The 55,947-nt window shown below is 57.2% G+C and carries 56 protein-coding genes, 1 tRNA gene and 1 pseudogene (2 of these 58 cut by a window edge); 30 read left to right on the forward strand and 28 right to left on the reverse strand.

The features are described from left to right. The 6 genes from cyoB to alaC all read left to right on the forward strand — a co-directional run. A protein-coding gene (cyoB, locus tag UIA24_RS00890; protein WP_330521965.1) for a cytochrome o ubiquinol oxidase subunit I crosses the window boundary here: on the forward strand, positions 1–929 show its 3' end. It extends 1,093 nt beyond the left edge of the window; only the last 929 of its 2,022 coding nucleotides appear in the window; its start codon lies beyond the left edge, outside the window; the stop codon is at positions 927–929. Positions 930–932: 3 nt separating this feature from the next. After that, positions 933–1,556 carry a cytochrome o ubiquinol oxidase subunit III gene (gene cyoC, locus UIA24_RS00895; RefSeq protein ID WP_099773582.1) on the forward strand — a complete coding sequence of 208 codons (624 nt, stop codon included), beginning with the start codon at positions 933–935 and terminating at the stop codon, positions 1,554–1,556. After that, on the forward strand, positions 1,557–1,886 hold the full coding sequence (cyoD, locus tag UIA24_RS00900) for a cytochrome o ubiquinol oxidase subunit IV (protein WP_065758886.1): 330 nt from the start codon (positions 1,557–1,559) through the stop codon (positions 1,884–1,886). It begins immediately after the preceding gene. Positions 1,887–1,896: 10 nt separating this feature from the next. After that, a complete protein-coding gene (cyoE, locus tag UIA24_RS00905) occupies positions 1,897–2,784 on the forward strand; it encodes a heme o synthase (protein ID WP_330521966.1) in 888 nt (295 codons plus the stop codon). Positions 2,785–2,909: 125 nt separating this feature from the next. Then, complete coding sequence (locus UIA24_RS00910) at positions 2,910–4,040, forward strand: hypothetical protein (RefSeq protein WP_330521967.1); 1,131 nt, start codon at positions 2,910–2,912, stop codon at positions 4,038–4,040. A gap of 123 nt (positions 4,041–4,163) precedes the next feature. Then, positions 4,164–5,396 (forward strand): alanine transaminase, encoded by a 1,233-nt coding sequence (gene alaC, locus UIA24_RS00915; RefSeq protein WP_065758900.1) that lies wholly within the window; start codon positions 4,164–4,166, stop codon positions 5,394–5,396. Between the two features lie 53 nt (positions 5,397–5,449). Here the strand turns inward: alaC and UIA24_RS00920 are convergent, their stop codons facing one another. After that, positions 5,450–5,929 (reverse strand): GNAT family N-acetyltransferase, encoded by a 480-nt coding sequence (locus UIA24_RS00920; protein WP_330521968.1) that lies wholly within the window; start codon positions 5,927–5,929, stop codon positions 5,450–5,452. A gap of 142 nt (positions 5,930–6,071) precedes the next feature. Here UIA24_RS00920 and UIA24_RS00925 point away from each other — a divergent pair, with 142 nt between their 5' ends. The 4 genes from UIA24_RS00925 to UIA24_RS00940 all read left to right on the forward strand — a co-directional run bounded on the left by UIA24_RS00925 (position 6,072) and on the right by UIA24_RS00940 (position 10,652). Then, positions 6,072–6,449 (forward strand): YkgJ family cysteine cluster protein, encoded by a 378-nt coding sequence (locus tag UIA24_RS00925; RefSeq protein WP_065758882.1) that lies wholly within the window; start codon positions 6,072–6,074, stop codon positions 6,447–6,449. A gap of 98 nt (positions 6,450–6,547) precedes the next feature. Next, the gene (locus tag UIA24_RS00930) at positions 6,548–7,117 is read left to right on the forward strand and encodes a hypothetical protein (RefSeq protein ID WP_330521969.1); all 570 of its coding nucleotides are present in this window, start codon (positions 6,548–6,550) and stop codon (positions 7,115–7,117) included. Between the two features lie 179 nt (positions 7,118–7,296). After that, positions 7,297–7,686 (forward strand): lysozyme inhibitor LprI family protein, encoded by a 390-nt coding sequence (locus UIA24_RS00935; protein ID WP_330521970.1) that lies wholly within the window; start codon positions 7,297–7,299, stop codon positions 7,684–7,686. A 389-nt stretch (positions 7,687–8,075) separates the two neighbouring features. Next, positions 8,076–10,652 carry a sensor domain-containing protein gene (locus UIA24_RS00940; protein WP_330521971.1) on the forward strand — a complete coding sequence of 859 codons (2,577 nt, stop codon included), beginning with the start codon at positions 8,076–8,078 and terminating at the stop codon, positions 10,650–10,652. A gap of 142 nt (positions 10,653–10,794) precedes the next feature. Here UIA24_RS00940 and UIA24_RS00945 read toward each other — a convergent pair whose 3' ends face one another. Then, on the reverse strand, positions 10,795–11,061 hold the full coding sequence (locus UIA24_RS00945) for a hypothetical protein (protein WP_330521972.1): 267 nt from the start codon (positions 11,059–11,061) through the stop codon (positions 10,795–10,797). Between the two features lie 16 nt (positions 11,062–11,077). Beyond that, a complete protein-coding gene (locus tag UIA24_RS00950) occupies positions 11,078–11,737 on the reverse strand; it encodes a M24 family metallopeptidase (RefSeq protein WP_330521973.1) in 660 nt (219 codons plus the stop codon). Positions 11,738–11,914: 177 nt separating this feature from the next. Between UIA24_RS00950 and UIA24_RS00955 the strand changes: the two genes are divergently transcribed. The 3 genes from UIA24_RS00955 (at position 11,915) to UIA24_RS00965 (ending at position 13,276) form a co-directional block, all read left to right on the forward strand. Beyond that, positions 11,915–12,304, forward strand: coding sequence for a hypothetical protein (locus UIA24_RS00955; protein ID WP_330521974.1), 390 nt, complete (start codon positions 11,915–11,917; stop codon positions 12,302–12,304). A gap of 64 nt (positions 12,305–12,368) precedes the next feature. Continuing rightward, positions 12,369–12,848, forward strand: coding sequence for a sterol desaturase family protein (locus UIA24_RS00960; protein ID WP_330521975.1), 480 nt, complete (start codon positions 12,369–12,371; stop codon positions 12,846–12,848). A gap of 158 nt (positions 12,849–13,006) precedes the next feature. After that, positions 13,007–13,276 (forward strand): metal-sensing transcriptional repressor, encoded by a 270-nt coding sequence (locus tag UIA24_RS00965; RefSeq protein ID WP_065758873.1) that lies wholly within the window; start codon positions 13,007–13,009, stop codon positions 13,274–13,276. Here the strand turns inward: UIA24_RS00965 and UIA24_RS00970 are convergent. The 9 genes from UIA24_RS00970 to UIA24_RS01010 form a co-directional block, all read right to left on the reverse strand. Beyond that, positions 13,273–13,578 carry a cyd operon YbgE family protein gene (locus UIA24_RS00970; RefSeq protein WP_330521976.1) on the reverse strand — a complete coding sequence of 102 codons (306 nt, stop codon included), beginning with the start codon at positions 13,576–13,578 and terminating at the stop codon, positions 13,273–13,275. The genes UIA24_RS00965 and UIA24_RS00970 overlap by 4 nt on opposite strands. Continuing rightward, a complete protein-coding gene (cydX, locus tag UIA24_RS00975; protein WP_065758871.1) occupies positions 13,568–13,684 on the reverse strand; it encodes a cytochrome bd-I oxidase subunit CydX in 117 nt (38 codons plus the stop codon). The genes UIA24_RS00970 and cydX overlap by 11 nt, the downstream gene beginning before the upstream one ends. Positions 13,685–13,758: 74 nt before the next feature. Beyond that, entirely contained in the window at positions 13,759–14,898 is a 1,140-nt protein-coding gene (cydB, locus tag UIA24_RS00980) for a cytochrome d ubiquinol oxidase subunit II (protein ID WP_330521977.1), read from the reverse strand. 10 nt (positions 14,899–14,908) lie between these two features. Further along, positions 14,909–16,483: a cytochrome ubiquinol oxidase subunit I gene (locus tag UIA24_RS00985; protein WP_330521978.1), complete on the reverse strand. Its 1,575-nt coding sequence runs from the start codon at positions 16,481–16,483 to the stop codon at positions 14,909–14,911. Further along, entirely contained in the window at positions 16,480–16,689 is a 210-nt protein-coding gene (gene cydP, locus UIA24_RS00990) for a cytochrome oxidase putative small subunit CydP (protein WP_065758868.1), read from the reverse strand. The genes UIA24_RS00985 and cydP overlap by 4 nt, the downstream gene beginning before the upstream one ends. A gap of 232 nt (positions 16,690–16,921) precedes the next feature. After that, positions 16,922–18,127, reverse strand: a complete 1,206-nt coding sequence (locus UIA24_RS00995) for a benzoate/H(+) symporter BenE family transporter (RefSeq protein ID WP_330521979.1) — start codon at positions 18,125–18,127, stop codon at positions 16,922–16,924. A gap of 159 nt (positions 18,128–18,286) precedes the next feature. Next, the gene (pdxR, locus tag UIA24_RS01000; RefSeq protein ID WP_330521980.1) at positions 18,287–19,777 is read right to left on the reverse strand and encodes a MocR-like pyridoxine biosynthesis transcription factor PdxR; all 1,491 of its coding nucleotides are present in this window, start codon (positions 19,775–19,777) and stop codon (positions 18,287–18,289) included. A gap of 107 nt (positions 19,778–19,884) precedes the next feature. Beyond that, the gene (locus UIA24_RS01005; protein ID WP_065758865.1) at positions 19,885–20,343 is read right to left on the reverse strand and encodes a GNAT family N-acetyltransferase; all 459 of its coding nucleotides are present in this window, start codon (positions 20,341–20,343) and stop codon (positions 19,885–19,887) included. A gap of 138 nt (positions 20,344–20,481) precedes the next feature. Beyond that, entirely contained in the window at positions 20,482–20,757 is a 276-nt protein-coding gene (locus tag UIA24_RS01010; RefSeq protein ID WP_102051882.1) for a DUF3077 domain-containing protein, read from the reverse strand. A gap of 687 nt (positions 20,758–21,444) precedes the next feature. On the opposite strand from UIA24_RS01010, the gene UIA24_RS01015 reads away from it, so the two are divergent. The 3 genes from UIA24_RS01015 to UIA24_RS01025 all read left to right on the forward strand — a co-directional run bounded on the left by UIA24_RS01015 (position 21,445) and on the right by UIA24_RS01025 (position 27,500). Beyond that, on the forward strand, positions 21,445–24,366 hold the full coding sequence (locus tag UIA24_RS01015) for an RNA 2'-phosphotransferase (RefSeq protein ID WP_330521981.1): 2,922 nt from the start codon (positions 21,445–21,447) through the stop codon (positions 24,364–24,366). A 504-nt stretch (positions 24,367–24,870) separates the two neighbouring features. Further along, entirely contained in the window at positions 24,871–25,773 is a 903-nt protein-coding gene (locus UIA24_RS01020; RefSeq protein ID WP_330521982.1) for a hypothetical protein, read from the forward strand. A gap of 554 nt (positions 25,774–26,327) precedes the next feature. Continuing rightward, positions 26,328–27,500 (forward strand): hypothetical protein, encoded by a 1,173-nt coding sequence (locus UIA24_RS01025; protein WP_330521983.1) that lies wholly within the window; start codon positions 26,328–26,330, stop codon positions 27,498–27,500. Positions 27,501–27,673: 173 nt separating this feature from the next. Here UIA24_RS01025 and UIA24_RS01030 read toward each other — a convergent pair whose 3' ends face one another. The 4 genes from UIA24_RS01030 to UIA24_RS01045 all read right to left on the reverse strand — a co-directional run bounded on the left by UIA24_RS01030 (position 27,674) and on the right by UIA24_RS01045 (position 30,885). Next, on the reverse strand, positions 27,674–28,270 hold the full coding sequence (locus UIA24_RS01030; RefSeq protein WP_330521984.1) for a tyrosine-type recombinase/integrase: 597 nt from the start codon (positions 28,268–28,270) through the stop codon (positions 27,674–27,676). A 352-nt stretch (positions 28,271–28,622) separates the two neighbouring features. Beyond that, positions 28,623–29,318 (reverse strand): anti-phage Hailong system nucleotidyltransferase HalB, encoded by a 696-nt coding sequence (gene halB / locus UIA24_RS01035; protein ID WP_330521985.1) that lies wholly within the window; start codon positions 29,316–29,318, stop codon positions 28,623–28,625. After that, positions 29,318–30,412: an anti-phage Hailong system effector protein HalA gene (gene halA, locus UIA24_RS01040; RefSeq protein ID WP_330521986.1), complete on the reverse strand. Its 1,095-nt coding sequence runs from the start codon at positions 30,410–30,412 to the stop codon at positions 29,318–29,320. Before halA ends, halB begins: the two co-directional genes overlap by 1 nt. An 86-nt stretch (positions 30,413–30,498) precedes the next feature. Beyond that, complete coding sequence (locus UIA24_RS01045; RefSeq protein WP_330521987.1) at positions 30,499–30,885, reverse strand: hypothetical protein; 387 nt, start codon at positions 30,883–30,885, stop codon at positions 30,499–30,501. Between the two features lie 211 nt (positions 30,886–31,096). Between UIA24_RS01045 and UIA24_RS01050 the strand changes: the two genes are divergently transcribed. The 5 genes from UIA24_RS01050 (at position 31,097) to UIA24_RS01070 (ending at position 34,117) form a co-directional block, all read left to right on the forward strand. Then, a complete protein-coding gene (locus UIA24_RS01050) occupies positions 31,097–31,387 on the forward strand; it encodes a hypothetical protein (protein WP_330521988.1) in 291 nt (96 codons plus the stop codon). Beyond that, positions 31,366–31,521 (forward strand): hypothetical protein, encoded by a 156-nt coding sequence (locus UIA24_RS01055; protein WP_330521989.1) that lies wholly within the window; start codon positions 31,366–31,368, stop codon positions 31,519–31,521. Before UIA24_RS01050 ends, UIA24_RS01055 begins: the two co-directional genes overlap by 22 nt. 259 nt (positions 31,522–31,780) lie before the next feature. After that, a complete protein-coding gene (locus tag UIA24_RS01060; RefSeq protein ID WP_330521990.1) occupies positions 31,781–32,905 on the forward strand; it encodes an alkene reductase in 1,125 nt (374 codons plus the stop codon). A 93-nt stretch (positions 32,906–32,998) separates the two neighbouring features. After that, positions 32,999–33,304 (forward strand): ArsR/SmtB family transcription factor, encoded by a 306-nt coding sequence (locus UIA24_RS01065; RefSeq protein WP_330521991.1) that lies wholly within the window; start codon positions 32,999–33,001, stop codon positions 33,302–33,304. Positions 33,305–33,655: 351 nt separating this feature from the next. Beyond that, the gene (locus UIA24_RS01070; protein WP_330521992.1) at positions 33,656–34,117 is read left to right on the forward strand and encodes a hypothetical protein; all 462 of its coding nucleotides are present in this window, start codon (positions 33,656–33,658) and stop codon (positions 34,115–34,117) included. Positions 34,118–34,314: 197 nt separating this feature from the next. On the opposite strand, the gene UIA24_RS01075 is transcribed toward UIA24_RS01070, so the two are convergent. After that, a complete protein-coding gene (locus UIA24_RS01075; protein WP_330521993.1) occupies positions 34,315–35,277 on the reverse strand; it encodes a DMT family transporter in 963 nt (320 codons plus the stop codon). Positions 35,278–35,292: 15 nt separating this feature from the next. After that, positions 35,293–36,483 carry a tetratricopeptide repeat protein gene (locus UIA24_RS01080; protein WP_319527374.1) on the reverse strand — a complete coding sequence of 397 codons (1,191 nt, stop codon included), beginning with the start codon at positions 36,481–36,483 and terminating at the stop codon, positions 35,293–35,295. A gap of 122 nt (positions 36,484–36,605) precedes the next feature. Here UIA24_RS01080 and UIA24_RS01085 point away from each other — a divergent pair, with 122 nt between their 5' ends. Beyond that, positions 36,606–37,487, forward strand: a complete 882-nt coding sequence (locus UIA24_RS01085; protein WP_330521995.1) for a LysR family transcriptional regulator — start codon at positions 36,606–36,608, stop codon at positions 37,485–37,487. Positions 37,488–37,734: 247 nt separating this feature from the next. Here UIA24_RS01085 and UIA24_RS01090 read toward each other — a convergent pair whose 3' ends face one another. The 7 genes and pseudogenes from UIA24_RS01090 to UIA24_RS01120 all read right to left on the reverse strand — a co-directional run. Then, a complete protein-coding gene (locus UIA24_RS01090; RefSeq protein WP_330521996.1) occupies positions 37,735–39,096 on the reverse strand; it encodes a purine-cytosine permease family protein in 1,362 nt (453 codons plus the stop codon). A 14-nt stretch (positions 39,097–39,110) separates the two neighbouring features. Next, the gene (locus tag UIA24_RS01095; protein WP_330521997.1) at positions 39,111–39,785 is read right to left on the reverse strand and encodes a cysteine hydrolase family protein; all 675 of its coding nucleotides are present in this window, start codon (positions 39,783–39,785) and stop codon (positions 39,111–39,113) included. 595 nt (positions 39,786–40,380) lie between these two features. Further along, positions 40,381–40,602 (reverse strand): formate dehydrogenase subunit delta, encoded by a 222-nt coding sequence (locus UIA24_RS01100; RefSeq protein ID WP_330521998.1) that lies wholly within the window; start codon positions 40,600–40,602, stop codon positions 40,381–40,383. Further along, the gene (gene fdhF / locus UIA24_RS01105) at positions 40,599–43,487 is read right to left on the reverse strand and encodes a formate dehydrogenase subunit alpha (protein ID WP_330521999.1); all 2,889 of its coding nucleotides are present in this window, start codon (positions 43,485–43,487) and stop codon (positions 40,599–40,601) included. The genes UIA24_RS01100 and fdhF overlap by 4 nt, the downstream gene beginning before the upstream one ends. Continuing rightward, complete coding sequence (locus tag UIA24_RS01110) at positions 43,484–45,046, reverse strand: formate dehydrogenase beta subunit (RefSeq protein ID WP_330522000.1); 1,563 nt, start codon at positions 45,044–45,046, stop codon at positions 43,484–43,486. Before UIA24_RS01110 ends, fdhF begins: the two co-directional genes overlap by 4 nt. Next, positions 45,043–45,519, reverse strand: a complete 477-nt coding sequence (locus UIA24_RS01115; RefSeq protein WP_330522001.1) for a formate dehydrogenase subunit gamma — start codon at positions 45,517–45,519, stop codon at positions 45,043–45,045. The genes UIA24_RS01110 and UIA24_RS01115 overlap by 4 nt, the downstream gene beginning before the upstream one ends. 551 nt (positions 45,520–46,070) lie before the next feature. Further along, a pseudogene (locus UIA24_RS01120) lies at positions 46,071–46,463 on the reverse strand (IS5 family transposase); the annotation flags it as partial. A gap of 195 nt (positions 46,464–46,658) precedes the next feature. Here UIA24_RS01120 and UIA24_RS01125 point away from each other — a divergent pair. Further along, entirely contained in the window at positions 46,659–47,198 is a 540-nt protein-coding gene (locus UIA24_RS01125) for a hypothetical protein (protein WP_330522002.1), read from the forward strand. Between the two features lie 61 nt (positions 47,199–47,259). Here the strand turns inward: UIA24_RS01125 and UIA24_RS01130 are convergent, their stop codons facing one another. Both UIA24_RS01130 and UIA24_RS01135 read right to left on the reverse strand, forming a co-directional pair. Then, positions 47,260–47,757, reverse strand: coding sequence for a GrpB family protein (locus tag UIA24_RS01130; protein ID WP_099773604.1), 498 nt, complete (start codon positions 47,755–47,757; stop codon positions 47,260–47,262). A gap of 119 nt (positions 47,758–47,876) precedes the next feature. Further along, positions 47,877–47,961: transfer RNA gene (locus tag UIA24_RS01135), tRNA-Leu, on the reverse strand. 108 nt (positions 47,962–48,069) lie between these two features. On the opposite strand from UIA24_RS01135, the gene queA reads away from it, so the two are divergent. From queA to UIA24_RS01165, 6 genes are all read left to right on the forward strand, one after another. After that, on the forward strand, positions 48,070–49,119 hold the full coding sequence (gene queA / locus UIA24_RS01140; protein ID WP_065758841.1) for a tRNA preQ1(34) S-adenosylmethionine ribosyltransferase-isomerase QueA: 1,050 nt from the start codon (positions 48,070–48,072) through the stop codon (positions 49,117–49,119). A gap of 14 nt (positions 49,120–49,133) precedes the next feature. Beyond that, on the forward strand, positions 49,134–50,249 hold the full coding sequence (gene tgt, locus UIA24_RS01145; RefSeq protein ID WP_176717408.1) for a tRNA guanosine(34) transglycosylase Tgt: 1,116 nt from the start codon (positions 49,134–49,136) through the stop codon (positions 50,247–50,249). A 46-nt stretch (positions 50,250–50,295) separates the two neighbouring features. Then, positions 50,296–50,634 (forward strand): preprotein translocase subunit YajC, encoded by a 339-nt coding sequence (gene yajC, locus UIA24_RS01150; protein ID WP_065758839.1) that lies wholly within the window; start codon positions 50,296–50,298, stop codon positions 50,632–50,634. A gap of 63 nt (positions 50,635–50,697) precedes the next feature. Next, positions 50,698–52,566 (forward strand): protein translocase subunit SecD, encoded by a 1,869-nt coding sequence (gene secD / locus UIA24_RS01155; protein ID WP_065758838.1) that lies wholly within the window; start codon positions 50,698–50,700, stop codon positions 52,564–52,566. A 9-nt stretch (positions 52,567–52,575) separates the two neighbouring features. Beyond that, on the forward strand, positions 52,576–53,487 hold the full coding sequence (gene secF, locus UIA24_RS01160) for a protein translocase subunit SecF (RefSeq protein ID WP_330522003.1): 912 nt from the start codon (positions 52,576–52,578) through the stop codon (positions 53,485–53,487). Between the two features lie 123 nt (positions 53,488–53,610). Further along, on the forward strand, positions 53,611–54,159 hold the full coding sequence (locus tag UIA24_RS01165; protein ID WP_330522004.1) for a glycine zipper 2TM domain-containing protein: 549 nt from the start codon (positions 53,611–53,613) through the stop codon (positions 54,157–54,159). Between the two features lie 103 nt (positions 54,160–54,262). Here the strand turns inward: UIA24_RS01165 and suhB are convergent, their stop codons facing one another. Continuing rightward, complete coding sequence (gene suhB / locus UIA24_RS01170) at positions 54,263–55,078, reverse strand: type III secretion system regulator SuhB (RefSeq protein ID WP_065761348.1); 816 nt, start codon at positions 55,076–55,078, stop codon at positions 54,263–54,265. A gap of 145 nt (positions 55,079–55,223) precedes the next feature. Here suhB and trmJ point away from each other — a divergent pair, with 145 nt between their 5' ends. Continuing rightward, positions 55,224–55,947, forward strand: the 5' portion of a protein-coding gene (gene trmJ / locus UIA24_RS01175; protein WP_330522005.1) for a tRNA (cytosine(32)/uridine(32)-2'-O)-methyltransferase TrmJ. Its footprint extends 50 nt past the window's final position; only the first 724 of its 774 coding nucleotides appear in the window; its start codon is at positions 55,224–55,226; its stop codon lies beyond the right edge, outside the window.

Consider the following 55,947-nt stretch of genomic DNA (forward strand, 5'->3'; position numbering starts at 1 on the left):
ACTGGCTGTTCACCATCTACCAGGGCCGTCTGCGCTTCACCGCGCCAGTATGCTGGACCCTGGGCTTCATGATCACCTTCTCCATCGGTGGTATGACCGGCGTTCTGCTGGCGGTTCCAGGTGCTGACTTCGTTCTGCACAACAGCCTGTTCGTGATTGCTCACTTCCACAACGTGATCATCGGTGGCGCGGTATTCGGCTACATCGCCGGTTTCGCCTTCTGGTTCCCGAAAGCCTTCGGTTTCACCCTGAACGAGAAGTGGGGCAAAGCGGCCTTCTGGTTCTGGATCTCCGGCTTCTACGTGGCCTTCATGCCTCTGTACGCGCTGGGCTTCATGGGTATGACCCGTCGTCTGAACAGCTCGACCAACCCTGCCTGGGAACCGTACCTGTACGTTGCCGTGGTCGGTGCGGTGCTGATCCTGTTCGGTATCGCCTGCCAGCTGATCCAGCTGTACGTTTCGATCCGTGATCGCAAGCAGAACATGGACGTCACCGGTGACCCGTGGAACGGCCACACCCTGGAATGGTCGACTTCGTCGCCACCACCGTTCTACAACTTCGCCACCCTGCCAGTTAATGCCGGCCTGGATGCATTCACCGAAGCCAAGCGTGATGGCTCTGCTTACAAGGCTCCTGCCAAGTACAGCGCGATCCACATGCCGAACAACACCGCCACTGGCGTGTGGATGGGTGCACTGATCACTGTGTTCGGTTTCGCCATGATCTGGCACATCTGGTGGCTGGTTGTCGCCAGCCTGGTTGGCACCATTGCTGTCTTCGTTGCTCACGCTGCACGTGACGACCAGGGCTACATGGTTCCTGCAGAGGAAGTCGCCCGCATCGAGGGTGAGCGTTTGAAGGCCTTGGGCCTGGCAACCGGCTCCCCAGTGCATGGCGCACGTGTCGAATCGTTTGAACGGGTTTAATCAATGTCCAGTCATGTATTGAATGCTGATGCTGCTCATGGTCACGACCATGGGCACGAAGAACACCACGACTCGGGCCCGATGACCGTATTCGGTTTCTGGCTCTACCTGATGACCGACTGCATCCTGTTTGCGTCGATCTTCGCGGCCTTCGGGGTACTGTCGAATAACTTCGCCGGTGGTCCGTCGGGTCATGACATCTTTGAACTGAACTACGTACTGGCTGAAACCGCGCTGCTGCTGTTCTCCAGTATCACCTTCGGTTTCGCGATGCTGGCGATGTACAAGGGCAACAAGAATGGTGTGCTGGCCTGGTTGGCCATCACCTTCCTGTTGGGCCTTGGCTTCATCGTGATGGAAGTCAACGAGTTCCACCTGCTGATCTCTGAGGGCTTCGGTCCTCAGCGCAGTGGCTTCCTGTCGGGCTTCTTTGCACTGGTGGGTACTCACGGTCTGCACGTGACCGGCGGCCTGATCTGGATGGCTGTAATGATGTACCAGATCAACAAGAAGGGTATCACCGCGACCAACAAGACCCGCATGAGCTGCCTGAGCCTGTTCTGGCACTTCCTGGACGTGGTCTGGATCTGCGTGTTCACCGTTGTCTACCTGCTGGGGGTTCTGTAAATGGCTAACGCTCACCATAGTCACGACGCCAGCCACGGCAGCTACAAGTCGTACGCGATCGGTTTCATCCTGTCGGTCATCCTGACGGTCATTCCATTTGGTCTGGTGATGTACCCAAGCCTGCCAAAAGACATGACCATCCTGATCGTGGTGGCCTTCGCAGTGATCCAGGTAGTCGTCCATCTGTTCTACTTCCTGCATCTGGACAGCTCGCGTGAGCAGCGCTGGAACGTCAGTGCCTTCCTGTTCACAGGGCTGGTTATCGTGCTGCTGGTCGGTCTGTCTCTGTGGATCATGTTCAGCATCCACACCAGCATGATGGCGAAGTGAGGTAGACAGCATGTCCTTTAAGCACTTTATCCAAATCACCAAACCGGGGATCATTTTCGGTAACGTGCTTTCTGTGGCAGGCGGTTTCTTCCTTGCCGCGCAAGGGCATGTCGACTTCGCACTGTTCCTGGCGACGGTTATTGGTACTTCGTTGGTGGTGGCGTCCGGTTGCGTGTTCAACAACTGCATCGACCGTGACATCGACCTGAAGATGGAACGTACCAAGAACCGCGCCATGGTTCAGGGCCTGATCTCGCTGAAACTGGCGCTGGTCTACGCCACCCTGCTCGGGGTGGCCGGCTTTGGCCTGCTGTACGTCAAGGCCAACCCGCTGGCGGCGCTGTTTGCCCTGATCGGCTTCGTCATCTACGTCGGCTTCTACAGCCTGTACCTGAAGCGTAAATCGGTGCACGGCACCCTGGTCGGCAGCCTGTCCGGTGCCATGCCTCCGGTGATCGGTTACTGCGCCGTGAGCAACAGCTTCGACCTGGCTGCGCTGACCCTGCTGGTGATGTTCAGCCTGTGGCAGATGCCGCATTCCTATGCGATTGCGATCTTCCGCTTCAACGACTACCTCGCAGCGTCGATTCCGGTATTGCCGGTAAAGCGCGGCATTGGGGTCGCCAAGAAGCACATCCTGCTGTACATCATCGCGTTCCTGCTTGCCACCCTGATGCTCACCATCGGCGGTTACGCCGGCATGAGCTACATGGCGGTAGCAGCGGCCATGGGCATGTACTGGTTGTACATGGCCTGGACCGGCTACAAGGCAGTAGATGATCGCCTCTGGGCACGCAAGCTGTTCGTGTTCTCGATCTTCACCATTACCGCCCTGAGCGTGATGATGTCGCTGGACACCAAAGTGCCGACCGAGTTGTTGCTGACTTACGCGCACTGACAGTCGCCTGCTTCATGAAAAGCCCCGGCTCAATGCCGGGGTTTTTTTTGGGCGCGTTTCCGTATGCCTGCTTTTATTCGCCGCGTTTAGCCTGCTGTCATCTTCAATCAGATCGAGTTGGCAGCATGAGTATTTTGACAGTGTATTTTTGTGGTACCGGTTCCCATCGCTTTGACGACCTTCACCCCAATTTCTGGGATGGTGAGTTGGTGTCGACGCTGGCCTCTAACACGCAGGGCCGGGAGTTTGCTGATTGGATCATCATTGATGGCCCAGGCAGCGGCAACCTGCAGGCGGATGAAATGTTTGTCGAAAACAAGGCATACGGCATGACCGGCACCTTGTTTGGCAGAGGTTGGGATGAAAACGTAGGTCATGCACTGCAGATCATCAAAGGCCGCTGCGATTGGCAGCGTCAGGATTTGACCGAGCAGGAGTACAACCAGCTGAAAGCCGCCGGTGTTCCGATCAAGGACCTTGAGGCCAGTGGTTCCTGGTTCTGGCGTCGCTATAGCTATGGTAAGCGTGACGTTACACCACAGCAGTTGCAGGAACAGATCATCAAGACCTTCCGCAAGAACGGCGTCATCCCTACCCAAGTGAACATGGTTGGCTGGAGCCGTGGTGGCATCAGTTGCCATATGCTGGCCAACGCCATGGCCAACGACGCAGCGCTCAAGCACATACCGGTGAATATCTTTGCAATCGACCCGGTACCTGGCTTGCTCAATTTCCAGGATAACCGGGTAAAACTGGCAGCGAACGTGAAGGAGTATGTAGCGTTCTACGCACGCGACGAGCGCTCCAAAGGCTTCGCCTGTGTCATTCCGCAGACCGCCAGCAGCACCCGTACATGCGTGTACCCGATGCCGGGCCGACACGCTACCCTGGTGGGCAATGCCGCTGCCGACGGTGCCTCGGGGGACAAGGCGTTGGCCGAGCCGGGGTTGATCGTGCGGCATTTCGCGGAAACCTGCCTGACCCGTTGGGGCACCTCGTTGAGCAAGCGTCTGCAGTTGAATGAAGGGCAGTTGAAGGTGCATCACAAGGCCTTGAACGACCACGACCCGCGCTATCAGGCCATGCGCAAGCACTCTTATACTCTCATCACCGAATCGGATAAAAACGAGCGAGCGGTGAGCCTGGGCAGTAACGGTGTGCCGTTTTCTTCGATCCAGGGTAGCCACCTGAGCCCCAAATCCGGCTTGGCCACGCCGCTGGAGTGGCATGACGGGGCCTACAAAGACATCTGCTAAGTTGCTCAATTTTCTTCGGTAGCTCTGGACAGCGGTGACCTTGGCGCTCTATTGTTTGCCTCGGCCACCGCAGTGGCCAACGTCGCTCGGACGGTTCCGGGCGCTTACGTCTTCGAGGAAGCCATGGCTGACCAAGGTTCGCCGCGCCGCTTTGCGCGCATTGATCGTCTCCCCCCTTACGTCTTCAACATCACCGCCGAACTCAAGATGGCTGCACGCCGTCGTGGCGAGGACATCATCGACCTGAGCATGGGCAACCCCGATGGGGCTACGCCACCGCACATCGTCGAGAAACTGGTGCAGGTTGCCCAGCGTGAAGACACCCACGGCTATTCGACATCCCGCGGCATTCCACGCCTGCGCCGCGCCATCTCGCGTTGGTACAAAGAGCGCTACGAGGTCGACATCGACCCTGAGAGCGAAGCCATCGTGACCATTGGCTCCAAGGAAGGCCTGGCGCACTTGATGCTTGCCACCCTCGACCATGGCGACACAGTGTTGGTGCCCAACCCCAGTTACCCGATTCATATCTACGGTGCCGTGATCGCAGGCGCCCAGGTGCGTTCCGTGCCGTTGGTGCCGGGGGTGGACTTCTTCAATGAGCTGGAGCGGGCGATTCGCGAGTCGATCCCCAAGCCGAAGATGATGATTCTCGGCTTCCCGTCCAACCCGACCGCGCAGTGCGTAGAGCTGGACTTCTTCGAGCGCGTGGTGGCACTGGCCAAACAGTACGACGTGCTGGTGGTTCACGACCTGGCCTACGCCGACATCGTCTACGACGGCTGGAAAGCCCCGTCGATCATGCAGGTGCCGGGCGCCAAGGACATTGCGGTGGAGTTCTTCACCTTGTCCAAGAGCTACAACATGGCGGGCTGGCGGATCGGCTTCATGGTTGGTAACCCGGAGCTGGTCAATGCCCTGGCGCGGATCAAGAGCTACCACGACTACGGCACCTTCACACCGCTGCAGGTCGCGGCGATTGCCGCTCTGGAAGGCGATCAGCAGTGTGTGCGCGACATCGCCGAGCAATACCGGCAGCGGCGCAACGTGCTGGTCAAAGGCCTGCACGAGATCGGCTGGATGGTTGAAAACCCCAAGGCCTCGATGTACGTCTGGGCCAAAATCCCTGAGCCGTATGCGCACCTGGGGTCGCTGGAGTTTGCCAAGAAAATGCTGGCCGAGGCCAAGGTCTGCGTATCGCCAGGCATCGGGTTTGGTGATTACGGCGACGATCACGTGCGTTTCGCCCTGATCGAGAACCAGGACCGTATCCGCCAGGCACTGCGTGGTATTCGCCAGATGTTCCGCGCAGACGGCCTGGAACTGCCGAAGGCGACCAAGCCAGCCCGCGATTAAGATCGCAGGCAAGCCTGCACCCACAACGGTTGGGGCAGGCTTGCCTGCGATGCTCAAGCCCTCTGCAGGCGCATCTGCACCAACGCCACCCGCTCACCGCGCTGATTGCTGCGCTCTTCGATCCCGTAGGGCACAAAGCCCAACTGTGGGTACAACAACAGGCCGGCGGTGTTCTGGTTGAAGCAGGACAATTCCACCTCCTTGGCCTGGTAGTGCTCCCGTGCCATCGCGATCATTTGCTCGATCAGGTAACGGGCTACACCTTGGCCCCGGGCTGCCGGGTCGACAATCACATTGCCAATCGAACAGCGCCCACCTCGTTCCCATTCATAGAAGTTGGCGAAGCCGACAACCCGCCCATTCAACTCGACCACCGTTGAGTTGGCGCGCTGATCAATGGAGGCTTGCAACTGTGCCTCGGTCAATGGAAACGAGGCTTTCGGGAACATGAAGTAGAGCTCTTCCGGGCCTTGCGGGAAGGTGCAGAGCAAGGCGAGGTCAGTAGCGACAACAGGGCGGTGAGTCAACGACATCAAAGGCCTCCTTGGCCGGGCAGTAGCAGTTTGTCGGGAACGCGAATTTAATTTTTGCGCCCACTGTTCAAATACTGGGCGAAGCATAGAATATTGCTCGGGTTTCTCCCTATAACGATATTCCTCCCCCCTGTTCCCCATCATGTCCGAAAACAATCCTTGTTTGAATTGCGGTGCCTGCTGCGCGTATTTCCGTGTGTCTTTTTTCTGGGGTGAATGCAGCTCGGCTGGCGGGCTGGTGCCCGACGAGTTGGTCGAGCAGATCAGCCCTAGCCGTGTTGCCATGCTGGGCACAGGGTGTAAGCCCAGCCGTTGCATCGGCCTTGAGGGTGAAGTGGGCAAGGCGGTCAGTTGCTCGTTGTATGAGCAACGCTCAACGCCTTGCCGTGAGTTTGATGCAGCCTGGGTCAATGGCCAGCCCAATCCGTCCTGCGATAAGGCGCGGGCGGCCCATGGGTTGCCACCGCTGGAAGCCAACGAGCCGAGTTGGCCGGACGACGACGGCGCCTCAGCCGCCTGAGCCGCCTGGTTTTGTGCATAACAGCGCGAAAATACAAGCGTCGATCCGCGTGATCGCTTAGGGTGGCGCACTTTTGAAACGGTCAAATGGATATGACAGTGCGCCCAAGTTACCTCTCGATCAGCGTGATGCTGTTCCTTTTCAGCCTGTTTTTTGATGCACTTGAGCTGAATACGGGCAGCGCGTTTTCGGCGATGCATTTGCTGATTGCCGGCTGGTGGGGCGTTATTTTCGAGCTCTATGGCTGGTTCGCCAACCCGTTGCTCGGCCTCGCCTTGCTGTGTCGACGGCGCTGGCCGTGGTTGGCGTTAGTCATAGCCCTGGCGGCCTGGGGGCTGGCGCTTTCCTGCCTGTGGATAAGCCGGGTACCGGACAACCATAGCTATGATTTTGCCCGTGTGGCCGGGTTTGGTTGGGGCTACTACCTCTGGCTCGCCGCGTTTACAGTGTTTGCCGCAGGGCAGGGCTGGCATTGTTGGCAGCGACGAAAGGGTGTCGAAATACCCCGTTGGCGCCTGCTCGACTGGCTGCTTCTGATCGCACTGAGTGCCACGGTGTTCTGGGCCAGTGGCAACCTTGGGCCGCTGCATCAGGTAAAGGTCGAGCGCCAGACGGTATCTGCCGAGGACAGCATGGCGCCTCAACGGCTGGCTGAGGTGCCGCACTGAACCACCACCCTACCGACCACGATCAGGCACGGCTGTGTAGTCAGGCGTATCGCGCCATCAGCCCGTTGCGCCTGCAAATTGGCCACCCAAGGGGGCAATGCTTCCCATTGTCTTGGCGCTGCCCGGCCTGCATGCTGCGTCTTTCTGTCGATCTGCTGACGTTCCCAAGGACCTAGAACATGAAAAAAACGACCCTTTGCGCCGCGCTATTGCTGTGTACAACGACGCAAGCGGTGCTGGCGAAAGACGGCTACTCGGCGGTGTACAGCCAGTGCATGGATGCCTCCGGCGGTGTTACCTCCACCATGAATGAATGCAGTGGCGCCGAGATCAAGCGCCAGGACGCTCGCTTGAACCAAGGCTATAAAACCGCCATGGCCGGGCTGGAACCTGCCCAGCAAGGCAAATTGCGTGATGCTCAGCGTGCGTGGATCAAATACCGTGATGCCAACTGCGGGATGTACTACACCCTTACCGGCGGCACCATGGACATACTCAATGGTGCCGCATGTACCCTGCGCATGACCAAGGAGCGGGCAGATGAGTTGGCCACGTTGCTTGGGCCATAATGGTGCTTAACCTTGGCAGATCAGCGGTGCTGCATACATAAAAGGATCTGCAAACAGTCATATATGTTCCAAGGTATAGTTACAGGCCCTGGAACATACTCCAGCATGCAGTAGTTATACCTGTTCAAGACAGCACATATCGTCTTCACTGAATCGTTTAATGGCTTTTATCAGGGCGAAGTTCACGGTGTGCCGTGCCCGCGCAGCGTGGCCTGTTCAGCGTTAAAAGGGCTGTTTGGCAGTGCTATTTATTGACTTTGATAAGTGGCAAAAGGATGATGGCAATATGATGGTGTTCTTGAAATTGTTTGAATTCTGTACGCCACGCTTATCCCCATGGGTAGCGGACGGGTCAAGTGTTTAGTTGCTCTATGGAAAGAAGGTCAGCCATGTCCCTGTTGTCGAGCGAACCCTTGCCCCCGACGTTGGAACATAAGGCGCTGCTGAGCATCCTCGATGACTCGCTGGCGATTGCCGAGTTTTCACCCGACGGCATCCTGCTGGCTGCCAACGGCCTCTACCAGAAACTCTTCGGCTATTCACCTTCGCAACTCTGCGGCCTTCACCATCGAATGCTATACGCCAGCAGCCTGAGCGATGTCTCGGCGTGTGATCGGCTATGGGGCAGCCTCAGGAACGGGCAGGCCATCAGCGGCCAGTACCCGTACACGAGTGCTGATGGTCGCCAGCTGTGGTTGGCCGCAACCTATAAAGCGGTCTTCGCGGCTGATGGGCGAGTGGCCAAAGTGGTCCAGTTTGCGGCCGATGTCACTGCCCGTGTCGAGCAGGAGCACCTTGAACACGAGCGTACACGGCTGATCTCGCTGTTTGCCGAGCATTCGCACAATGCGCTGGTGCTGGCGGATCACAAGGGCTGTGTGCTGTTTGCGAATGACGCGGTGCACAGGCTTTTTGGCTACACGCCGCAGGAGTTGCTCGGCAAGCCGCTCATGCAACTGTTCAACAGCCTGCAGGCCCAGATCACGCCGTTGAGCGAGGTGCTTGAACACCTGGACACCGGGAACTCCTACAGCAGTGAAGAACTGCTTTACAGCAAGCATAAACAGCCCCTGCTGTGCGCCTTGCGGGTCAACCCTATTGTTGATGGGCACGGTGCGTTCAGTCACGTCGTCTGCGTGGTCAACGACCTCACCGATGCCAAGATTCATGAAGTGCTGCAGCGCAAGGCGCTGGAGTCGATGGCGGGTGAGGCACCGCTGGCCGAAGTGATGACGCTGATCTGCAACGAAGTCGAGCGCATTGCGCCCGAGGTGGTTGCCTCGATTCTGCGTGTCGATGAGCACTGCATGTTGCGCCCGCTGGCCAGCCCAAGCCTGCCGCAGAGCTACGCGCGCGCGCTGGACGGTGTGGTGATTGGCCCGGACGTAGGCTCCTGTGGCACGGCTGCCTTTATCGGTTCGCCGGTACACGTGCGTGATATTGAAAACGACCCGCTCTGGGCGCCCTATAAACACCTGCCACTGCCCCTGGGATTGCGCGCCTGCTGGTCGACACCGATCAAAACCAGCGCAGGCCAGGTGATTGGTACCTTCGCCTTCTATTATCGGGAGGTGCGCGACCCGAGTGAGTTTCACAAGCGTCTGGTGCAGATCTGTACCCACCTGTGCGCCTTGGCCCTGGAGCGCGATAGCGCGCGCCTGAAGATCCGTCAGTTGGCGTTCTACGACAGCCTCACCGGGTTGCCCAACCGCAATCTGCTGCTGGCCAATGCCGACCAGGCGATTGCCAGCGCCGAGCGCAACCAGCAGTCGCTGGCGGTCCTGTTCATCGACCTTGACCGCTTCAAGCAGGTCAATGATTCCTTCGGTCATCCAGCGGGCGATGACCTGCTGTGCCTGATCGCCGAGCGCTTGCGCAGCGACGCCTACAACAGCGAGATCATCGGGCGCTGGTCGGGCGATGAGTTCGTCATCGTCCTCAACCCCTGTACCGCCGCCCAGGCTGTCGACACCGTAGAGCGCCTGCAGGCATTGATTTCCATGCCCTGTGACATCGGTGGTATTACCCTGATGCCGTCCGCCAGTATTGGCATCAGCCAGTACCCGGATGACGGTCAGGATATGGAAACCCTGCTGCATTGTGCCGACCTTGCCATGTACCAGGCGAAAACCCGTGGGCGTGGCCGCTTCAGTTTCTTCAGCAACGACATGAACCAGCTTGCTCAAGAACGCCTCACCCTCGAAATCGCGCTGCGTAATGCCCTGCTGGGCCAGCGCCTGCAACTGCACTACCAGCCGTTGGTGAACCTGAAGACGGGCGCCCTGTTGGGCGTTGAGGCGCTGGCACGCTGGCATGACCCGGTCTTTGGCCATGTGTCGCCGACCCGCTTTATTCCACTGGCTGAAGAGTCCGGCTTGATTGGCGCGCTAAGCGATTGGGCGCTCACGCAAAGCTGTCGGCAACTGGCCCAATGGCGCAGCGAGGGTTTGGCGGTGCCGGGGGTATCGGTGAACCTGTCAGCCACCAACTTCCATAACCGCGACCTGCCACGGCAGATCATCGACACGCTCAAGCAATACGCACTGCAGCCCCATGACCTGACCCTGGAAATTACCGAAAGCGTCATGCTCGACCCCAACCCGAGCATCATGCTCAACCTGCACGAGTTGCATGCGCTGGGCATTGAGTTGGCGATGGACGATTTCGGCACCGGTTATTCCAGCTTGAGCTACTTGCGGCGCATTCCGTTGAGCACCCTCAAGCTGGACAAAAGCTTTGTGCATGACATGGAGCACGACACTGCGGCACAGGCCCTGACCCGCGCAGTGATTCGTATTGGCGAGAGCCTGAACCTCACCGTGGTAGCCGAAGGTGTGGAGAACGAAGCGCAACGTGCTCTGCTTCAGATTCAAGGTTGCGAAGTGGGGCAGGGCTACCTGTTCACCCGCCCGCTGCCTCCCGAACAGTTGGCCGAATGGTTGGAAAGCACCGCCGGCGGCCTGTGATGCGGCCTGTTGTGCTCAGAAGCGCTAGCCGACGTTGATCATCATCGCCGCCGTACCGAGCAGCACCACTTCCGCGCCCACCGGGCCGAGATGCGCGCCAACTGAAGACCGCTTGGTTACGCCAGTTCAGTGCGTTTGGCGATCACTTGTGCCGTAGCAGTTCACAGCGCCGTTTTTCCAGGTTGAGGTTCTGTTTTGCCAGTTCTTCGGCCAGCTCCGCCAGGCGTCTTTCACCGTAAGCGATGACGGCCTCTTTCGAGGGGTACAAGTCCTCGATGTGGTAATTGCGACCGGCTTCGGTGCAATCGTACGCACTGCCAATGTAGCCCCTGGCGACCAACTCTATCTCCAGGGGCTGAAAGCTGCGTGTCAGCAGCCAGGCTTTGTAAGGGTAGGTTCTCTCGCTCATACCTGCGCTCTGGGTGTCAGGCCAGCAGGTCCTCATAAAATGCCCCATAGGGCTTTTCGGGGTGGGCAATCTGGATTTCAAGGATCCACAGGCCGGCATTCGGGCAGCGCTCGAAATCCCCCAGGTCGCCTCCCCGATAGATCGCATGCGGGAAATCGCTGACACGGTGGCCCTTGATGTTCAGGTTCAGGCGCCAGCCCATGGCCTCGGCTTGCTCCTCGGCGTAGCGGTAGAGTTCCTGCCCCGCGACGCGCTCGTTGGCCCAACGCTGTTGCACCGTGTCGAACAGCGTTTTGGCGGCAGCGGCGCAGGCCGCCATTTGCGCATCCGTACCGGTGGTGAAGGTTGCCCCGGCGTCGCCCTCGTGCCCGCGCCATACCGCACCCATGTCGATGAAGAAAATATCGTCTTCACCCAGCACCGGGTCACCCTCGGAGCGCTCCTTGAACATCTTCAGGGTGTTGCTGCCAAAACGCACCAACAGCGGATGCCAGATGCGTTGCATCTCCAGCTCGGCGAGCACTTGTTTGCCCAGTGCAATCGCCTCGGACTCGCGCATGCCGGGACGGATCAATGCCGACAGCATGTCGATCGCACGCCAGGTCATGGCTTGCGCGTACTTCATGGCCTCGATGTCGTAGACCTCGCCCACGGCTTCCTTGGCTGGTGCGTTCATGCAGGGCTTCCTTTCCTGATAAGGGTGTTTCGCTATATTAATATCTATATAGCGCTGGGTGCGACGGCTTTTTTGGCCGGGTGCTCGAAGTGTCTATCTGCCTGATGTAAGTCAAGCGCAAGTGGGCACGTTGGCCTAGAGTGAAACAACGACCTCCACCCGTTAAGGTGTTTGAACATGAGCAGATCACTCCCCGTTGTTGGTTTGGCGTTGTTACTGGTCAGTTGTGGTGTCGGCGCGCAAACGCCGCCTGACGCAGACCAGCAGTGGCAGCAGCACATGACCGAAATGCGCACAATGCACGAACGCTGGATGGCCAGCAAAACCCCTGAAGAGCGTCAGGCAATGATGAAGGCTCACCAGCAGGCCATGGGTAACGGCATGTCCGAAATGGGCGGCTGCATGGGCGGTGGCAAAATGATGGGGGGGATGAACCAGGGTTCGATGATGAACCAAGGCCCCATGATGAACCTCGACTCCGTGGAAAAAGTCGACAAGGCCATTGCACACATGGAGCAGATGATCGAGCAACTGCGCAAGCATCGGGAAATGCTATCTAAGCCGTGAGCCTAGACCGTCGGCCAGTGTTCACATACCCTGACGCCGACGTTTACCGAGCCACCTGTTTCCTATGATTGCCCACCTCGCGATATTCCTTTGTACCCTGACGGCCATGGAAGGTGTCGGCTACCTGGCGCACAAGTACGTCATGCATGGCTGGGGCTGGTTTTTGCACCGGTCCCACCATGAAAAACACCTGGGCGCCCTGGAAACCAACGACGTTTACCTGCTGGCCCTCGCACTGGTGGCCGTCGGCCTGATCGCAGAGGGCAACGCCGGCCACGATCCGCTGCAGTGGATCGGTGCCGGCGTGGCAGCGTTTGGTGTGATCTATATCGTCATCCATGACGGCATCGTGCACCGCCACTGGCCGGTGCGACCCAGGCCGCGCCATCCGTACCTGAAGCGGCTGTACCGTGCCCACCTGATGCACCACGCGATAAAAGGCCGGAAAAACAGCGTGTCGTTTGGCTTTCTGTATGCCCCGCCAGTGCGGCGGCTGAAACAGCAACTGCGCGAGCGCCGCATGAATCGCAAACCGTTGACCTGAGACCGGGTTTCGTTTGCTGGACACGGTACAGTCGGCCATGCAAAGTGGCGGGCCGAAAATGCGACCCACTACGAACAGCGTTATTCACGGGAGAAAACCTGAAGGGTTGCTCAGGGAGAGCAGCGTATCGACCTTATGGCGTATTACAGAGTTCAGACATGATAAAACAACAAGAATCAAAGAGCAGGGATGCCATCCTCAAGCGGCTGGCCCGCGTCGAGGGACAGGTTCGCGGCATCCAGGCAATGATCACGCGCGGTGATGAGTGTGAAGCGGTTGCCCAGCAGTTCAGTGCGGCACGCAAGGCCCTCGACAAGGCCTATCAGGAAATGTTGGTGTGCCTGGTGGAAGACGCGATCCTCAGCCCTGAACAGAGCAATCAGGAAAAACTCGCCCAGGTTCGCGCCATCTTTACCAAGTACACCTAAGCCACGGCTTGAACGCGGGCTTGCCAGAGGATGGCATAGCCCAGCCCCATCAGCAGCCATCCCAGCAGGGGATGGAAGACGCTGCGCCACAGCCGGCTTTGCGGGTCAAAACCCACCCCATGAATGAAGCCGCTGGAGATACCCAGCATGCTCAGCATGATCAGCCGATGACTGTAGTGGCCATCGGCGTCCAGCATCACCGCCGGGTGGATCAGGAAAATCAACGTAAGCGGTGTCGCCAGCAGCAGCGACAAAGCGCGGCTGTAACCGCGCTCTAGCCACGGACGGGGCTTACTGGTCACCCGTCACCTCTTCATCAAGGTTCTGGTGGGTTTCCAGCCACAGGGCGTTGATGATGCCGAAGCTGCAGGCCAACAGTACGCCGAGTATCCAGGTGAAGTACCACATGATGTTCTCCTTGCCGCGTTGGGCGGCGGGTGTGCTGATCGGCGCAAGACAGGCCTGCGCCGAACAGGCTCAGATCAATACAGCCCGTGAGGGTTGGCTTCGATGGTCTTGTTGGTCAGGCGTCCCCACATGCGGGTGTAGCACCACAGCGTGTACCCGAGGATCAGCGGCACGAAAATGCACGCCACGATGAACATGATGCCCAGGGTCTTCTGGCTGGAGACCGCGTCCCATACCGTCAGGCTGGAGGCAGCATCGAGGCTCGATGGAAACACGAACGGGAACAGCGCAAAGCCGGCGGTGCAGATGGTGCCGACAATCGCCAGGCTACTGCCGAGGAAGGCCACGCCCGCGCGGTTCAGTTGGGCACCGAGCAGGGCCAGCAACGCGCCGGCAAAGCCCAGCACCGGGGCGATGATCGTCAGCGGGTAGTGGCTGTAGTTGGCCAGCCAGCCGGCGTTACCCACCGCCACCTGTTTGCTCAGTGGGTTGATCGCACCACCGGTGTTGAGCCCATCGGCCAGGGTCAGCCCAGGAATCGAGGCTACCAGCCAGGCGCCCGCACCGGCAAAGGCCGTCAGGTACACCAGGGCGCACAAGCGGGTGGCCACACGGGACCGTGCATGCAGATCGGCATCGGTACGCAGCATCAACCAAGCCCCGCCGTGCATACTCAGCATGCTCAAACTGACCACGCCAGCGAGCAGGGCGAACGGGTGCAGCAAGCCGAAGAACGAGCCTTCGTAGCTGGAGCGCATCAGTTCGTCGAGGCGGAACGGCAGGCCCAGAAACAGGTTGCCGAAGGCCACGCCAAACAGCAGGGCCGGTACGGCGCCACCGGTGAACAGGGCCCAGTCCCAGGCGTTGCGCCACTTCTGGTTTTCCAGCTTGCTGCGGTAGTCAAAGCCTACCGGCCGGCAGAACAGGGCAAACAGCACCAGCAGCATGGCCCAGTACAGCCCGGAAAACGCCACCGCATAGACCATCGGCCACGCCGCGAACAGCGCGCCACCGGCGGTGATGAACCACACCTGATTGCCATCCCAGTGCGGGGCAATGGTATTGATCGCCACCCGCCGCTCATTGTCGGTTTTACCCACAAACGGCATGAGCGCCATGGCCCCCATGTCAAAGCCGTCGGTCAAGGCGAAGCCGATCAGCAGCACGCCGATCAACACCCACCACACCAGCTTCAGTGTTTCGTAATCAAACATGATCTGCTCCTCAAGCCTTGACGGTGTGCGCGACAGCGTCACGCTCGAAGTGATAGCGCCCGGTGTGCAGGCTCGACGGGCCAAGGCGGGCAAACTTGATCATCAGGTACATCTCGATCACCAGCAGCAGGCTGTAGAAGGCGATCAGTGCCAGCAGCGAGCCCATCACATCGCCCGCAGACAGCGACGAGGTCGAGAGGTGAACCGGCAGCACTTCGGCAATCGACCACGGCTGACGACCGTGTTCGGCCACCACCCAACCGGTCTGAGCGGCAATCCACGGCAGTGGCAGGCTGCACACGGCGAACCTGAGCAGCCATGGCTTGTTCTCGGCATTACGCTTGATCGAGGCCCAGGCGGCCAGTACGAACAGCACCAGCATCAGGAAACCGGACGCCACCATGGCGCGGAAGCTCCAGAACATGGTGAAGACATCCGGAATGGTGTCCAGCGAGGCTTGCTTGATATGTGCTTCGCTGGCGTCGACCACGCTCGGGGTGTACTTCTTCAGCAGCAGGCCGTAGCCGAGGTCTTTTTTCACCTCATTGAACGCGGCGATATTGGCCTCGCTCTTGTCGCCATGACGCAGCTTCTCCAGCAGACCATAGGCGATCATGCCGTTACGAATGCGCACCTCGTGGTGAGCGATCAGGTCCTTGATGCCGGTGACCTGCTTGTCCACCGAACGCGTTGCGATGATTCCCATCACGTACGGGATCTTCACCGCATAGTCGGTACGCTGCTGTTCCTGGTTCGGCAAGCCAAACAGGGTGAACGCAGCAGGCGCCGGTTCGGTTTCCCATTCGGCTTCAATCGCGGCCAGTTTGGTCGTCTGTACATCACCGATCTCGTAGCCGGATTCATCACCCAGCAGGATCACCGAAATGGTCGAGGCCAGGCCGAATACCGCGGCAATCGCAAACGAGCGACGGGCAAACGCCAGGTCACGTTTCTTCAGCAGGTAGTAGCTGGAGATCGCCAGTACGAACACGGCGCCTGTCACATAACCGGCAGAGACGGTGTGAACGAACTTCACCTGCGCGACCGGGTTGAACAGCAGCGCGCCGAAATTGGTCAGCTCCATGCGCATGGTTTCAAAGTTGAACTCGGCACCCACCGGGTTCTGCATCCAGCCGTTGGCGATCAGAATCCACAGCGCCGACATGTTCGAGCCAATCGCCACCAGCCAGGTCACGGCCAAATGCTGCACACGGCTCAGGCGGTCCCAGCCAAAGAAGAACAGGCCGATGAAGGTCGACTCGAGGAAGAACGCCATCATCCCTTCAATGGCCAGCGGCGCACCAAAGATGTCCCCCACATAGTGGCTGTAGTAGGCCCAGTTGGTGCCGAACTGGAACTCCATCGTCAGCCCGGTGGTCACCCCCAGGGCAAAGTTGATCCCGAACAGCTTGCCCCAGAACTTGACCATGTCCTTGTACACCTGCTTGCCGGTCATGACATAGACCGACTCCATGATGGCCAGCAGAAACGCCAGCCCCAGGGTCAAGGGCACAAACAAAAAGTGGTACATCGCGGTGACTGCAAATTGCAGGCGCGACAGATCGACTACGGATTCCGAGATCATCTCGGTTTCTCCTCGGTGAGTTGCGAAGGGGGGGGCGTGCCGAATAGGTGGGCGTCGAAGCGCGCACTGCCGTTGACCGGCACCGTTGGTTCACTGAACCAGATGGCTTTTATGCTGAAGAGGATGACCAGCTTGACCACGAGGATGATGCCAATTTCCCGCACCAGCGGGATTCGCCATGGGGACTTGGGGGCATCGTTGGGCACGCTGTGACTCCGAGGTCGATCAGGCGGGCATTGCGACGACGTTCGAGGGGTAAACCTGGCGCCATCCAGCAACGTCTGCTGAGGAGTTTGGCGAGTATTCCGGGGCTCAGAACACTCATGGCGCAATGCTACGTTATACCCGCGGGGGTATGTAAGGCGCGGCCATTGACGCAAGTCAAGGCCACGCCAAGTAGTGCCCAAACAGGGCAAAAAAACACGGATTGCTCGGCCACTACTGCGCGCGTAAGCCTGCCAGCGGTTTGCGCCCGCCATGGATCAGCAGATGAACCACCAGGCCCGCGACCAACCCCCAGAACGCCCCACCGACACCCAGCAAGGTGACATTGGCTGCGGTGGCCAAGAAGGTAATGAGGGCGGTCTCGCGGGTGCGGGCATCCACCATGGCATTGGCCAGGCTGCCGCCAATTGCGCCCAGCAAGGCCAAGCCCGCCAGGGTGGTGACGAAGGTGCGCGGCAACACCATGAACAGCGTTGCCAGGGTGACGCCGAAAACACCGACCATCACATACAGCGCGCCACACACCAGCCCGGCGATGTAGCGCTTGGACGGGTTCTCGTGGGCATCCTTGCCCGTGCAGATGGCTGCGGTGATTGCCGCCACATTGAACGCGTGCGCGCCGAACGGGGCCATCAGCAACGAACCCAGGCCGGTGACGGTGAGGATCGGGTTGGCGCTGGTCTTGAAACCGTCATTGCGCAACACCAGCATGCCCGGCATGTACTGCCCGGTCAGGGTGATGACAAACAGCGGCAGCGCTACACCCAGCAGCGAACCCAGCGAGAACTGCGGCACTTCAAACACCGGTGCGGCCAGGCTCAACTGCAGTTGCTGCACGTCGATTCTGTCCTGAGCGATGAGCAGGGCCAGGCCGATCAGCAGAATGCCGACCACGGCAAAGCGCGAGGTGAAGCGGCGTAGCACGGCATAGGCCAGCACCAGCACAATCACCAACAGCGGGTCGGCGCTGGCGCCGCCAAACGCATTCACGCCAAACTGCAGCAGAATGCCCGCGAGCAGGCCTGCGGCAATACCGCTCGGAATCCAGCGCACCAGTCGCTCAAACGCACCGGACAGGCCCAGCACGATAAAGCCGATTGCCGACAGCATGTAGGCACCGATTACCTCGCCATACGGCGTGAACGGCATCACCGTCGCCAGAAAGGCCACGCCCGGCGTAGACCAGGCGGTAATGATCGGCTCACGGTAGCGGTAGCTCAGCCAGGCGCCGGTCACGCCGACGCCGATACTCACCGACCACACCCAGGACGCCGTTTGCGCCGCGCTGAGTTGGGCCAGTTGCGCGGCCTGAAACACCAGCACGAACGTGCCGCCATAGTTCACGATGACTGAAATCAGTGCCGCAATGCTGGGGGATACAAGGTCGCTTGCGCGCAGGCCGGTTGTTGATCGAATCACGCGGGGGTTCCTTCCTGATGGGCTGACAACAGCAGGGAAGCACGTGCCGCATTCCCCGCCGAGTGAGGGAGGAGCGTAGCGCCTGCCTGGTGGGCCCGATCAGTCCAGTTAGCCCACGGCAACCAGACCACATCGGGCCAGCAGCAGGGCGGTAAACGGCTAGGTGATGGCCTTGACCAACCGTTGTATCGCCGTCTCGATCTCATGCGGGGTCAGCGCGGCAAACCCCAGCAACCAGCCACCGACCGCTGGCGGCGTGGCATACAGCCGGCTCAGCCCGGGCAACAAAATACCGGCCCTGGCCGCTTGCCGGATGGTCTCCGGCTCCGACCAGCCCTCGGCCAGCACACATGGCATGTTCAAGCCGCCCGGTGGCAGGCGCGCCGTGACGATAGGCGAGAGGTGGCGCTCCACCGCATGGGCCATCGCTTCACGGCGTACCGCATAGATCTTGCGCATGGCGCGGATGTGCGCGCCAAAGTGCCCGTCCTCGATAAAGCGCGCCAAGGTCAACTGCGCCAGTTGCGGGGTGTGGCCGTCGAGGATGCTGCGGGCGTAGCTCATGGGTTTCACCAGTTCCTGCGGCAGCACCATGTAGCCCATGCGCAAACCGGGGAACAGCGACTTGCTGAACGTGCCCAGGTAGATCGTCCGATTGTACTTATCCACACCCTGCACGCAGGCCGTCGGCAAGCCCTCGTAATGGAACTGGCTGTCGTAATCGTCCTCGATGATCCAGCCCTGGCGCTCGGCTGCCCAGGCGGTCAGTTCCAGGCGCCGCTCCAGCGCCAGCGTGGCGCCGGTGGGGTACTGGTGCGATGGCGTCACATACAGGGTGCTGGCGCCGCTGGTGTCGGCGTACAGCCTGTCAGTGCGCAAGCCTTTCTCATCCACCGGCACCGGCACAATCTTCAACTGCGCCAACTCAAAGGCCTTGCGTGCGCCGAAGTAACCGGGGTCTTCCATGAGGATGGGTTTACCGGCATCGACCAACACCTGCGCACACAAAAACAGCGCTTGCCGGGTGCTGCTCAACACCAGCACCTGGTCTGCCGTCACCTTGGCCCCGCGCTCCAGGTTCAAGTAACCGGCGATGGCCTGGCGCAGCGGCTCGGCCCCTTGCGGGTCGCCATGCAACAAGGCGCTGGGGCGATAGTCCTTCAAGGCCTGGCGCTGCAGGCGCTCCCAGATGTTCATCGGGAAGGTACGGGTTTCCGGCAGCCCGGTCGCGAACGCTCTGACCTCCTGCTGATCGGCGACGCCGCCACTGGCCAGGATGTCTGCACCCCGGGCACTGAGCGCCACGGCGCCATCCGCACGGGGCGGCAACCCGGCAAGGTTCGCCTTGCGCGTGCGGGTACCTCGCAAACTGGGCCCGATCTTCTCGGAGACAAAACTGCCAGAGCCTTCACGGCGAACGATATAGCCGTCCAGCTGCAACTGAACGTAGGCCATCTCGACCGTGTCACGCGAGACAGCCAACGACTGCGCGAGCGTGCGCGTGGCCGGCAAGCGCGAACCGGGTGCCAGCACACCGTCCAGAATCAACTGGCGCAGCGCACGCTGCACGCGTACACGCAGCTCCAGGGGCGCCAACTTCGGGTCGGCAATGCGGATCTTCAGCGTATCCAGCTCGAAATTGTGGGGCATGTGGTCCGTCAACCGCGCAACGCTATTCCTTGATAAGCCGGCCATCTTGGTGCGAGCGCACGGCGATGTCCATGACGAACACCACCGTGCCGTGCTGGCCCTGAGCGTTACAGCGCCATGCGGTACTCAATAAAGCCGGAGTTCTCAGCCACCCAGTTGTACAGCTTCTGTGCCCGCTTGTTGGTGTTATGAGTGTGCCAATACAACCGCGCACACTGCTGTTGCCGGGCAAAGCGCTGCACCCACTCGATCAACAACTTACCGGTACCGCCACCCCGAATCGTCGGGGCTACGTACAAGTCTTCGAGGTAGCAGAAGTTATCCACCGACCAGGTTGAACGGTGCAGCACCGCGTTCACAAAACCGACCAGTTCATCACCCTGCACCGCAACGGCCGAGTACACCGGCTCGTTCGGGTCGAGCATGCGCTGGAAGGCCATGCGCGTGGTTTCCTCGCTCAACGCCACCTCATAGAAATCCTGATAGGCCAGCCACAGCGGCAACCACTGTTCATAGTCGCTGCTTTGCACTGCACGTACCGTTACTGCGGTTTGCTCATTAGCCATTGCACTCACCTGCTACACATCAAGGTTGAATCGGGAAGACGTGCAGGGTAGAGCCTTCAACAGCTGCCAAACCGACCACTTTACAGCGCCCGGGCAGGCCAATTACCACCGATGGGCAACGCCTGCCCGAAGCCCGCCTCAATCCACCCCATGCTCCGCCAGCGCCTGGCTTACATCATCCGTCAGCGCCTTGGCCATCTCCCCCAAATACCACGCCGACCACGCTGCCTGCGCAGAACCCTCGCCCATGGCGATATCCAGCGCCAGCGTGTTGGCGCACTTCAGCAGGTTCGAGGCGTATTCAAGGGCGAGGGAAATGGGGATATCAGGATTGACGCGGAAGAGGTGGTCATCCTGGCCGTAACGGCCGAAGGTGGTGGTGCCGGTGGTTTTCAGGTTTTTGAGGTTCGGCATGAAATGGAACTCCTATTTCCTAGAAGCCATCACCGCCTGCCGCCAAGCAGGTAAGGGTGACGGGTTGCACAAGGTTGGCGGACCGGGAAATAGGAAACCCAGCACTTCCGAAGAAGTCCCTGCACAACCCGTCATAACGCGGTTTCACGGGCACGCAAAAGCGCCCGCAACCAAACGAAGGGTTGCGCCTATTTTCCTCGGGCCGCCAAGCCCGGATCACTGATGTGCAGTGATGGGGGCAGGGTAGCGTGGTGTTGTAGAAGGGACAAGTGAGAGGCTTGGTGAGTCGGGGGGATGGAGTGATAGCGATTCTATTTTTCGGGGGTATGGGGGGATCTGTTTCTTATGTCGGTAGTAGATTTTTTGATGTTCTATTAGGGGTGGAGGCCCTTCGTGGTGGACTGCCTTCGGCCAATAGCAGTCAGTCACGATCAGCAGCTTTCGGCCGATTCTGTTGAAAAAGTCGACCCTGATTTCCTCGGTAGAAAAGTACGCGCTTGAGGTTGAAATCTTTACATTGAACAGAAGATTCCCGGCTCAGATTTCGCGTAGCGGCGCGCAAAAACGCATTTTCAGCGGTCAGTATGTGGGCGATCTGGAAGAACCCACTTTTTCAACAGAATCGGCCATTAGTAGTCATTCCAGAAGTCGCCATATCTGGAGTAACAACCTGATGCGCCATGACTTATGATCATAAAATTTTCTTCTGCTCGTGAAAAAGGACAGGTCATGACGCTAACTGATGATGTTTCGAATGTGCTGAATGCGTGGGCTCCAAATCTAGGGGTAAGCTTTACTACGCTTGCCTACCTTGGATCAGCGTCCTCAACCAAATGGCTCGTCAACTCCCCTTTTTCGTCGCAGTTACGCCTACTCATTAATGCTGACAGCCATACGACGGCCGCAGAGATGTGGCACAAAGTACTCCGTGAGCAAAAAGATCTTCCAGCGCCGGTACTATTGCTAATACTTGAGCACATGCGCCGAAACCCTGTAGGTATGAGGGCTTCGTTAAAAGCGGCCAACCTAGGATTTTCTAAGACATTGGCGAATGTTGCGTATCGTGCGGCTGGTGCGTTGTACGAAGACGCTAAATATAGCTTTGCAGGCCACGAGATTGATGTAGCCATTGCGAGATTCCGAGCAGCCCTTTCCGAATTTCGATTCTCCATCGAAAGCCAGTTACTTTCAGAGTCGACTAGGCGGATTGCTACCGGCAAGTACGCCACTGCAGTTGCGATGATTGGACGCTGGGGCAATGTATCGCCTGAGACGGTTTCAAGGGCTTTATCGTATTCCGAAGAGTCGATGACTCTCGGAAACAGGAAGCCCGAAACACTGACCTATCGACTTGAGCTCCTAGTTCAGCTATTCGATCTAACGGGAAAAGGTCAACTACTGCAGGACGCGCTCGAACTCCTAACGAATAATCCAAAAATCGCAGCGAGTTCTGAGCTCGCCGAGGTCGAGGTAAGATACCGTCTTGCACTGCTTGCAGAGCCGGGATCCATAAATGTCAAAAAGCATCTAGAAATCGCGACGGGTAAGCTTCAGCGTTCTAGACCCAAGGGTACTGTTGATGAGGCTCGCTGCAGTGTTCTCTCGACCCTAGTTGCTGAGGCCGAACAGGCATCACTAGCTATGCCCGCTAGATCAACGTCCATCCCGAGGGGGCTACTCGCCTTAATGGCTATAAAGCCATCTGCCGAACTTTGGGGAACCATAAGGTGCGTGATCGACGGACTGGAACATCTCCGCAATGACCGAGAATCGGTACCTTCGGCAGTACTGAGCACTCAATTCCTGCGCCAAATGACCGACGGCCCAGATGACCTCCTCACCGCGAATGACCTCTCTCGGTATGTAGGGATCACAGGTTGGTTGTCTGAAAAGGCCTCATATAACAGGCACCTTCAATGGGAGGCAGGAGCAGCGGCGCTGTCGGCTGCAAAACGATCTGGGAATCTGGGGCTGGCGCATAAGGCTTTAGAGGTATTTAACGCGCTCACTGCTATCCATCCTACTTGGCCGCTTCCACTCATAGGCATTGCACGAGTTCGAGAATACCTTGCGGGGCTCTCTGTCGAAGAGGATCTTTCTGCTATTGAAAGCTGGCGTGATGCCGCGACACTAGCGTTAAATTCTCCCATTTACGCACGCTCTAACCTAGGTGGACGTAACGAAGTCTTTGCTGTTGCAGATGCAAGGGGATTTCTTTCTGAGACGTTTGTCTTTAAAAGGACGACGAAAGAGAAAGCCGTACACGAGGCATCGATGTTAAGCGCGCTGCATCTTGAAATCACACAGCAGGGTGATGCGAACCTGTTCGAAGTGCCCCGTTCGCTTGCAATCGTCGAGGTTTTTTCTGACGATGATCGGCGATGGGTCCATGTCTCTCAACGAGCAGCTGGGCGATTGGTAAGTGAGTTATCTACGGAAGAGGCCTCCAACGTCCTAGAACCGATCACTGATCTCCTTGCGGTTTTTCATCGTGTAGGGGGTAGCGCTCCGGAAGGGAAGTCGGCATGGCGCTCCCTGAAACAGTATCTAAAAATGTGGTCGAGAACTCTCTTTCCTCCCCAACAGGCTGAACGCTTTGTGGATTCCTTGCACTCTATCTTTCCCGAGAAGCTCCCTTTGGTAAGGAAAAGAGACGGTCATGCATCCAACTGGCTTGTGGACCCAGCAGGGCGCATCGTAGCGATTGACCTTGAGTCTACCGACTTCGTTCCGATTGGATACGACGTCTCTCAACTCATCGAGGACAATGCTCTGATACCAGCAAGCCCCGACGGTTGGCGCAGCCGGATAGCAATCATGGAGCGATATCTAAGTCGCATGGAGACGCCACTTAGCAAGTCTGAGTTGGTTGCGGCATACGGATGGTTCGCTATCACCCGCGCCTTGCGCTTAGGGACTGAAAGAGACGCTGGAAAGCATTTGCGGCGTCACGCGCGCGAACTCTGCGTACTGCTGACGGAGTTCGGTGATGACGCGACCCAGAGTTTGGCACGAGAGCTACTCCAAGCACTCTCGCGCATCGAGCAAGCGAACACAGAAGATTCTGTACCTAGCCATGACCATCGACGGCTAAGCAAGGCAATGGCATACCAGCTCCGCCACGACGGGCCGAACAATGGGGTTGCTATCGATAAAACAGGATTTGCGTCTATGGATGACTTGGCGCGCGCTCTCAAAGTGGATTCGAGTCACTTGCTGGCTGTGGCGGAGCATCCCGGCGAGCCAAGGTTTGAGGTTCGAGATGATCGCATCAGAGCTCTTTACGGGCACACCCTAAACGTTGTCATCGAAGCTGGCATCAAAGTTGGAGCTCCGACTGCTCTGTATCATGGTTCTAGCTGGTCTGTGCTAGACGCGATCATCAAAGACGGTGTGAACCCTATGCAGCGCCGGATGGTTCATTTGACTAATATCGCTGGGGAGGCTGTAGCTGTGGGGGCACGTAAAGGGGCTCCAATAGTCCTCGCCATTGATCAGCTCCACGATGCGGAACCTGTTGCTGAAGGCATATGGGTTGCACCTTGTATTCTTCCTAATCGCCTATCAATCGTGAATCCTTTCATTGAGGAAGGAGGCGCCGTTCGGTGAGTGGGGCAACCGGGGACAGAGCACTATATTGATGCTATGGAGCGTCAGCTCTGGGTCGACTCTGCCCGTCGTGACGGACTGCTTTTGGCCGATTCTGTTGAAAAAGTGGGTTCTTCCAGATCGCCCACATACTGACCGCTGAAAATGCGTTTTTGCGCGCCGCTACGCGAAATCTGAGCCGGGAATCTTCTGTTCAATGTAAAGATTTCAATCTCAAGCGCGTACTTTTCTACCGAGGAAATCAGGGTCGACTTTTTCAACAGAATCGACCCATAGCTGCCGATCAGCAGAGGCAGAAACCGGCCAAGAGCGGTCTGTCATGAACGCCAGTAAGCGCCCCATAGCTGCCCATCGAATGATGGCAGAAATCGGCCAAATGACCCCGTTGCGAGCCTGAGCGCTAATGTATAAAAATGCGCTCAACCTCCACTAGCTTTGATCGTAGGATATTCAGAACCTACGCTTTTGTCTGATAGTTAACTTAGTCATTAGAGAACTGCGCCAATGGCAATGCTAAAAAAAGTAATGAAAGAATATGGTGGCTTTCAAGAGGCAGTTGATTTAGTTGGCGAGGAGAGTTTAGAAAAATTCTGTGATCGTGTATACGCAGGGTTTTGCTCGGAATACAAAGACGCTGGATATATTAAGAATGTGCAATGGTTGCTTAGGCATTTCTATGCATCCAAGAAGATGACGTTAAGTTCTTTGTTTTTCACGCAAACAGAAGAGCTTAACGGGAAAAACCTTAAGAATCTGACCTTCTATACTTGCTACTATTCGTTGTTCAATGCCCTTTTATCAAACCTTATTCTTACTCCGTATATCGATATAGAAAAAATACGAAAAATATCCCACTCGCAAGTCTTCAAGGATATAGAAAATTATTTTGTTAGGTTTGGGGTGTACGATAGAAAGCTTATAGAGCTGCTTAATGAGCTCAGACTCACTAGAGAGTTATATAGCTATCACCTACCACTTGGCGGGTCAATCGTAAGGGAAGGAAAGTCGCTGAGCGCTGATAGCCTTTTTAATCGTTTGGAAAAAATAATTACTCCAATATTGCAAATATCAAACCTTATATCTTATATGTCTCACTACGCATGGCAAAAAAAAGTAGGAAAAGGCATTGATGAGTACGACAGCTATCAACACGAAGTGGATTCGCTGTTTTTCTCGTTTATTGAGTCGCGCGACCACTTAGGCATGCACTGCGTAATAGATGACGATGACTACGCTAGGCAGGGATATGTTCTTAGAAAATGGACTACACCATTTCCAATTAGTTGGTTCATCACAGAAAAAATGTGTGAAGATCTTGAGTGCGGATGGGAGCAGGACGACTCTGGAAATGGGTTCGACATTTCAAATGTTGCAGGGTTTCTCTCTACTGCAATAGATGCACCCTAACAACGCGCTTAAGTCCTTCGCATCGCTCACGAGGACTGGCTGAACCCCTACCCTTAAAATTGTTAGCGTCGCTATCGGCCAATTGCTGCCCGCACTGATCGGCTGCAATGGGTCGATTCTGTTGAAAAAGTCGACCCTGATTTCCTCGGTAGAAAAGTACGCGCTTGAGGTTGAAATCTTTACATTGAACAGAAGATTCCCGGCTCAGATTTCGTGTAGCGGCGCGCAAAAACGCATTTTCAGCGGTCAGTATGTGGGCGATCTGGAAGAACCCACTTTTTCAACAGAATCGGTCGAAAGCGGTCACTGGCTAACGACAGGTTGAATCCACAACCCAAAGCAGACCTTGGAACGAGCCCTGAAAAATCAGGGGTGACTCGATACGTTGCTGAAATACTTTTTTCAAGGGCAAAAAACAGAAAATTGTCATCAAATAAAGCGAAATCCGGGCGATATCGCGCCCGTCAGACTTTTAGTGGTGCCGTCTCGATCACTCGTGATAAAGACGTCATACCCGATCGCCCCGTTTTCTAATCATTCCAAGGAACCTATATATGAACGCCGAGAGACACCTAACCTTTCAAGAGGCATTGAAAAAAAACGTCAAACGGATTTTGAACTATTGGGCACCACTCAGTGTGATCTTAGGTGGGCTTAGTACGATATTGGGTTTTTATACGATATCGGCCTATACGGCAGCGATCGGTCGCCCGGACTTGATGGCTTCAGCGATTGAAGCTAAATCAGCATTGGTGCTTTGGCTCGCAATCATCGCACTCTTGGTCGCGGCCTATTTTTTCGTACTCATGACGACGAGCGCACTGTTTGGGTGCTCAGTTTCACTGTTCAACAATAGCCCCAATCTCCAACCTGACCTAGTGAAGATACTCGTTTTACCGGTGCTGCTTGGAATCGCAGCGTTGATGTTGGTGATCTTTAAAGGCATAGTTCTCACGGACGGCCTTAAGCTGATCTGCATAGTGTTGTATGGTGCTGCAATGATTTTAGCATTGCAGATAAACCAGAAGTTCAGGGTGGCAGTAGACATTTGCGCAACAACGGCTTTACCTGGAAAATCAAAAAGCAAGGTCGCACGTTTCTTCTTTTTGGTTATCCTAGCAATCACTCTAACAGGCACTGTCTTATCAACCGTACTGCCTGTGGGGCTTATACTTAAGGCTTATTCAGGAGAAGATACGCCTGAAGCCGTTACCAAGCTTTTGCTCATATCCATTTTTTTCGCCAGCATGACGTTGATCCCTGTTGTTGTTTTCTATGACAGTAAAAGCGACCTCTTTAAACGGATATCGCAGTGCTTGGCGGCGTCCATCGTAATCGTGGTAATCATAATTGGGGCTTCACCTGGAGGCCCTTTGACCATCGTATACTCGGCGGCGTCCCTGATGAACGTTCGCGACCAAGCAGCAGCCAAGTTTTTGTTGACCGAGAATTACGCGAAAGAGGACTTCGATGCTGAGATCTGGGGCTTGGTAGAGACTCTGCGGAAACATCCCCTAATACCCGCATTTCCACTTTTTTCTTTTGGGGATGTGCTGCTGCTTTGCCCAGCAAAACTGATCAAAACCGAACTCAAAGATTGGCCAGCTAAATCGGCTTACTGTGTTGTAACGAAAAATAGCAAGGCGCTCCGAATGCCGCGAAAATCTGAAGTGGCGACGGAAGCAAAAAAGTTGATCGAAACCGAACCTAAAAAGCCTGCTGCCTGATTGATTCAGCAGCAAAGTTTGGTTCAATGTAGGCGGCGTCTTTTATGTGCTGGCATGCCTCTTCCATCCTCAAGGAGGAAGTAAGCAGCCGTTTTTGGTAGACTTTTGCCTGTGCCGAATGACCGCAATGGGTCGGATAGCGACGGTCTAGCATCGACCGTCGCAGTGGGTGGTTAAACTTCCACCTGTTCCGCCATTTCCAGGGCATCATCGACCTCGATTCCTAGGTATCTGACGGTGCTTTCAAGCTTCGTATGACCAAGCAGGAGTTGGACAGCTCTCAGGTTCTTCGTCCTGCGATATATCAGCGATGCTTTGGTTCGCCGTAGCGTATGAGTACCGTACATAGTTGGGTCAAGGCCAATGGCGATCACCCACGCTTTGACTATCCGAGCGTATTGTCTGGTGGAGAGATGGTCTGAGTCGTGCAACCGGGTCGGAAACAAGAAGTCCTCACTGCGGAGGTGGGCCTGATGCATCCAAGCCTCCAGAACCGTTCGGGTTTGCTCCGTGATTTCAAATTGCACTGGGTGCTGAGTTTTCTGCTGCATCACGATGGCCCGCGACGACACGTGCTCCCCATGGGCTATGTCTCGGACTCGCAGCTTGCTGTCGATGGCCAAGTTGAAAAGCGCTAAATCTCGCGTCTTCTCAGCAAGCTGGAGTCTTACTCGGATGGCCCAGGTATCTCTCACTCGGAGCGGGGCTTTCTGCCCGACAAGCTTTCCCTTGTTCCAAGGCTGATGACTGTATGTAGCAATAGTGTTCATGGCTTGTCCTCCACGTTGAGGGAGGACAAGGGGGGATCAGTCACAATGAGTGGTGGTCGCTATTCGACCCATAGTGGCTGGAGGACAGCAAACGGCCGATTCTGTTGAAAAAGTGGGTTCTTCCAGATCGCCCACATACTGACCGCTGAAAATGCGTTTTTGCGCGCCGCTACGCGAAATCTGAGCCGGGAATCTTCTGTTCAATGCAAAGATTTCAACCTCAAGCGCGTACTTTTCTACCGAGGAAATCAGGGTCGACTTTTTCAACAGAATCGGCCAAAAGAAGTCATTCAGAGGTGTGTGCCGAAAGAATGCTATTAAGTACTTTTAATACGCATAGATTATTTAACAATCAGCTCCAGCTGTATCCGTCAAATTCTATGTCATTATTTAGAAGGCGCGCAGTCTTCAGTCCCATCATATTGTCCTGCTCTAGGAAATAAACCATTAAATCGCTAAAATCTGAAGGCATTTGAACGTTCGGACTGCAACCGTACTTAATGAAGGCAGAATAAAACCGAGGATAGGCTTTGGCGCTAAAGACTTCACAATCCTTTAAGGCGATAAGGTCAATTAAATCAGGATCTTGAAAAACTTCTGCAAGCCCTTCTTTAGAAAAAGTTGGGCAGCCTCGCTCCGCAGATCTAGCGATCAAAATTGTCCTCAGACACCAAGCAAGTCTTTTGTTCAGAAGGTAATAATCTTGAATATTTTTTATGTGCGCTACAAGTGCAAACCCTAGCTCGCTTGCATTTGAAATTTCTGAAGAGTAGTTTTCCTTTTTTAAAAAGCTCTTTTTGACCTTTTCGAACACCCCACTTGGGTCGTATATCGCTTTGGCCTCTAGAGCGATGTGCATAAAAAACAAGTCCCCGCCTTCAGCCCTAGAGATGGCTTGATCCAAAGGATAGCAGGCAATATTGGTAGTCCCCTCAACTATCATTTCATATCGTTGATCATCAGTAATCGCAAATAAATCTGTATCTGAATCGACAGAGTGATCTTCGCGAGCACGACTTCCATATACGACTAGTGAAAGAATAGCCATTAATTGACCCTGCTGATTCTATTGATCAATGTGGGGACTAATACTGCGTACCACCAAAGGCCAAAAAAAGCGTTAACCCCATATAGCAATTCAATGTGGATTGGATTTGTCGTGCCTGCATATTTTGTGTAACCTACCAAAAAGGTAATATCAAATCCTTGCACAAGCCCTCTTTGATAGTCCTTAGATATAAATCCGTACACAAGACCAAACGCAAAAGTCAACGCAATGCCAATTATCGCGGGCCTAGCTATGCTTTTCCCCCAGCAGTTAACAAATCCAGAGATATTTAGCAAAAGCAACTCGAAATATGCAGCCAAAAAATTCATGCCATGACCAAAAACGCCTTTTCCATGTATGAGCTCGTACATGGATTTTTGAATTTTGCTTTTTAGTGACTGATTTAAGTATGTTTGGACAGCTCCGTAGTAAGCGTCATCGTCACCATGGTTTTCGGCATTCTTCAACAATGTTCTAGAAAATTTTGCCTTTGTCCCCTCCAGCCTCATTTTTTGATAACCTGGTGTTTTGCTATTCCGATGTAGAATGTTTTTATCGAGATTTGTGTAGGCGGCGCCTATAAACTTGTCCGGATTGGAGACCAGAGTGTTCGGCATTTTTGTCTCAGTGCCTGATAACGTAATATCGACCCATTCACATTCGTAAAAAATACAGTCTTGGAATTCAGCCATTGTAAATGAGCATCGTTCAAATTTGCACTCGCTAAACTTCACCCCTTTCCAAACACTTCCGCCGAAGTCGCACTTGGTGAAATTACATTTCCCAAATGAAATTTCATGTTTGGAAATCTCACTTGTGAACTCGCCATTGAAATCGCACTCATCAAAACTAATTGTTTTGCAGTTAAATCTACGTAATGATTTTGTCTTTATATAATCAAGCAGATCTGAAGATTTGAAATAAAGCTGGCTAGGGCCTTTGTTGTTGGTGAAGTCCCAGCCATGCGGCGTCAACTTTAGAGTATGGCCAACAAAAATGGAGTCCCAGTAAGACTTGCTTCTTTTTTGTGAGCTCATTATCGCGCCCGCTTCTAGTGAAGGCGCCGCTAATGGGGTATTGGAATCTTCGTGCACTTCCTGCTCCATGCAAGTCCCTGTTGGTACTAGCATATCCTCTCTGAGCCTTCCACCGATAGGGGAAGGCCGGACCCGCTTTCAGTCTACAAGACAACGTGCATCCGAACCCGCCAGGCGCGATGGCAAAGCCACTGACCGTAATATCGGCCAGCAAATGTCCGCTCGAAGCCGACCTCTGCCCTTGGCGAACGACTGCTTTGGGTCGATTCTGTTGAAAAAGTGGGTTCTTCCAGATCGCCCACATACTGACCGCTGAAAATGCGTTTTTGCGCGCCGCTACACGAAATCTGAGCCGGGAATCTTCTGTTCAATGTAAAGATTTCAACCTCAAGCGCGTACTTTTCTACCGAGGAAATCAGGGTCGACTTTTTCAACAGAATCGGTCGGTTGCTGTCCTTCACGATATGCAGCTTCTGGCCGACAGATGCCCAACGTGAAAGGCAGCTGTGGGGCAATTCAATGCGCCGCATGAGCGAGCCCTTGCTACAAACCGGCAATGGTGAATCACCCGTTTGATTGGCGAGTCGCTATCAGGCTCGCTAGCCTTGGCGAGGGGCGCTGTGATTCATCTGCGTTTGTGTGTATCACCACGACTTCGTCTTTTCGTGTTGGTGCCACGCGCAGTTGGGGCTACTCAGTAAGCTCACGCTCAGAAACCCGTTGATCAGATGAGGTGGCGCTATGAACAAGGCAATCTTTGCAGCGCTGGCCATTACGGTACTTGCGCAATCACCGGCTTATGCCATCAGCGAAAAGTACCGTAAGCAGCTTGAGCAGTCGGGTTGCACCCAAATGAGTGAGCTTCAGGGGTGCGATATCACCAAGAGCAAGGCCGAAAATGCCAAGGCGGGGTTTGTTGAGCCCGCAACACCGGCAGCAGACAGCGCCAAAAGCCAGACCCCATATGCCGGGCAGTGGGTGGCTAAAAGTGCTTCAGGTGCTGTCCCATCATGCTGCGTGCGTCCCTGCTGACCGATGCGAAGATTCTGCCGCAGGCCAGACAGGGGAACTACTTTTTCAACAGAATCGGCCAGAAACGGTCATTAACAGATTACAAAATCCTGGCCGATGCAGACTGCTGTATCTGGTTCTGGGGCGAGGTGTGAAGATAAGTTTTGCCTCGATGCCAGGGAGACTCAGTCCGTCAGAGGGTATGTGCCTGGGCTACAGCTAGTCCATTCCAGGATCTCTGGGGCGGCTGAAGGGATCTAAATATTTGCATTTCTAGATATGTAGATTAAAATCTCGACCATTCGGCAGCCCCTTGATCAGCGCTCCTATTGAACGTGCGTTGAGCTAAAGCCGTCTCAGAAGCGAGATGAAGCGCCTCTTTAAATCTATATTTCTCGATATCTGGATTTGCTAATGAATAGAAACAAACTGTTTAGCTCGACAAAGATCGGCCCCTATGACCTCCGTAATCGTATTGTGCTGCCGCCCCTCACTCGCTCGCGTAGCTCGCAGCCAGGGAACATCCCCAACGACTTAATGGCGACCTACTACCGACAACGAGCTAGTGCGGGTTTCATGGTCACAGAGGGAACTCAGATCGAGCCACGAGGCCAAGGCTATGCTTGGACTCCGGGAATTCACAGCCAAGAACAAATCGAAGGCTGGAAGAAAGTCACCGAAGCGGTACATGCAGAGGGTGGTGTAATTTTTGCGCAGCTCTGGCACGTTGGTCGGGTATCCCACACCTCGCTGCAGCCAAATGGCGATGCTCCTGTAGCGCCATCAGCGCTGCCAGCACGGAGCGTGAAGGTGTTCATCGAAACGGGACCAGGTACCGGTACCTTGGCGGATCCGTCTGAGCCAAGGGAGCTTTCCACTGCAGAGGTGAAAGAGCTCGTCCAGCTCTACGCCAAAGCAGCACATAATGCTCTAGAGGCCGGTTTCGATGGGGTAGAGCTGCACTGCGCCAATGGTTATCTGGTAAACCAATTCATCTCAGCGCACACCAACTGCCGCACGGATGAGTATGGTGGCAGCCTGCAGAACCGCCTGCGATTCTTGCGCGAGATAACACAAGCTGTTGCTGACGTGGTGGGCGCTGATCGTTTAGGTGTTCGATTTGCTCCACTGTTTGCAAGCACCGATGAGCTTCGGGTCTATCTAGGCCTTGTGGAAGATAATCCACACGAGACTTACATTGAGGCCGTCAAAGTGCTCGAGGAAATCGGTGTCGCTTACTTGTCGCTGGCCGAAGCAGACTGGGATGAGGCTCCAGAGCTGCCAGATACATTCCGCAACGCTGTACGAGGGGGCTTCAGTGGCCGCATTCTGTATGCGGGGAAGTACACAGCGGAGCGTGCCACCGCAGCGATTGACGCTGGCTGGGCTGACTTAATCGCCTTTGGTCGCGCCTTCATTGCCAACCCAGACCTTCCACAACGGATCGCCAATGGCTGGCCGCTCAATCCACTGGATGCCAACAGCATGTATGGTGGTACCGATAAAGGGTATGTTGATTACCCCTTCTACAAAGGCTGACAGCGCCAGAGCTGCGCGCCTCGTCGGAGTGCGCGCAGCAACTGAAATCGAAATATCGTAAAATAGCGAAAAGCCAGCCATGTGCCATTTACTATGAACATCGATCTCAGCGAAGCGCTAAAGGCTCTGGATAATCCCACACGCCTCGCCATCCTCACCTTGCTCAAGAATCCAAGGAAGAATTTTCCCGAGCAGGAAGCAGATCCTGATCAGCTTGGTGTGTGCGTAAGCATCATCCAGGAAAGAGTAGGGCTGTCCCAGTCGACCGTATCAAACTACCTCGCAGCCCTTCAGAGAGCTCAGCTGGTTACGTCTCAGCGCATTGGTCCCTGGACTTACTACAAACGCAATGAGAAGAAGATCGAGCAGTTGCTGAATGCGCTTGAGAGGACCATTTGATACTTAGCGTCGAATAGCTGCTGCTTATCGGTGTTGTTGTAACTCTCAGGCGGTGTGAGCTTCGCCGATCTCGAATGGCTGCTTCTGGCCGACAGATGCCCACCGTGAAAGGCAACTGTGGGGCAATTCAATGCGCCGCATGAGCAAGCCCTTGCTGCAAACCGGCAATGGCAAATCACCCGTTTGATTGGCGAGTCGCTATCAGGCTCGCTAGCCTTGGCGAGGGGGCTGTGATTCACCTGCGCCTGTGTGTGTCGCCACGACTTCGTCTTTTCGTGTTGGTGCGACGCGCAGTTGGGGCAACTCTGCAAGCACACGCTCAGAAACCCGTTGATCAGATGAGGTGGCTCTATGAACAAGGCAGTCTTTGCCGCGCTGGCCATTACGGTACTTGCGCAGTCACCGGCTTATGCCATCAGCGAAAAGTACCGTAAGCAGTTGGAGCAGTCGGGTTGCACCCAGATGAGTGAGCTTCAGGGGTGCGATATCACCAAGAGCAAGGCTGAAAATGCCAAGGCGGGGTTTGGTGAGCCCGCAGCACCGGCAGCAGACAGCACCAAAAGCCAGACCCCATATGCCGGGCAGTGGGTGGCTAAAAGTGCTTCAGGTGCGACGGTTGCCACCATTCGTATTGATGAACAAGAGCATGTTTGGGTGAACGGCAAACCGGTCAAAGCCAAACGTACGGATGGCGGGCTGCAATTTCGGGCTGGCACGATCCTCTTCATGATTCAGGGGGATCGGCGGCTGAAGGATGAGGATTACTGGACTGATAGTGATGCCGGGACCAAAGGCCTTATTCAGGCCGAATGATGGCGGGGTTTGCAGCCCTCTGTGTGTAATGGCCACTTCTCACTGATCAGAAACGTTCGTCAAGAATCGCTGGCAGCGCCAAGCGCACGAGCTTTACGACGTCGAGCACCGGGATCAGGTGGCCCAGGCGCAAAAGGTCACCTCTGGCCGCCCGCTTTTGCTCGACGCGCGTCTTCGTCGTCCTGGAGCGGATTAAGTCAATTTTCGCGGTAGATACCTTCATTCAGGCGTTGATCGCTTGGGGTTGCCCGATTGCAGATCAGGATGCCTGTGATGATCAGGGCGCCTCCTATCAACATCGGACTCGTCAGTTGCTCACCGAGCAACAGTGCGCCCAGCAGAACGGCGGTTAGCGGGTTAAGAGCAATGAACACCCCGGAGCGTGTGACGCCGATTGTCTGGATGCCCTGGTAGTACCAGATGTAGGCCAATGCGGAACCTATTGCACCCAGGTACAGCAGGCTAAAAAAGTCGCCTGTGGATAGCGCACTCACTGAAGCAAAATTGAATTGCCCTGTAGCGGTGGCTGTCGCCGTCAGCATCGCTGCGCCAGCCCAGATGGAGTAGGTCACTGTATGTAAGGAGCCAATTTCGTTGACTATGGTTTTGCAGAACACGCTATAGACCACCCAGCTCAATACGCACCCGAAAATTAAGGCATCACCGCGCCAGTCGCTGTTCTCCGCAAGAAAGGTGTTTGGTGATTTACTGAAAATCACCGCTGCCGCACCCATAAGGCAGAGGCCTATTCCGGAGGTCTTCGTAAACGTGAGTTTTTCCCGGTAAAAGAGGAAGGAAAAAAGGGCCATTACTGCTGGGTTGAGGGCGACGATCAGTGAGGCCCGGGATGCGGTGGTGTAATGGAGCCCATAAAAGAAGAAAAGGTTGTAGGTGTATATGCCGCAGAATCCAAGGCCAAGTATTTTCACCAGTTGAGATCGGTTGATCTTGATAAACATTTTTCTGGAGAAAATCAGGAATAAGGTAAGCGTAGCGCCAGCAAGCATGAACCTCAGGCTTGCCGACAGCATTGGTGGGGTGTCGGAAGAAATGTAGCGACCCGCAACAAACGTTCCGCCCCAAATGATCGCCACCAAGGATAGCTTGAGGTAAGTGAGGCTGTCGGACGCAGGTGTTCTTGCTTTTGATTGAAGGCGCATGATGTAAGCCTGACGTCAGAGTATGGAGGTGGACTTGCGTGCTGCATATTCCAGCGTGAGTTCTAGAATCTCTCGCTGGGCACGGCTTCCTCCTAGTAGGGGCCACTGATTTCGGCTGTTATACAGCAGTTCAAAACTTTCATTGTAGCGTTCAAGGGTGAACAGCAGGATGCCTTTCAGGACATTGACTCCTGTGCGATGAGTTTCCGGTTCAATCCCAAACCCATCGCTTTCTGCAATCTGCTTTTCAATGAATAGGGGTTGGTTCGTTGCCGAGAATGCAAGCGCGGCGTGAATCTTGTGAAAATAAGAGGTGGAAGCGCAGATACTTCCGGTCCAAAGCAAGGCAAGGCGCTCCCATACTGCATTGAATCCACTATCTGTAGATTTGAGTCGTAGCCGCCAAAGGAAACCTACGGCATCAAGATCCTGTTTTGCGAAGGGGCTGTCCTTGAGAGCGTATAGTTCTTCAAATGCCTGAAATGCTAGGGTAATCTCGTTGCATCGTTCGTAGGCAATTGCGAGGTGCCAATATACGTGCATCCGCATGCCGGAGTTTTCTATCCAGTGAACCTTACAACTTGTCAGAAAAGACGACAATTCTTTCCAACGTCCCATTTCATGCAAGGCATGGGCAACGGCATGTATTCCATAGATATTGTCTGGTAACAGTTTTATAGATTCAAATCCCACCTCAAGTGCGTCGTCGAAGCACTGATTTTCACATAGGACAAAGGATTTCATGGAGAGGTAGTAGGAGTAGAGATAGTGTGTTTTTGATATGTGGTTGTCGCAGAAGGCAAGAACTGAATTTAGGTTGGTAGTCTTGCCTGTGCAGAAATCAAGCATGTGCAGGAAAAAGAGGGCGATGATATCGGAAGGGTACGCTCTGATATGTTGTGTAAATAGCATTCTGGCCAGATCGTATTCGAAGTTCACCCACGCAGTAAATGCCTTATGGATGAGAAATATCTCAGGGATTGATGTCGTTTGCTCGCTCATCTGATCCAAAGCAATTCTGAATCGATAGAGCTCCTTCATCTCGCAACCCGTAATTGCATCAAACCCAGCTAGAAGTTGCTTGTACGTCTTTTGGATTTCGTCTTCGGGGTGGTATGCGTCAGCCATTCCTCGCAGAGATAGAAACGGTCCATTGATCTCTGGCCATAGCGCCGATACGCCTTCAGTTTTCCATTGAGCGCCCATAAAAATCTCCTTGATTACTGCGATGTCAAAAGGCGCCTAGGCCTATCTCGTTATGCTTCAGTGTTCTATCCTTATGCTGAATTGGGCTCATATGGAAATGAGTGATTACTCATGGTTGTGCGATGACGCTGACTCAGCTCGAAATTTTTATCGTCGTCGCCGGGCGACGTGGGTTCACGCTGGCGGCTGCCCAACTGGGGATCTCCCAGTCAGCGGTGTCTCATGCCATCAGGGCGCTTGAGCAGGAGCTGGGCGTTGAGTTGCTTTTTCGGCACCAGGGCCAGGTCGAATTGACGGACATTGGGGCAAGGTTGCTCCAGCGCGCTCAATCGATGCTCGGGCTGGCTGATGCAATTCGACAAGAAGCCTCTGATGCGCGGAGCATGAAGCTGGGCACCCTGCGCATCGGTTCATTTGGCCCCACGTCATCACAACGATTGCTGCCGCGAATCCTTGCCGACTACCGCAGGATCTATCCTGGTATCGAGGTACATGTGGACGAGGGGCCCGACCGCCAGGTCGTTCAGTGGCTATTGGATAGGCGAGTGGACGTTGGGTTCGTTGCCCTGCCGGAGGCCCAGTTCGATACCTACCCGTTGATCGAGGACCAAATGGTTGCCTTGCTACCTTGTGGGCACCGTTTGGCGGCCAAGGAGGCGGTGACGTTGAATGACTTGTGTTCAGATCCGTTCGTACTGACAGAAGCCGGTTCGTCTGAGTTGGTTTCGCGACTCTTTGTGGCCGCGAGATTGAACCCCAGAATCCGCTATAGAACCTCTCAGCTAATGAGCACCTTGGCTGCAGTGGCGCGGGGCGATGCTGTGACGGTAGTAGCCGAATCCGCCTTGCCTGAGCGTGATGCCTCTCAGTACCTCACGAAAGTGCTCGACCCGGCAGTCAGGCGACATGTTGGGATTGCCGTGTTGGACAAGAGCCAATCGTCGCCGGCAGCCCGGGCTTTCATTGCCTTGTCTGTGAAGATCTTTCGCAATCAAGTGGTTTGACCTCATGGGCACGCAAGAACCATGGAATCTCCCACAGAACATGCAGTGTTTTGCATGGATCCCTGTGGGAGTTGGCTTGCCAACGATGCTGGCGCCGCAGACTGGTTGACCCCCCGCTGACGCTATCGCAGGCAAGCCTGCTCCCACAGGGAAAACTCACATACTCTGTGTGGCCCCCTCTGGTTGGCTTGCCCACGATGCGGGCGCGTTGACACCCGCAGGCCAGCTTGCATCCCACGCGTTGCGCTTACACCTTCGCGGTCACGCTTTGCAGGGCCGTACGCTTGTTCATCAGCCAGTAGTAACTGAGTGCCGGGAACACCAGGCCGACGGCCCATGCCAGGTCAACGCCCTGCAACGCGGTGGCAATCGGCCCGGCGTAAAGCGAGGTGTTCATGAACGGTACTTCAAGCAGGATGGTGCTCAGAAACACGCCGATGGCGATCCAGTTCACCCGGCCATAGATACCCTTTGGCTCGAAGATGTCGGCAATCTGGTAAACGCCTTTGCGCAGCGCGTAGTAGTCCACCAGGTTGATGGCCGTCCAGGGGATGAGGAAGTAGCTCATGAAGAAGATGAAGTTCAGGAAGAACTGGATGAAGTCATCTTGAGCCAGGGTGCATAAGCCGGTGGCGGCGGCGCAGATGATGAACATGAACCCGGCCCGTGCGCGGGGCGTGACTTTCAGCGGTGCGAACGGTTCGATCACCGTGACGGTCGACATGAACGCGCCGTAAAGGTTGAACACGTTGATGGCGACCTGGCCGTACAGAATGAACGCGAACATCAGCAGCGTTCCACCGCCGAGCAGCCCCACCAGGTTCAAGCCCACATTGTCTGCAAAGCCGGTCATGGCTTTGGCCAGTACGGCACCGAGCAGCATCATCCAGCTGCCGCCGATGACAGTGCCCAGGTAGCTGTACCAGAACACGTGCCGGGTCGGGGTGCTGGTGGGCAAGTAGCGGGAGTAGTCCGCCACATACGGCGCATAGGACAACTGCCAGGTAACCGCAATGCTGACCGAGGCCAGGAAGCTCGCCAGGTGGGAGCCCTGTGGTGACCATTGCTCAGGCGCCACCGGAAGCGCAAGCGCCAGCAGTGTAGCCGTACCAAACACGCCGATGGAGATAAACGAGAGGGCTTTCTGCAGGCGATGGATCAGTTGGTAGCCGAACAGGGCGACCAAAAAGCACAGTACGCCGAGCAGGACGATGTTGCCCTCGTTGCTGAGCGGGCTCGTGGTAGCGACGGCCTGGGCGGCGAGCAAGGTGTTGCTGACGAAGAACCCCAGGTAGATGAGCATGACGAACAGCAACGGCACTATTGCGCCGAATACGCCGAACTGGGCTCGGCTTTGGATCATCTGTGGAATGCCCAGCCTCGGCCCCTGGGCGGAATGCGAGGCCATGAAGATCGCGCCGATCATGGAGCCCAGGAGGATAGACAGTGCGCTCCAGAACAGGTTGAGCCCCAGGCTGATCGGCAGCACACCCGCAGCGACGGTGGTGATGTTGGCGTTGGCGCCGAACCAGACAAAGAACAGCGAACGGGGCTGGCCGTAGCGCTCATGTTCTGGAATGAAATCAATGCTTCTGTTTTCTATTTTCATGGCAATCTCCGCGTTCAGCAGTCACGGGCAAGGCGGTTTTCGAAGCTGTGGATCGCTTCGACGAACGCTTCGGGTTGGAAGGCGAGGTGATCAGGTTCCAGTGTTCGCACCGAAGACGCCGGTTGGTTTTGCCAATGGCGAAGGAGATGCGCGGTGGAATAGATTTCCAGCCCGTAAATCCAGTTGGAGAGGATCAGCAGCGATGAGTAATGCGCTGCCAGCGTCGTTGCCGTGCAGGCATCTGAAACGAGGCTGAGTTGGAAGTCATGTTGATAGGCATCGAACAGGCTGGTCATCACGCACACATCGGTCAGCACGCCAAACACCACCAGGTGGCGGATCCCCCTGCTGTGTAACATCTGGGCCAGCCGGGTGCCATGAAAGGCGCTGTAGCGGTGCTTGTCGATCACCACATCGCCGGCCTGTGGGGCCAACGCATCGATGATCTCAATAGCAGGCGTACCTGCCAGGTAACTGGTCGGCTTGCCGTGTTCGTCCACGGGTTCGCCGGGGGCCAGGTCCCGGCCTTGCGCATCGTTGACGTGGCGGGTGTAGAACAGTGGGATACCCAAGCCCCGGGCGGCGTCGATCAGCGAGGCCGCGTTGGCGACTACGTGGTCAAATCGTTCTAGTGCAAAGCCATCTTCTTTCTGCAAGTCGATAACGAGCACTGCGGTTGTGTTGGTCATCAAGGTCTTCCGGGTGCAGGTCTCCAGGAACGGGCGATTGAAGCCGTTTCCAGGGAACCATCGGATAAAGGGCCGCAGCACACCGGCAGGGCGGGCGCTACGGTAATGATCGAGAAGAGCTCTCGTCGGGAAGACCGATCAGACTATCTGCCAGAAACCATTCTGTTTGGCCGCAACGCAGGCCGGTAGGCGTTTGAGCATGACCTGCAGTGGCGCTGCTGCGCGCCGTAGGAAACCTCTCATGGCACCGGTTGGCAACGCACGCTCACGCCCACAGGCTTTTGGCCAGTGACAGGCATGGGTGTTGCCAGTGGGTAATGAGTGATTGGCCATTTGAGGTGCGTCTCGGATGGATTGCCAGAAGGTTCAGCAATATCCGGGCCAGGGATAATGCAGCTCTGTAAGGCGCGTTCTTGAGCGGTTGCGTTTTCAGGTGTTACGTTTGGTATTTGGAATACCATAATACTGTGCTACCAGGCGTAGCATCAGAACGGTATCCCGCTTCTTTCTGACGCAGCTGCTTCACCCTCTTTAAATGCCCCACAGGTGCCTCGCGCGGCCTGATAGCCGCGCGAGGCCAAGGCCCTGTGTGAACCTAAGCCTCCCAGCCCGAGCCACTGAGCGCCGCCTGCACCAAGGGGTGCAAGTCCGCGCCTTTGTGCGCCGTCTGCCAGGCCAGCAATTCCTTGCGCATGCCGGGCGTCCAGAACATCTGCAGGTGATTACGCACGCCGAGCACGGCCTGTTGTGGGTCGGGTTCGCTGGCGAAGTACTGCGCGATCTGGTTGGCCATCTTGATCAGGTTGGCAGTGCTCATCGGCGTCCCTCGGTGTGTGTGCCGGCGGCGCGAGCCTGGCGGCGTTCGTCGAGCAAGCGCTGTTGTTCGTCACTGAATTCCTGATAACGCTTCTGCCACTCGGAAGGGTGGTAGACGCGGCTGACTTCCACGGCGGTGACCTTGTACTCCGGGCAGTTGGTGGCCCAGTCGGAGTTGTCGGTGGTGATGACGTTGGCCCCCGACTCAGGGAAGTGGAAGGTGGTGTACACCACGCCTGGGGCTACCCGTTCAGTCACCCGTGCGCGCAGTACGGTCTGGCCGGCGCGGCTGCCGATGCCGACCCAGTCACCTTCGTTGATGCCACGGCTTTCGGCATCGGTCGGGTGGATTTCCAGGCGGTCTTCTTCGTGCCAGGCGACGTTGTCGGTACGCCGGGTTTGGGCGCCGACGTTGTATTGGCTGAGGATGCGCCCGGTGGTCAGCAGCAGCGGGTAGCGGTTGTTGACCTTTTCCTCGGTGGGCACGTAACCGGTGAGCATGAAGCGCCCCTTGCCGCGCACGAATTCCGTGATGTGCATGGTGGGCGTGCCGTCCGGTGCCTCGGCGTTGCACGGCCATTGCAGGCTGCCGTGGCGGTCCAGGGCGGCGTAGCTGACGTTGCTGAAGGTCGGCGTCAGGCTGGCGATTTCGTCCATGATTTCTGACGGGTGCTGGTAGTGCATCGGGTAGCCCAGGGCGTTGGCCAGGGCCATTGTGCCTTCCCAGTCAGCCTTGCCACCCAAAGGTTCCATGACCTTGCGCACCCGGGAGATGCGCCGCTCGGCGTTGGTGAAGGTGCCGTCCTTTTCCAGGAACGAGCTGCCCGGCAGGAACACGTGGGCGAACTTGGCGGTTTCGTTGAGGAAAATGTCCTGCACCACCACGCACTCCATGGCCGACAGCGCTGCGGTAACGTGCTGGGTATTGGGGTCGCTTTGGGCGATGTCTTCGCCTTGGCAGTACAGGCCTTTGAAACTGCCACCCAAGGCGGCCTCGAACATGTTGGGGATGCGCAGGCCGGGGTCCGGTTGCAGGGTGACGTTCCAGGCCTGTTCGAACTGCGCCCGTATCACCTCGTTGGAGATGTGTCGGTAGCCGGGCAACTCATGGGGGAAGGAGCCCATGTCGCAGGAGCCCTGAACGTTGTTCTGCCCGCGCAGCGGGTTCACGCCCACGCCTTCGCGGCCGATGTTGCCGGTGGCCATGGCCAGGTTGGCGATGCCCATGACCGCCGTGCTGCCCTGGCTATGTTCTGTGACGCCCAGGCCATAGTAGATCGCCGCATTGCCGCCCGTGGCGTACACGCGGGCAGCCGCACGAATGTCGGCAGCCGCTACGCCGCAGACGGGGCCAAGGGCTTCCGGCGAGTGTTCGGGGCGGCTGACAAACTCGCGCCAGCGGGCGAAATCGCTGCCCTCGCAACGGGCGTCGATAAAGGCCTGGTTGAGCAGCCCCTCGGTGACGATGACATGGGCCAGGGCGTTGAGCATGGCCACGTTGGTGCCCGGGCGCAGGGCCAGGTGCAGTTCGGCGCGGGCATGCACCGAGTCCACCAGGTCAATGCGTCGTGGGTCGATGACGATCAGCCGTGCGCCTTCACGCAGGCGGCGTTTGAGCTGGGAGGCGAACACCGGGTGTGCGTCGCTGGGGTTGGCGCCGATCACCAGGATTACGTCGGCCTGCATCACCGAGTCGAAACTCTGGGTGCCGGCGGATTCGCCAAGGGTTTGTTTCAGGCCATAGCCGGTCGGCGAGTGGCAGACCCGCGCACAGGTGTCGACGTTGTTGTTGCCGAAGGCGGCGCGCACCAGTTTCTGCACCAGGTAGGTTTCTTCATTGGTGCAGCGGCTGGAGGTAATGCCACCAATGGCGTCGCGGCCGTATGTTTGCTGCAACCGGCGGAACTCGCTGGCGGCGTAGGTCACCGCTTCATCCCAGCTGACTTCCTGCCAGGGGTCGTTGATGTGCTTGCGGATCATCGGCGTGGTGATGCGATCCGGGTGGGTGGCGTAGCCCCAGGCAAAGCGCCCTTTGACGCAGGAGTGGCCGTGGTTGGCCTGGCCGTTCTTGTCTGGAACCATGCGCACCAGTTGGTCGCCCTTCATCTCGGCGCGGAACGAGCAGCCCACGCCGCAATAGGCGCAGGTGGTGATCACACTGTGTTCGGGTTGACCCTGTTCGATCACGCTTTTTTCCATCAGGGTCGCGGTGGGGCAGGCTTGCACACAGGCGCCGCAGGACACGCATTCCGAGTCGAGGAAGTTCTCGCCACCGGCAGCCGCGACCCGCGACTCGAAGCCGCGCCCGGTAATGGTCAGGGCAAAGGTGCCCTGGGTTTCTTCGCAGGCGCGCACGCAGCGGTTGCAGACGATGCACTTGCTCGGGTCGTAGTCGAAGTAGGGGTTGGAGGTGTCTTTCTGGTCGGCCAGATGGTTGGCGCCTTCATAGCCGTAACGCACCTCGCGCAGGCCGACCTGGCCGGCCACGGTTTGCAGCTCGCAGTTGCCGTTGGCCGAGCAGGTCAGGCAGTCCAGCGGGTGATCGGAGATGTACAGCTCCATGACGTTGCGGCGCAGGGTCGCGAGCTTCGGCGTCTGGGTGTGCACGCTCATGCCTTCACTGACCGGCGTGGTGCAGGACGCCGGGTAGCCGCGCATGCCGTCGATTTCCACCAGGCACATGCGGCAGGAGCCGAAGGCTTCCAGGCTGTCGGTGGCACACAGTTTGGGAATGGTGGTGCCCATCAGCGCAGCGGCGCGCATCACCGAGGTGCCTTCGGGCACGCTGATGCTGCGGCCGTCGATCTTCAGGGTGACCTGCACCTGGCTGTCGCGGGCCGGGGTGCCGAGGTCGATATCGGTGTTCGGGTCGAAGAGCGTGATCATTGGTCGGCCTCCGAGGGCTGCAGACCGAAGTCGGCGGGGAAGTGCTTGAGGGCGCTGGCCACGGGGTAGGAGGTCATGCCGCCTAGCGCGCACAGGGAACCGTACTGCAGGGTGTCGCACAGGTCCTTGAGGATGATCACCTGCTCGTCGCGACCGCGCTGGTCGGGTGCGGCCAGCAGGCGGTCGATCACCTCCACGCCCCGGGTCGAGCCGATGCGGCAGGGGGTGCATTTGCCACAGGATTCCTCGGCGCAGAACTGCAGGGCGAAGCGCGCCATGTGGGCCATGTCCAGGCTGTCGTCAGCCACCACCACCCCCCCATGGCCGAGCATGGCGCCAATGGCGGCGAAGGCTTCGTAATCCAGCGGCGTGTCGAACTGCCCGGGCGGCACCCAGGCGCCGAGCGGGCCGCCGACCTGGGCGGCCTTTAGTGGTCGGCCACTGGCGGTACCTCCACCGTAGTCTTCCACCAGCTCCCTGAGGGTCAGGCCAAAGGCCCGTTCCACCAGGCCGCCGTGACGAACATTGCCCGCCAGTTGGAAGGGCATGGTGCCCAGGGAGCGGCCCATGCCGTAATCGCGATAGAACTGCGCACCCTTGGCCAGAATCAGCGGCACCGAGGCCAGGGTCAGCACGTTGTGCACCAGGGTCGGCAGGCCGAACAGGCCCTGCAAGGCGGGAATGGGGGGCTTGGCACGGACGATGCCGCGCTTGCCTTCGAGGGAGTCCAGCAGCGCGGTTTCTTCACCGCAAATGTAGGCGCCGGCACCGACGCGCACCTCCAGATCGAAGGCCTGGCCGCTGCCGCCGACATTGGCGCCTAGGTAACCGGCAGCCCGGGCGATATCCAGTGCCTCGCGCAGTGTGGCCACGGCCTGTGGATACTCCGAGCGCACATAGATGTAGCCGTAGCTGGCCCCGACGGTGAGGCCGGCAATGGCCATGCCTTCGATCAGCAGGAAGGGGTCGCCTTCCATCAGCATGCGATCAGCGAAGGTGCCGGAGTCGCCTTCGTCGGCGTTGCACACCACGTACTTCTGCGCCGCCTGAGTGCCGCGCACTGTGCGCCACTTGATGCCGGCCGGGAAGGCTGCGCCGCCACGGCCGCGCAGCCCCGAATCGAACACCACGGTCGCGGTCTGCTCGCCACCCAGGGCAATGGCCTGTGTCAGGCCCTCGAAGCCACCATGAGCCCGGTAATCGTCCAGGGACAGCGGCCGGGTAATACCGGCGCGGGCGAACAGCAGGCGCTGTTGGCTTTTCAGATAGGGCAACTGCTCCACCGGGCCCAAGGCCAGCGGGTGGGCGGACGGATCGCCGTGCAGCGCATCGAGCACGGAGGGCACATCGGCAGCGGTCAGCGGGCCGAAGCCTATTCGGCCTTGCGGGGTGTCCATCTCCAGCAGCGGTTCCAGCCAGTACAGGCCACGAGCGCTGGTGCGTTGCAAGTCCAGCGGCAGGTTGCGCTCCCGGGCCTGCGTGGCAAGGGCGGTGGCTACCTCATCGGCACCCACGGCACGGGCAAGCGAATCACAGGGCAGGTAGAGGCGCGGCATCATGCGTCCTCCTTACAAGCATCGAGCAGGGCATCCAGGCGCTCGGCACTGAGCCGCGCATGCACCTGGCCATCCAGCTCCAGGGCTGGCGAGCAGGCACAGGCACCAAGGCAATACACCGGGCGCAGGCTGATGTTGCCGTCGGCGCTGCTGCCGTGGTCGTCCAGTTGCAGGCGTTCGCGCAACTGCGCGGCGAGCTGCTCGGCGCCGCGACTCTGGCAGGACTCGGCCCGGCACAGGCGCAGGATATGCCGGGCCGGCGGCGCGGTGCGAAAGTCATGGTAGAAGCTGATGACCCCACGAACCTCGGCCTGGCTCTGGTTGAGGGCATGGGCAATCTCGGGGATGGCGGCATCGGGGATGTAACCGATGCTTTCCTGAATCTCATGAAGAATCGGTAACAGTGCACCGGGGACGCCTTTGTGGCGCTCCAGCAGACGGGTGACCAAAGGCAGGTGCAACATCTCATCAGGCATACAACATTCCTCACGGTCACGAGCAAACCAGACGGTTGTCGATTGTCCGAGAGTGTCGGCTGCGGCACTCACACCACGTCACGGTAGCGTGGCATGTTCAGGCCGTTGGCCAGGCACCCTGAGCGGGCATCTTGTTGGGCCCCGTGCGGTCTTTGCCGCACCTCTTCAGGGCATAACAGGCAGCTTGCCACGCCTCTGTTGATTCATCTGCACCAAAGCGACGTGCTCTGTTCTTTCTGCGACTACCTATTGAGTCTAGAAGAGCACGGCCCGGTGTGTCGTTGCTGGAGGGCGGTGGGTGGAAGGTGGGCCAGCGGCCATCTCACGGTCTTTCTGAAGCATTACGGGTATGACAGGTTAGATTCGATAGCGATAGCGCGGCAGGATCTGGCTTCGATAAAGAGCTCTGTAACCAGTTTTCAGGCTGTGTCAGGGCGATTTTTTCACCTTGCCATCGGGCGCTCTCGTCTTTGATGCCCACAGACTCTGCTGGATTGAGGTATTCATTCGGCTTGAATGAGTTTCTAAGGATTTCGTACAGAGTTTGGTTCTCCGCAGTTGCGGTCGAGCGCTCGATCTTGAGGCTCTTCAGGCCAGTTTTTTTCTGCGCTTGATGAAGTTCTTCTTCCACGTACTGTTATGGAGTCGATTACCCAAGTGTTCAGGTCAATCAGGCCATGTTCGTTGAGTCTAATGTGAAGGCGTTTGAGGAACTGGTCAAAGATGCCTCGTTTTCGCCAGTCACGAAAGCGTTGATAGATAGTTGACCAAGGCCCGAAGCGTTTCGGCATGTCACGCCAGGCTGCACCTGAGCAAAGCACCCAGAGCACGCCGTTCAGCATCAGGCGATCATCCGCCCTAGGGCGGCCACCGCGTCGTGCTTCGATAAAGAGGTCTGCAACCAGTTCCCAGGCTGCATCGGGTAGTTCATATCGTTTTGCCATCTTTGGCTCCTGCCTTTGATGGCGGCAGACTTTACTAGAATGGGGCTCTTGTTCGGATTGAATAAGTTTCGAGGGATTTCGTACAGAACTTGGCAGTATCACTCTGTTTTTCGACGTTATTACACGGGATTTGTCGTCTACGAATCTGAAGTCACTGGTCTTTGTTCTTGTTGTTTTATGTGGTTTTGAGTAAGTATGGGTTATTTATTCAAAGGAGAAGGGCAGGTGTCTAAGCTGTGTATCTATATCCCGTTCCTGCGTATTCCGAGCAGTGTTGGAGATTTGCGCAGAAATGCAGTCGAACTTGTTGAAGGTATTCGTGTTCCTTGTGTGGTTGATGGGGTTGTTATTACAGAAGTAGTTGCCATATATCTTAATGAAGAGGCGGCTAATGCAATAGCGGGCGGGGATATATTGATTGTGCATGCACATGGGGCGGCTTGTGATGGGGTGCTCGCAGATAATTTAGGGAGAAGTATCACGATACCTAAGTTGTTGGTTCGGCTGAAGGCATTGAAGGCCGACAGGGCCTCGCTCGTTTGCTTTGCCGTGTGTTTTTCTGCGCTAGCGGGTTGTATCGGTCCGGCTTTCGTCGCTGCCAATCCTGGTCCACGGCCATCTGTTAAGGCTGCCATGGGAATGATTGAAGGATCAATTGCCTCCATTACCCGACAGGGCACAATCCGAAATGGCATGTTCTTCGCTCACGATCCCCGGATGGTCGTTCTGCGATGATTGGGGCTCCTTGTTGTCGGCTGACTGTTTGGTACTTCTGAGATGTATTGCGCAATCTAACCTAGGCCGCCCCCATTACTCCGTCGATAAAAGGCGCCTTCTTTGCCAGGTATTCACCGATGCCGCCGGTGTTGCTGGCTTCCAGCTCAAGTTTCAAGTCTTGATACTGCTGGCGAAGAACGGGGTCGCGCCTGAGGCGATCCCGGAAGCGAAGCATGCGTTCTATTTGGCGATGGCCTGTGAGGCAAACGTGGGCCTTATGGGTTCGTATGCCATCAACATCGCGGCGATAAAAATGGTGGCCTGCGGACAGATCACTCCCCCGGGCGTAGCCGAGCTCACGCATGACGGTGTCTCGACGGGCTTCGTTCAGGTGCGCCGAAACTTCAATGAGAAGGTCAATCTCAGGCTTGGCTGCAAGCCCTGGAACAGCGGTGCTTCCGACATGGTGAATGGCAACAAGCTCTGCGCCGAACGCCGCCTTGATCTGCTCTTTGGCAGTGAGAAAGAGGGCAGGCCATCGGCTGTCATAGAGGGATATCGTGCTGGTCAGCCCCATGGTGGTTCTTCCTTGAATCCGCAGGCAGGCATCGGCGTAGCGCAGGCACAAAAAAACCGGCTCAATTGGCCGGTTTTTCTGGATCTGAAGGTTGGTAGAACCGTTCAGTTACTGCTGTTTGGTGCCCCGAGGGAGACTCGAACTCCCACTCCTTTCGAAAACGGATTTTGAATCCGCCGCGTCTACCAATTCCGCCATCAGGGCTTGTGGACGCGGAGTATAAAGAGGTGCCTACCGTTGGTCAATCAGCTTTCATGGTGAATTTTTGTCGATTCCGCTAAACTTTCCGGCCCTGTCAAACCGAACACCATCATGCGCGTCGCCGATTTTTCTTTTGAGCTCCCAGATTCCCTGATCGCCCGCCATCCTTTGGCCGAGCGCCGCAGTAGCCGGCTGTTGACCCTCGACGGGCCAACAGGGGCATTGGCGCACCGGCAATTCACCGATTTGCTCGAGCACCTGCGCCCGGGCGATCTGATGGTGTTCAACAATACCCGGGTGATCCCGGCGCGGCTGTTTGGCCAGAAGGCCTCCGGCGGCAAGCTGGAGATTCTGGTCGAGCGTGTGCTGGACAGCCACCGCGTGCTGGCCCATGTGCGCTCCAGCAAGTCGCCCAAGCCTGGTTCGCAGATTGTGATCGACGGCGGCGGTGAGGCCGAGATGGTCGCGCGCCACGATACGTTGTTCGAGCTGCGTTTCGCCGAAGAGGTGTTGCCGCTGCTCGACCGCGTCGGGCATATGCCGCTGCCGCCGTATATCGACCGCCCGGATGAAGGTGCCGACCGCGAGCGTTATCAAACCGTGTACGCCGAGCGTGCCGGTGCGGTGGCCGCGCCAACCGCTGGCCTGCATTTCGATGAAGACCTGCTGGCGAAGATCGCCGCCAAGGGCGTCGACACGGCATTCGTTACCTTGCACGTAGGGGCGGGCACCTTCCAGCCGGTGCGGGTAGAGCGCATCGAAGACCACCATATGCATAAAGAGTGGCTGGAGGTCAGCCAGGACGTGGTCGACGCCGTTGCCGCCTGCCGTGCGCGTGGCGGTCGGGTGGTGGCGGTGGGCACCACCAGTGTGCGTTCGCTGGAAAGCGCCGCGCGCGATGGCGTGCTCAAGCCGTTCAGCGGCGACACCGACATCTTTATCTTCCCGGGCCGGCCGTTTCATGTGGTCGATGCCCTGGTCACCAACTTCCATCTGCCCGAGTCCACGCTGCTGATGCTGGTTTCGGCCTTCGCCGGTTACCCGGAAACCATGGCTGCCTACAAGGCCGCGGTGGAAAACGGGTACCGCTTCTTCAGTTACGGTGATGCCATGTTCATCACCCGCAATCCGGCGCCACGTGGGCCCGAGGATCAAGCATGAGTCGCACCTGTCGTATGTCCTTTGAGTTGCTGGCCACCGACGGCAAGGCCCGTCGGGGTCGGTTGACCTTCCCCCGTGGCGTGGTGGATACCCCGGCGTTCATGCCGGTGGGCACCTATGGCACGGTCAAGGGCATGCTGCCGCGGGATATCGAGGCGATTGGTGCGCAGATCATCCTCGGCAACACCTTCCACCTGTGGCTGCGCCCGGGTACCGAGGTCATCAAGGCCCATGGCGACCTGCACGACTTCATGCAGTGGAAAGGCCCGATCCTCACCGACTCCGGTGGTTTCCAGGTGTTCAGCCTGGGCGCCATGCGCAAGATCAAGGAAGAGGGCGTGACTTTCGCCTCGCCGGTAGACGGCTCCAAGGTGTTCATGGGCCCGGAAGAGTCGATGCAGGTTCAGCGCGACCTGGGCTCGGACATCGTGATGATCTTCGACGAGTGCACCCCGTACCCGGCCGATGAAGACGTGGCGCGGGTATCGATGGAGCTGTCGCTGCGTTGGGCGCAGCGCTCGAAGAACGCCCATGGCGACAGCACTGCGGCGTTGTTCGGTATCGTTCAGGGCGGCATGCACCAGGACCTGCGTATGCGGTCGCTGGAAGGCCTGGACAAGATCGGCTTCGACGGCCTGGCCATCGGTGGCCTGTCGGTGGGCGAGCCGAAGCATGAAATGATCAAGGTGCTGGATTACCTGCCAGGGCAGATGCCTGCTGACAAACCTCGTTACCTTATGGGGGTAGGCAAGCCGGAAGATCTCGTTGAGGGTGTGCGCCGCGGCGTCGACATGTTCGATTGCGTGATGCCTACGCGCAACGCGCGCAACGGTCATCTATTTGTCGATACAGGCGTGCTTAAAATCCGCAATGCGTTCCATCGTCATGATGATTCGCCGCTGGACCCAACCTGTGATTGCTACACCTGCCAGAACTTCTCCCGCGCTTATTTGCATCATCTGGATAAATGCGGCGAAATGCTGGGTAGCATGTTGAATACCATCCATAACTTGCGACATTACCAGCGCTTGATGGCTGGTTTGCGCGAGGCTATTCAACAAGGTACATTGGCCGCTTTCGTTGATGCCTTCTACGCCAAGCGCGGGCTTCCTGTGCCGCCTTTGGATTGATGTTTTGCCGACCCTTACAAGTACTATTTCGCAACTGGAGTGCTAAATGAGCTTTCTGATTCCTGCCGCATACGCGGACGCCGCTGCCCCTGCCGCTGCTGGCCCTGCCGGTACCGGTTTTGAGTGGATTTTCCTGGTAGGTTTCCTGGTCATCTTCTACCTGATGATCTGGCGCCCACAGGCCAAGCGTGCCAAAGAGCAGAAGAACCTGCTGAGCAATCTGCAGAAGGGTGACGAAGTTGTTACCAACGGCGGTATCGCCGGCAAGATCGTCAAAGTTGCCGATGACTTCGTAGTGCTCGAAGTGTCCGACTCGGTTGAGCTGAAGTTCCAGAAGGGCGCCGTTGCTGCGACCCTGCCAAAAGGCACGCTCAAGGCGATCTAAGTTTAAGTCTTTTACCAATCGACGGGGCGCGCAAGGCGCCCCGTCTCTTGAACGGGCGGCGTGATGCTGAACAAATACCCTTTATGGAAATACGCGCTGATCGTGCTGGTGCTGGCGGTCGGTTTCATTTATTCCGCTCCCAACCTCTACCCTGACGATCCGGCTGTTCAAATCAGCGGTGCAAGTACTGCGCTGCAGGTTGGCCAGGCCGATCTGGATCGTGCCAGCAAAGCGTTGAGCGATGCCGGTATTCAGGTCAAGGGCGCGAGCCTGGGTGAGAAGGGCAAGGGTGGCCTGCTGCGTTTGACCAAGCAGGAAGACCAGTTGCCTGCCAAGGACGTGGTGCGCAAGGCGTTGGGTGACGATTACGTCGTGGCGCTGAACCTGGCTCAAACCACTCCGCAATGGTTGCGCAAGTTGGGTGCAAGCCCAATGAAGCTGGGCCTGGACTTGTCCGGTGGTGTGCACTTCCTGCTGGAAGTGGACATGGACAAAGCCATTACCGCACGCCTGAAAGTGTATGAAGGTGAAGTCAAAACCCTGCTGCGTAAAGAGCGTGTGCGCTACCGCAGCCTGCCGCAACAAGACGGCAGCATTCAGTTGGGCTTCGCTGACGATGCAACCCGCGAGCAGGCACGTGCCCTGATCCGCAAGAATTTCAACGATTTCGAGCTTACGCCAAGCGAGCGTAACGACATGGCCGTATTGGGCCTGTCGATTTCGCCGGCCAAGCTGATCGAGATTCGTGAGTACTCCATCAAGCAGAACTTGACCACGGTACGTAACCGCGTCAACGAGCTGGGTGTTGCCGAGCCACTGGTTCAGCGCCAGGGTGCCAACCGCATCGTGGTGGAGCTGCCGGGCGTGCAGGACACCGCTGAAGCCAAGCGTATTCTCGGCAAAACCGCCAACCTCGAGTTCCGCCTGGGTGCAGAGCCGGGTGCCTCGAAAGCCACCACCGAATCCTTCGAGTTCCGTGAAGGCGGTCGTCCGCCAGCTGCGGTTGAGCGTGGCCTGATCATCACCGGTGACCAGGTAACCGACGCCCAGGCAAGCTTCGACGAGCATGGCCGCCCGCAGGTGAACATCCGTCTGGATGGCCACGGTGGCGAGCTGATGAGCCGCGCGACCCGTAGCAACGTCGGTCGCAGCATGGCGGTGATCTTCATCGAGCAGAAGCCGACCACTCGCTACGAGAAGCAGGTCGTCAATGGTGTCGAGAAAGACGTTGCCATCCAGACCTTCAAGGAAGAGAAGCGCATCATCAGCCTGGCGACCATTCAGTCGCCGCTGGGTAGCCAATTCCGCATTACCGGCCTGAACGGCCAGGGCGAATCGTCGGAACTGGCCCTGCTGCTGCGTGCCGGTGGCCTGGCTGCGCCGATGTACTTTGCTGAGGAACGTACCATTGGCCCAAGCCTGGGTGCTGACAACATCACCAAGGGTATCGATGCGTCGCTGTGGGGCATGCTGTTCGTCTCGCTGTTCATCATCGCCATTTACCGCTTCTTCGGTGTGATCGCTACCGTGGCACTGGCAGGCAACATGGTGCTGCTGTTGGCCCTGATGTCGGTGCTGGGTGCTACCCTGACCCTGCCGGGTATCGCTGGTATCGTACTGACCATGGGTATGGCGGTTGACGCCAACGTGCTGATCTTCTCGCGGATTCGCGAAGAGCTGGCTAACGGCATGTCGGTTCAGCGTGCGATCCATGAAGGTTTCGACCGTGCCTACACCGCGATTCTCGACGCCAACCTGACCACCCTGTTGGTCGGCGGCATCCTGTTCGCCATGGGTACCGGGCCGGTCAAAGGCTTTGCGGTGACCATGTCCCTCGGGATTTTTACCTCGATGTTCACAGCCATCATGGTGACCCGCGCAATGGTCAACCTGATCTTTGGTGGGCGTGACTTCAAGAAGTTGTGGGTTTAAGGGGCTGCCATGTTACGTACCATTAACTTCATGGGCGTGCGCAACGTTGCGTTCGCCGTCACCATGCTCCTTACCGTACTGGCCTTGTTCAGCTGGTTCCACAAGGGCTTGAACTTTGGTTTGGATTTCACCGGCGGTACGCTCATCGAGCTGACCTACGAAAAGCCGGCTGATCTGGGCAAGGTGCGCGAGGAGCTGGTCAAGGCTGGCTTCGGCGATGCCGTGGTGCAGAGCTTTGGCGCTACCACCGATTTGCTGGTGCGTATGCCGGGCGATGACCCGCAACTGGGCAACCGCGTTGCCGAGGCGCTGCGCAAGGTCAGTGGCGACAACCCGGCCGTGGTCAAGCGTGTCGAGTTCGTCGGCCCGCAGGTAGGTGAAGAGCTGCGTGATCAGGGCGGCCTCGGCATGCTGCTGGCACTGGGCGGCATCATGATCTACCTGGCCTTCCGTTTTCAGTGGAAGTTCGCGGTCGGTGCAATTGTGTCGCTGATCCACGACGTGGTTGTGACCCTGGGTATCCTGTCGTTCTTCCAGATCACCTTCGACCTGACGGTGCTGGCGGCAGTTCTGGCGATCATTGGTTACTCGCTCAACGACACCATCGTGGTCTTTGACCGGGTACGTGAGAACTTCCGCGTACTGCGCAAGGCTTCGCTGATCGAGAACATCAACATCTCCACCACCCAGACCCTGCTGCGTACCGTGGCCACCTCGGTTTCGACCTTGCTGGCGATTGCGGCGCTGCTGTTCTTCGGTGGTGACAACCTGTTCGGCTTCTCCATTGCACTGTTCATCGGTGTTCTGGCGGGTACTTACTCCTCGATTTACATCGCCAACGTGGTGTTGATCTGGTTGAACCTGAGCAGCGAAGACCTGATTCCACCGGTGAAAGCCGAGGAAGTGGACGAGCGTCCGTAAATACGCCGTTTACCCGGTCAGTGGTCCCCAATAGGCGCGAGTGTTGAACTCGCGCCTTTTTTTATGCTCCAAGGCTAGGAGAAGCACGGGCGATAACCCGTCTGTACGGTCTGGAGGTTTCACGTGAACAAGTCGATGCTGGTGGGTGCGGTACTGGGTGCTGTCGGTGTGACTGCCGGGGGTGCCGTAGCAACCTACAAATTGGTGAACCATGGGCCTGAGTATGCTCAGGTGCTTGGGGTTCAGCCGGTCAAGCAAACCATCAAGACGCCACGGGAAGTCTGTAAGGATGTCGCGGTAACCCGCCAGGCGCCGGTCAAGGACCAGCATCAGATTGCGGGTACCGTGATCGGTGCCGTGGCTGGCGGCCTGCTGGGCAACCAGATCGGTGGTGGTACCGGCAAGAAGATTGCAACCGTGGCCGGTGCGGTGGGTGGCGGTTATGCCGGTAACAAGGTGCAGGAGAACATGCAGAACAAAGACACCTACACCACTACCGAGACGCGCTGTAATACGGTCAATGACCTGAGTGAGAAGGTCGTGGGCTATGACGTGAAGTATTCGATTGGTGACAAGGTCGGCAAGGTGCGCATGGATCGTGACCCGGGCTCACAGATCCCGCTGGACAAGAATGGCCAGCTGATTCTGGGGCAGGCCCCGGCGGGGCAGTGAGTGGGTGATGTGACACTGGCTTGCCAGTGATCAGCGCTCAAATAAAAAGCCCCTGGCCTTTCGGTCAGGGGCTTTGTCATTAGCCTTGTTGCTTGGCTGGAACTCAGCGTTTCAGCGAAGCCGGCAGGTGCGGCTGGATGGCCGTCAGTACTGCCTTGAAGCACTTGATGTTGCCGGCAACGATGTGGCCTTTTTCCAGGAAATCGTGACCGCCGGTGAAGTCGCTCACCAGGCCGCCCGCTTCTTGAATCAGCAGGGTGCCTGCAGCCATGTCCCATTCAGACAGGCCCGACTCCCAGAACGCATCGAAACGACCGGCGGCCACATAGGCCAGGTCGAGGCTGGCGGCGCCAGCGCGGCGGATGCCTGCGGTCTGGCCAACCAGGGAGCGGAACATGCCCAGGTAGTTGTCCAGGTTGTCCATCTGGTTGTCACGGAACGGGAAGCCGGTGCCCAGCAGTGCGCCTTCCAGGCTGGTGCGGGAGCTGACGCGCAGGCGGCGACCGTTCAGTTGGGCGCCACGGCCACGGCTGGCGGTGAATTCTTCCTGGCGGACAGGGTCCAGAACTACGGCGTGTTCCAGGCGGCCGCGGTACTTGCAGGCGATGCTGACAGCGAAGTGCGGTACGCCACGCAGGAAGTTGGTGGTGCCGTCCAGTGGGTCAATGATCCACAGGTAGTCTTCACCTTCGCCGCTGCCGGCGTGCAGGCCGGTTTCTTCGCCGTAGATGGCGTGGGTAGGGTAAGCCTTGCGCAGGGCCGCGATGATGGTTTGCTCGGCGGCGCGGTCGACCTCGGACACGTAGTCCTTGGCGTCCTTCTCATCAACCTTGATGGTATCCAGGCGCTCGATGGAGCGGAAAATCAGTTCACTGGCGCTGCGGGCGGCGCGCAGCGCGATATTCAGCATGGGCTGCATGGACGTTTCACCTGGGTCGTTAAAGAAAGCCGAACATTCTATCAGAAAACTTTCTATGAAGAAGGGTGACATTTGCTTTCGTAGCGTAACGTCGGTCGGTTCTGTAAGATTTGCTCCCCCTTTACCGTGTCTGTGAGCCCTTGCCGTGCTGCAAAATATTCGTGTTGTCCTGGTCAATACCAGCCACCCCGGCAATATCGGTGGGGCTGCGCGTGCCATGAAGAACATGGGCTTGTCGCGTCTGGTACTGGTCGATCCGCTCCATTTCCCCTCCCACGAAGCCAGTGCCCGTGCATCGGGTGCCGATGACGTGCTGGCGGGTGCCCAGGTGGTGGCCACGCTTGAAGAGGCGCTGGTCGGTTGTACGTTGGTGATCGGTACCAGTGCCCGTGATCGGCGCATCCCCTGGCCGATGCTCGACCCGCGTGAGTGTGGCGCGAAGGTAGTCGAGGATGCCGGGCAGGGTGCTGAAGTCGCCCTGGTGTTCGGGCGTGAGCACTCCGGCCTGACCAACGACGAGCTGCAGCGATGTCATTATCACGTGCATATCCCGTCCAACCCCGACTTCAGTTCGCTGAACCTTGGGGCCGCCGTGCAGGTGCTCGCCTATGAGGTGCGCATGGCATGGCTGGCCGTCGAGGGGCGGCCCTCGAAAGTCGAGAAAGTCGAAGTGGCGTCGGTGCGCAGTGGCGAGCTGGCGACCATGGATGAGATGGAGCTGTTCTACGAGCATTTGGAAAAGACCCTGGTCGAGATCGGTTTTCTCGACCCGGAGAAGCCCAAGCACCTGATGTCGCGCTTGCGCCGACTGTATGGGCGTAGTTCGGTGAATCGTTCGGAAATGAGTATTTTGCGCGGCATCCTCACGG

It is taken from the genome of Pseudomonas sp. AL 58 (assembly GCF_036348395.1).
GTDB classification, from domain to species: Bacteria; Pseudomonadota; Gammaproteobacteria; order Pseudomonadales; family Pseudomonadaceae; genus Aquipseudomonas; species Aquipseudomonas defluvii.

Excerpts from the sequence above, each read along its gene's own strand:
- cyoC (WP_099773582.1), top strand. The coding sequence starts at position 933 with ATGTCCAGTCATGTATTGAATGCTGATGCTGCTCATGGTCACGACCAT.
- UIA24_RS00950 (WP_330521973.1), bottom strand. The coding sequence starts at position 11,737 with ATGAACGCACCAGCCAAGGAAGCCGTGGGCGAGGTCTACGACATCGAG.
- UIA24_RS01095 (WP_330521997.1), bottom strand. The coding sequence starts at position 39,785 with ATGACCAACACAACCGCAGTGCTCGTTATCGACTTGCAGAAAGAAGAT.
- UIA24_RS00940 (WP_330521971.1), top strand. The coding sequence starts at position 8,076 with ATGTCCCTGTTGTCGAGCGAACCCTTGCCCCCGACGTTGGAACATAAG.
- UIA24_RS01025 (WP_330521983.1), top strand. The coding sequence starts at position 26,328 with ATGAACGCCGAGAGACACCTAACCTTTCAAGAGGCATTGAAAAAAAAC.
- secD (WP_065758838.1), top strand. The coding sequence starts at position 50,698 with ATGCTGAACAAATACCCTTTATGGAAATACGCGCTGATCGTGCTGGTG.
- queA (WP_065758841.1), top strand. The coding sequence starts at position 48,070 with ATGCGCGTCGCCGATTTTTCTTTTGAGCTCCCAGATTCCCTGATCGCC.
- UIA24_RS01045 (WP_330521987.1), bottom strand. The coding sequence starts at position 30,885 with ATGCGGCGCATTGAATTGCCCCACAGCTGCCTTTCACGTTGGGCATCT.
- UIA24_RS01130 (WP_099773604.1), bottom strand. The coding sequence starts at position 47,757 with ATGGGGCTGACCAGCACGATATCCCTCTATGACAGCCGATGGCCTGCC.
- halB (WP_330521985.1), bottom strand. The coding sequence starts at position 29,318 with ATGGCTATTCTTTCACTAGTCGTATATGGAAGTCGTGCTCGCGAAGAT.
- yajC (WP_065758839.1), top strand. The coding sequence starts at position 50,296 with ATGAGCTTTCTGATTCCTGCCGCATACGCGGACGCCGCTGCCCCTGCC.
- UIA24_RS01020 (WP_330521982.1), top strand. The coding sequence starts at position 24,871 with ATGGCAATGCTAAAAAAAGTAATGAAAGAATATGGTGGCTTTCAAGAG.
- UIA24_RS00925 (WP_065758882.1), top strand. The coding sequence starts at position 6,072 with ATGTCCGAAAACAATCCTTGTTTGAATTGCGGTGCCTGCTGCGCGTAT.
- UIA24_RS01030 (WP_330521984.1), bottom strand. The coding sequence starts at position 28,270 with ATGAACACTATTGCTACATACAGTCATCAGCCTTGGAACAAGGGAAAG.
- UIA24_RS00960 (WP_330521975.1), top strand. The coding sequence starts at position 12,369 with ATGATTGCCCACCTCGCGATATTCCTTTGTACCCTGACGGCCATGGAA.
- UIA24_RS01080 (WP_319527374.1), bottom strand. The coding sequence starts at position 36,483 with ATGGGCGCTCAATGGAAAACTGAAGGCGTATCGGCGCTATGGCCAGAG.
- UIA24_RS01100 (WP_330521998.1), bottom strand. The coding sequence starts at position 40,602 with ATGAGCACTGCCAACCTGATCAAGATGGCCAACCAGATCGCGCAGTAC.
- UIA24_RS01090 (WP_330521996.1), bottom strand. The coding sequence starts at position 39,096 with ATGAAAATAGAAAACAGAAGCATTGATTTCATTCCAGAACATGAGCGC.
- UIA24_RS00965 (WP_065758873.1), top strand. The coding sequence starts at position 13,007 with ATGATAAAACAACAAGAATCAAAGAGCAGGGATGCCATCCTCAAGCGG.
- suhB (WP_065761348.1), bottom strand. The coding sequence starts at position 55,078 with ATGCAGCCCATGCTGAATATCGCGCTGCGCGCCGCCCGCAGCGCCAGT.
- UIA24_RS01005 (WP_065758865.1), bottom strand. The coding sequence starts at position 20,343 with ATGGCTAATGAGCAAACCGCAGTAACGGTACGTGCAGTGCAAAGCAGC.
- cydB (WP_330521977.1), bottom strand. The coding sequence starts at position 14,898 with ATGTTTGATTACGAAACACTGAAGCTGGTGTGGTGGGTGTTGATCGGC.
- UIA24_RS01050 (WP_330521988.1), top strand. The coding sequence starts at position 31,097 with ATGAACAAGGCAATCTTTGCAGCGCTGGCCATTACGGTACTTGCGCAA.
- UIA24_RS01085 (WP_330521995.1), top strand. The coding sequence starts at position 36,606 with ATGACGCTGACTCAGCTCGAAATTTTTATCGTCGTCGCCGGGCGACGT.
- UIA24_RS01010 (WP_102051882.1), bottom strand. The coding sequence starts at position 20,757 with ATGCCGAACCTCAAAAACCTGAAAACCACCGGCACCACCACCTTCGGC.
- tgt (WP_176717408.1), top strand. The coding sequence starts at position 49,134 with ATGTCCTTTGAGTTGCTGGCCACCGACGGCAAGGCCCGTCGGGGTCGG.
- UIA24_RS01125 (WP_330522002.1), top strand. The coding sequence starts at position 46,659 with ATGGGTTATTTATTCAAAGGAGAAGGGCAGGTGTCTAAGCTGTGTATC.
- UIA24_RS01110 (WP_330522000.1), bottom strand. The coding sequence starts at position 45,046 with ATGATGCCGCGCCTCTACCTGCCCTGTGATTCGCTTGCCCGTGCCGTG.
- UIA24_RS01075 (WP_330521993.1), bottom strand. The coding sequence starts at position 35,277 with ATGCGCCTTCAATCAAAAGCAAGAACACCTGCGTCCGACAGCCTCACT.
- cyoE (WP_330521966.1), top strand. The coding sequence starts at position 1,897 with ATGTCCTTTAAGCACTTTATCCAAATCACCAAACCGGGGATCATTTTC.
- UIA24_RS00955 (WP_330521974.1), top strand. The coding sequence starts at position 11,915 with ATGAGCAGATCACTCCCCGTTGTTGGTTTGGCGTTGTTACTGGTCAGT.
- UIA24_RS01065 (WP_330521991.1), top strand. The coding sequence starts at position 32,999 with ATGAACATCGATCTCAGCGAAGCGCTAAAGGCTCTGGATAATCCCACA.
- UIA24_RS00945 (WP_330521972.1), bottom strand. The coding sequence starts at position 11,061 with ATGAGCGAGAGAACCTACCCTTACAAAGCCTGGCTGCTGACACGCAGC.
- UIA24_RS01115 (WP_330522001.1), bottom strand. The coding sequence starts at position 45,519 with ATGCCTGATGAGATGTTGCACCTGCCTTTGGTCACCCGTCTGCTGGAG.
- cyoD (WP_065758886.1), top strand. The coding sequence starts at position 1,557 with ATGGCTAACGCTCACCATAGTCACGACGCCAGCCACGGCAGCTACAAG.
- UIA24_RS00935 (WP_330521970.1), top strand. The coding sequence starts at position 7,297 with ATGAAAAAAACGACCCTTTGCGCCGCGCTATTGCTGTGTACAACGACG.
- UIA24_RS01060 (WP_330521990.1), top strand. The coding sequence starts at position 31,781 with ATGAATAGAAACAAACTGTTTAGCTCGACAAAGATCGGCCCCTATGAC.
- UIA24_RS00920 (WP_330521968.1), bottom strand. The coding sequence starts at position 5,929 with ATGTCGTTGACTCACCGCCCTGTTGTCGCTACTGACCTCGCCTTGCTC.
- alaC (WP_065758900.1), top strand. The coding sequence starts at position 4,164 with ATGGCTGACCAAGGTTCGCCGCGCCGCTTTGCGCGCATTGATCGTCTC.
- fdhF (WP_330521999.1), bottom strand. The coding sequence starts at position 43,487 with ATGATCACGCTCTTCGACCCGAACACCGATATCGACCTCGGCACCCCG.
- UIA24_RS00985 (WP_330521978.1), bottom strand. The coding sequence starts at position 16,483 with ATGATCTCGGAATCCGTAGTCGATCTGTCGCGCCTGCAATTTGCAGTC.
- UIA24_RS01070 (WP_330521992.1), top strand. The coding sequence starts at position 33,656 with ATGAACAAGGCAGTCTTTGCCGCGCTGGCCATTACGGTACTTGCGCAG.
- UIA24_RS01055 (WP_330521989.1), top strand. The coding sequence starts at position 31,366 with ATGCTGCGTGCGTCCCTGCTGACCGATGCGAAGATTCTGCCGCAGGCC.
- pdxR (WP_330521980.1), bottom strand. The coding sequence starts at position 19,777 with ATGCCCCACAATTTCGAGCTGGATACGCTGAAGATCCGCATTGCCGAC.
- UIA24_RS01015 (WP_330521981.1), top strand. The coding sequence starts at position 21,445 with ATGATCATAAAATTTTCTTCTGCTCGTGAAAAAGGACAGGTCATGACG.
- cydX (WP_065758871.1), bottom strand. The coding sequence starts at position 13,684 with ATGTGGTACTTCACCTGGATACTCGGCGTACTGTTGGCCTGCAGCTTC.
- UIA24_RS00910 (WP_330521967.1), top strand. The coding sequence starts at position 2,910 with ATGAGTATTTTGACAGTGTATTTTTGTGGTACCGGTTCCCATCGCTTT.
- secF (WP_330522003.1), top strand. The coding sequence starts at position 52,576 with ATGTTACGTACCATTAACTTCATGGGCGTGCGCAACGTTGCGTTCGCC.